Here is a 57,671-nt window from a genome sequence, read left to right as displayed (position 1 = left end):
TCGAGGAGCAATGTAACCGGCGGCACCAATCAATGCGAAATTTTTCATGTATAACCTCAAGCTCTTACAATATTGTCAGCGTTCTTTTCATTACGATACTTACCGCGGGTATCAACCAGGAGCTGTGCATAATCTCGGATCATATCGTAGTCAAAGCTGTCATGATCCGTAGCTAGAATCACTGCATCGTAGTCAGCAAGCATCGCACTATCCAGCGGCTCGCTGCTCAAATCGAAATGGTGCTCCCGCATCTTGGGAAAGGTCGGCACATGTGGATCGCTATAGGCCACATTTGCTCCTTTCGCCTGGAGCAGTTCCATGATTTCCACGGAGGGCGATTCGCGCATATCGTCCACGTTCTTTTTATAAGCGATTCCAAGTACTAGAACCCGGCTTCCCTTGAGGGCCTTGCCGTTTTCATTCAGGCCATCCATGAGCTTACCGATCACATACTCCGGCATAGCCCTGTTTACCTCACCGGACAACTCAATAAAGCGGGTATGAAGGCCATATTCTCGTGCCTTCCAGGTCAGATAAAACGGATCAATGGGAATGCAGTGACCGCCCAGGCCAGGCCCCGGATAGTAGGCTGTGAAACCAAATGGCTTGGTGGCGGCGGCTTCGATAACCTCGAAGATATCGATTCCCATACGATCAGCAACCACTTTCATTTCGTTGACCAGACCAATATTCACCGCCCGATGTATATTCTCCAGCAGCTTGGTCATCTCGGCCACTTTCGTACTGCTTACCGGCACCACCGTATCAATCGCCGGTTTATAAAGGGCAACACCGACTTCCCGGCATTCTTCCGTGTGGCCACCTACCACTTTCGGAATCGTACTGGTTTCGAAATGCTTGTTGCCGGGATCCTCCCGTTCCGGGGAATACACCAGGAAGAGGTCTTCCCCTACCTTCAGTCCGCCTTCCTCGACCCTGGGCAGCAACTCTTCTTCCGTGGTACCGGGGTATGTGGTGCTTTCCAGCGACACCACCTGGCCGGCACGAAGGGCCACTTTCAGCGAATCCACGGTATTAATCACGAAGCTCATGTCAGGCTCGCGGTACTTGTTCAGCGGTGTTGGGACACAGAGAATAACCGCATCACATTCGCTGACTCTGGCAAAATCGGTGGTAGCTTCAAATCCTGACTCTCTGGCCTGCCTGACTTTATCACCGGCGATGTGTTCAATATAGCTGCGCCCTTCATTCAACGCAGACACCTTGCCTTGATCAATATCGATCCCCAGTACTCGATACCCAACGGCGTTATAGCGCAGCATGAGAGGCAGGCCTACATAGCCCAGCCCGACAATACCGATGGTGGCCTCTTTGCTGTTCAGCTTTTGAATCAGCGCCGTTTTGCTACTCGTCATTGATAGCGTCCTTTGTGTTAACGATTTTACCGGTTATTGAATGTGGTGCGTTGGGTTGTTCATGCGACTGGATTCGCGGCATCCAGTTGCCTTATCGCGGTCCGAAGGCCGCTTCTACAGCAATATCTATAGCCGTCCTGCGGGGCTTGGTGACTCTTGCGGTAAACCCGTTCGCTTGCAAGCAAGCTTCCCACAGCGGCTTTGTCGGCGTTGCGTGGGGATACAGAGAGTGTATTCCACGGGACCGAAGGTTCATTCGCCAGCAGGCTGGCTCCCACAGGGGTATAAAATGCGGCATTGTGGGAGCAGGCGGCTTAGTTCGCGTTGCAATTTCCTCTTTGCGCCGTCGTCGCCGTGCACTACGCGGATGGCGTTTGGGGCTTTCCGCATGCCGGTGACGAACCGTATCAACCCTTGCTGATCGGCATGGGCGGAGTAGCCGCCCAGGTTGTCCACGCTTACCTGGATGGTGTGGGTTTCACCATCCAGGGTCACGGTACCGCCCTGCCCTTGCCGCTGTATTTGCCGCCCCGGTGTGCCTTTGCCCTGGTAGCCCACGAACAGCACATTATGCCTGGGATCGTGCAGCATCGCCTTCAGGTAGTTAACGATGCGGCCGCCGGTGCACATGCCGCTGCCGGAGATCACCACGGCGGGGCGGGCGCTGTCCGCCAGGTGGCGGACCATTCTCAGGTGGGCGTCGTGGTCGTCCACCGTGAGCAGTTGTTTGAAGCCCAGGGGCTTGCGGCCCTTGGTGATCCGCTTGAGCGCTTCCTGCTCCCAGAAGGGCCTCAGTTCCCGGTAGGCCCTGGTGAAGCGGCTGGCCAGAGGGGAATCCAGGATCACCGGCAGTTCGTTCCAGGGCAGGGTTTTGTGCACTCTGCTCTTTGGGTTGCGGTGGAGGATGTCCTCCAGTTCGTACAGCAACTCCTGGGTACGGCCGATGCTGAAGGCCGGGATCAGGACCGTGCCCTGGTCCTGCAGGGCGCGGGCCAGTACCCGTTGTAGCCGCTGCTGGCGTTCCTTTCTGTCTTCGTGGTTGCGGTCCCCGTAGGTGCTTTCGATCACCAGGGTGTCGCAGCCGTGGGGCGGCTTGGGCGCCGGCAGCAGGGGCGCGTGCGGTGCGCCCAGGTCCCCGGAGAACACCACCCGGTGCCGGCCCGGTGGCCCCTTTACGTCGCATTCCACGTAGGCGGAGCCGAGGATATGCCCTGCTCGTCTCAGCCTTATTCGTATCTGGCCGTGGCCGGCGTCCAGGGCGGTGTGCCATTGGTCGTAGGGCAACGGCACCAGGCGCCGTTTGATCACCCGCAGGTAGCGGTCTATGTCGTCCGGCCGACGGCTGAAGCCCAGTTTGAAAGCGTCCTCCAGGACGATGGGCAGCAGCTTTGCCGAGGGTTGGCTGCAGAGGATCGGGCCTTTGAAGCCCGCCGCCAGCAGCCAGGGTATTCGGCCCACGTGGTCTATATGCACGTGGGTGATTACCAGGGCCTTGATTTGGGCCACCGGGAAGTCGATGGTCAGGTCGTCGGCGTTGGCGCCGCCGGGGCCCTGGTCGCGGCCCTGGAACAGGCCGCAGTCCACCAGCAGGCTGTGCTGGTGGTCCAGACACAGTTCGTGAGCGGATCCGGTGACGCCGTCGACGGCGCCGTGGTGGCGGATTTCCGGCCAGGTGGTCTGTGGTTGGTGCATTGTGTTTCCCCCCTTCCTTGGTGTTTCTTTTTTTATGTTTTTTTGTCCGTTCTCTCTGTTCGGGAGAACGGATTCGCCAGCAAGGCTAGCTCCCACAGCGGCGATGTAGAGAGCGGGTTTGTAGCTCCATTGCGGGAGCGTGCTTGGGCCTATGCCCATGCCGCGATTTCATTCACTGCTTCTTCCCAGGCTTTTATCATGGCGGGTGCCACATCCGGAAAGCGCGGGGAGGCGTCTTTCAATTCAGGCAAGGTCATTGTCAGCGCGCTGCCCACGGCGCCAATCGTCTCTTTGACCTGCCGGGTGTTCTGGGCACAGTGTCGAGCGCCGAACTCGGCCAGACGATCCACCGGCCACCAGCGCTTGCTGCCTGCAAGATGAAGCGCCGGCACATCGTTACGCAGGTACGCCGTGGTGGTCACGATATCGTAGGTCGGGGCCAAAGCCACCGTGCCGCCCGGGCGGTCATAGATCACACCAAAGTTCTTCAGGTGCGCATCGCCATTTCGCACCGCCCAGGAAAGCACAATGGAGCGAAACAGGCCGGCCAGCGCGGTTTGTCGCAATGGCGGCGATACGAAGTCGGATACGGATCGGGCCAGGCGTTCATAGGTGCCGTCGTATTTTTCTTCCGGTGACAGCCCCTGCAATACACAGCCATCTTCAAAGCCCAGGTAGGCGCCCGTTTCGGTGAGGTCGAAGCGCTCCATGATGAACAGCCGGCCGTCACGGGAGACGTCGAAACGGGGAACGTCCAGCCCCGCTCTGCTGGCCGCCTGCATACAGAAATATTCATTCAGAGCGAGGTCCGGGTAATCCGTGCCCCAGGCTTTCACAATCAACCTGCTGGAGCGAATCGCGGCTTTGTCTCTTGGTGGTTCAGCGGCAACATCCACCAGCAGTTTAGGTTGCACTCCCGAGATACCCGAGTTCAGTGCGTACTTTTCCACCAGTTCGGCGAATAAATCAGGATTGTCTGAATCCAGCAGTGTCTCCAGCCTCTCGGTCGAGCGCACCACTTCAGTGGCCCGGCCAGGCGAGACATAACCCAAGCGGCCGATCTGGTATGGGCCAAGCGCGGCGAGCAACGCCAGATCATTGGCACCGTGCAGTTTGCTTACCGTGCGGCGAATGGCATCCCGCAAATAGCCTTCGGGAAGGTTCTGGGCAAACGCCGGGTGCAGCCTCGGGAACTGGTAGGATGCCGTGCGCAGCGGCATGGTCAGCGATACCGCCCGTTCCGGCTCATCCGTACGGTAAGCAAAGCTGTACTCTTCGCCGGCGTGCCTGGCGCGCCTGCTCAACCGTCCTGCCAGTTCATTGCCACTGGTGACGTCGAGTTCGTCTACTGACGCCATTCACGCTCCCTCACCAGATCGTCCAGCGTCGGCGTTTTGCGGGACCTTGGCGCCAGCTCCATCCCATATAGTGCGAATAGCCGTTCGATTTTGCTGAAGCCCAGTTCCGTGATCCGGCCGGATTCAAAGCGGGAGACCGCGGTGCGATCCACCCCGCTCATGGCGGCCACTTGTTGTTGGCTATGGCCGTTTGCCTTGCGTAACCCGGCAAACTGGGCGCCCAATTCTTGCAATGTCATGTGAATATATGCCTCATATATGAGCAATTTTTATATCTTGTAGCATATATTCACATCACATCCAAGCGTCAAGGCATTGTGTTCCCCCCCCCCTTCCTTGGTGTTTCTTTTTTGTTTTTGTCCGTTCTCCCTGTTGGGGAGAACGGGTTCGCTGGCAAGCCCGCTCCCACAGCGGCGGTGTAGAGGGTCAGCAGGAAATGCTAGAAGTGCTCTTCTATATCCATGCGTTTGTGGGGAATGCCAATGATGTCGATTCCCCACTCATTGATTACATAGAAGATTAAGTGGCTCCCTTGAGGATAACAGTGGTAGCCCTTCTTGATATCCTGTCGATGACGCCCCCGCGACGGATTTTCCGCAAGCCACACGAAACGTTGCTCCATGTTCCGCATGTATATGTCGCGCTGCGCCCGGCCCCAATTGGCTGCTGTATATCGGGCAATAGCAATGAGGTCATCCCTGGCCCGGAGTGTTACCCGATATCGAGTGCTGTTTGGCATCATCCTGATCCCTGATCAGCTCATCCATGCTGAAGTTGTCAACGTATTCACCACGAGCCGCCTGCGCTTCGCCTTCCAAGAGATGAGCGCGCAAAGTCGCCAATTTTGTCTGGCGCATTTCCAGAGTACGTAACCCGTCCCGGATCACTTCACTGACGGATCCGTACCGACCGCTAGCGACCTCTTCTTTAACAAAGCGCTCCCAATGGGAGCCCAAGGTCAAACTTGTCGTAGCCATGGCTGACTCCTATTCATATTGAGCAGTTATGAATATAGCGCGAATTTGGGTATGCCGTGAAGCTGCTATTCACCCTCTCCAGGCACGCTACCGCCACAGGGTTTACCGTCGGTTCCCTGAGAACGGGTGGGCAGTGTTGGCCCGGTTGCATTGTATGGCCGCCGATCCGGTTGGCCATCCCCCATTTGGGGGGCTAATGGCGGCTGACGTCCTTGATGGACAGGGTTAACTGGTGCTGCTTGTGCAGCATGCCCATCAGGACGATCACTCTTTCCTGGCCATCAAAGCGCTGGAATACCGCTTCCAGGTCCTTGAAGGGGCCGTTTTCGATACGCAGGGTGTCGCCGGGAGCAAAAGCCTGCTCCTGGTCCTGACTTTCGGTACGGGTTTGCAGCTCTTCCACCACGCGGTCGGGTACCGGTACCGGCTGGTTGCCGAAGGTGACCAGTTTCTGTACCCCACGGGTGGAGCGCACCGTGTGCCAGCCGCCGGCGCGATCGAGACGGATAAACAAATAACCGGGGAACAACGGTTCTTCACGCTGAATACGGCGCCCGGCACGCAGGCGTTCCACGGAGAGTTCCGGGAGAAAGCAGGTGAAGCCCTGGTTTTCCAGGTTTTCCCGGGCCCGGTAGTTCTGGTTGGCGCGGCACTGCACCACGTACCAAGCATCCTGGCCGGCGGCGGGGTTTGTCACGGATGAATTGGGGTGCAACATAGGTTACCGGGAGCCTCTACAAGCGGGCCGGCATGGGGTGCCGAACTGTGGCTGTCGCGGGGCGTCCCAAGTTGCTTGCCTCCTCATGCCGATCGCGTCCTTACGTCCTTGCTGTTTACCAACTACTCGGCCTGGCCACGACCATTCCAATCGCGCCAGCCGCTCCGCACTGTACTGGGATCCCCCTGACCTGAACATTGAGCGGATACCGGTTTGTGAAGTTTTTACAGCTCTGTAACACTCCACCGGTTTCTATTATTTGCAGCCACCGCCCGGGCACGATACTACCGATACCCCTGTACGTTCACAATATTGTCAGCTGGCGATTCTGGTAGTCTTTTGTGACCCTTTCCTGACAAAGGCGTTTTCCCTAAAAGTGTTGCCGCCTCAAGGGGTTAGGTTGGACCATGGTACTCTTTTTGACTAATCCTAAAGAATTAAAGATAAATATCGGGCAATGCTTTTTTATTATCTTTGGTGATTATTATGCGAGGGGGCGCGGTATACATTCGCTAGCAAGCTCGCTCCCACAGCGGCTTCGTGGATTGCTGTGGGAGCGAGCTTGCTGGCGAAGGTTTAAGCAAAGAACCAATAGATATTGAAGCCCCCGGCCAAAGCCCTACCATAGCGGGCTGCCAGCCGGCATTCATCGTCAACGGAGGATTCAATGAGCGACAGCCCTTATCAGAAGCGTGAGCACGACGCCAAGGCCGAAGTGATCTGGCACCAGTCCCACCTGACCAAGGCCGACCGGGCCAAGGCCAAGGGCCAGACTCCCAAGTGCATCTGGCTGACCGGCCTCTCCGGTTCCGGCAAATCCACTCTGGCCAACGCTCTGGAAGTGGCTCTGACTCAGCAAGGCAAGCACACCTATCTGCTGGACGGGGACAACGTGCGTCATGGCCTGAACAAAAACCTGGGCATGAGCGACGAGGACCGCACCGAGAACATCCGCCGTGTCTCCGAAGTGGCGAAGTTGATGGTGGACGCCGGCCTAGTGGTGGTGACCGCGTTCATCAGCCCGTTCCGTGCCGACCGCGATGCCGCCCGCGAGCTATTCGAGGATGGCGAGTTCGTGGAAGTGTTCGTGGATGCACCGCTGGAGGAATGCGAGAAGCGTGACCCCAAAGGGCTGTACCAGAAGGCGCGCCAAGGGATCATCAAGGAATTCACCGGCATCGACAGCCCTTATGAGGCGCCGGAGAAGCCGGAGGTGGTGATCAACACCGCCGAGAACGATCTCGAAACCTGCGTGAAGCAGTTGATTGAAGGGATTGGGGTTTAAGACATTCGCTTGCAAGCAAGCTTCCCACAGCGGCTTCGTAGTTCGTCTGTGGGAGCGGACTTGCCAGCGAATGCTTTCTCTCAGAACGGCCAGACCAGCGGGATCAGCGTAATGGATACCGCGCCGGCGATCAGGCTCATGGGCACGCCGATGCGCAGGTAGTCGGTGAAGCGGTAGCCACCGGGGCCCATCACCATGAGGTTGGTCTGATAACCCAGCGGCGTCATGAAGCTGGCCGAGGCGGCGAACATGACGGCGACGATGAACGGCATCGGACTCACGCCCAACTGCTCCGCCACCCCCAGAGCCAGCGGGAATACCAGCACCGCGGCGGCGTTATTGGTGATCAGCTCGGTGAACAGCGCCGTGATCACATAGATCAGCACCAGCGCCATCCACGGCGAGGTGATGTGGGCACGGAACAGGCTGTCCACGATCCAGCCCGCCGCCCCGCTCTCCTCCAGCGCCGTGCCCAAAGCAAAGGACGCGCCAATCACCACCAGCACCGGCAGGTTCACGCTCACGTTCATGCGCGCGCGGTTGACGGTGACACAGCGGGTCATCAGCAGCAGCCCGGCGGCCAGGAACGCCGCTTCCAGTACCGAGAACCAGCCCAGCACGTTCATCAGGATCATCAGCCCGAGGATGCCGGTGGCCAGCGGCGCCTTGCGGAAATCCGGCGGCGTGGAATCCCGCAGCGGGCTCACCAGCATGAAGTCCCGGCGATAGCGGTACTGCTCGATAAAGCTCTCGCCGGTGTCCAGCAGCAGCGTGTCGCCCACCTTGAGCACCATTTCCCCCACTTTGCCGGGCAGGCGCAGGCCGTGGCGGCTGATGCTGAGAATGGCGGCCTGATAGCGGGTGCGGAAAGCCGCTTCCTTGACGGTCTGGTTGACGCCGGGAAATTCCGGCCCGATCACCACTTCCACCAGACAACGCTGATGGGTATTCAGGTTCAGCTTGTGCACGGCGCCATGGGCCGGCACCAGGCCATTGATGCGCTGCAATTCCCGGGCGGTCTCCGGGGCACCGATGAAGGCCAACTGATCGCCGGTCTGTAACTGCATGTCCGGGCCCACCGCGGTATAGAGATGACCATCGCGTTGGATCTCGGTGAGATAACCGTGGGTGAGATTGCGCAGGCCGGCTTCCTGGATGGTCTTGTGGTGCAGCGGGCTGCCCTCGGGGATGCGCATTTCCACGTGGTATTCGCGGGCGTGCTCCAGTTGTTCCACCAGCCCTTCCCGGCTGGGCAGCAGGCGCCGCCCGAACAGCAGCAGAAACACCGAGCCGATCACCAGCAGCGGCAAGCCCACCCAGGTGAGATCAAAAATGTGGAAACCGGGCAGCCCTTTTTGCTGCACCAGACCATCCACCACCAGGTTGGTGCTGGTGCCGATCAGGGTGCAGGTGCCACCAAGGATGGCGGCGTAGCTGAGCGGCATCAGCAGTTTGGAGGCGGACAACCGCAGACGCTGGGCCCATTCCTGCACCGCCGGGATCATCATCGCCACCACCGTGGTGTTGTTGAGAAAGGCACTGAGCAAGGCGGTGGGCGCGATCAGACGGAGTTGGCTGCCGAAGGCGGTTTTGGGCTGGCCGAGCAGTTTATGAGCCACCCAATAGATGGCGCCGGTATCCCGTAGCGCGGCGGCCACGATGTACAACACGCCGACGGTCATCAAGCCCTGGTTGGCGAACCCGGCCAGGGCCTGTTGCGGGGTGATGATGCCGATGACCAGGACGATCACCATGGCCCCCATCATGGTCACTTCCGCCGGTACCCGGTTACTGGCCAGGGCGACCAGCACGCCCAGAACAATCAGCAGTGTGAACAGGATTTCCGGAGTCATAGGTCAGAGAGCGCCCGTGGTCAGGTAGCGGATTACCGTAAAACCATCCATGGTACTGGCTCTCATATTCCATTCAATGATTGATTGGCTATGGGGATATAGCGTTTGGGTCTGTGTATTTCACCCTCTCCCCCGGCCCCTCTCCCCTCAAGGGAGAGGGGAGACAAGACAAACCTTTCTATTCGGTCCCCTCTCCCTTGAGGGGAGAGGGACAGGGAGAGGGTGAAAAAACCACCTCAGCTTTTGTCGCTACTGTACTTGTAGTAGCTGTAATAACCGTATTCGTTGGAGGCGCGGCGTTCGATGCAGTTGAGGATGGCGCCTTTGATGGTGACCTTGTTCTGCTCGAAGCGATTGATGGTGACGTCGATTTCCTTCACCGAGTTCTGGCCGTAGCGGGCCACGATCAGGCTGGTGCCGGCCAGTTGGCCGACAATGGCGGCGTCGGTCACCGCCAGGATCGGTGGCGTGTCCACCAGGACCAGATCGAATTGCTCGGAGAGTCTGTCCATCAGTTCGCCGAAGCGCTTGTGCATCAGCAACTCCGCCGGGTTCGGTGGAATCTGGCCACGGGAAATGAAGGACAGATTTTCTTCCTTGGTTTGTACCAGCACCTGCTCCAGATCCGCCTGCCCGGAAAGGTACGACGACAGCCCGGTCTGGCCATCGTTCTCGAAATAACGGTGCAGGTGGCCCTTGCGCATATCGGCGTCCACCACCACCACGCGCTGGCCTACCTGGGCCAGCACCGCCGCCAGGTTGGCGGTGACGAAGGATTTACCCACGCCCGGGCTGGGGCCGGAAATCATCAGTACTTTGTTGTCCGCCTCCATCATGGCGAAATGCAGGCTGGTGCGCAGGCTGCGCAGCGCCTCAATGGCCAGGTCGCCCGGATCTTTTTGCGCCAGCAGGGAAATCGGCTCGTGCTTGCCCCGTTTGCGACGGCGCAGTGCCGCCATCACCCGATCCAGTTTCTGCTGATGCTCGGACAGCGGCACCGCCGCGTAAACGGAAATGCCCTGCTCTTCCAGTTGATCCGGGGTTTCCACGCCGCGATTGAAAGCAGCACGCACCAACACATAGCCCACGGACATCATCAAGCCCAGCAGGCCAGCCAGAGCTGCGACCAGGCCTTTTTGCGGTTTCACCGGCTCCGGTTGAACCAGCGCATTGTCGATAACGCGCACGTTACCCACGGTACTGGCCCGCATGATGCGCAGTTCCTGCACCTTGTTCAGCAAGGCGACGTAGATCTCCTGATTCACTTCCACGTCGCGCATTAATCGCAGGATTTCCTGCTGGGTTTCCGGCAGCTGATTGATCTGTTTGTTGATTTCCGCCTTCTCGTTTTCCAGGGAGCGGCGCTGCTGCAGCAGGGTGCGGTAGGCCGGGTGCTCACGGGTAAAACGGGCGGAGACTTCGCTTTCCTTGATTTTCAGTTCATTGAGCTTGGCTTCGATGGACACCAGCCGCTCCAATACGGACTGGGTTTCCAGGCTCAGGTCCACGGACTCGCTCTTGAGCCGGTAGGCGTTGAGTTTCTCCTCGGCGCCGTTCAGGGTAGTCTTGATTTCCGGCAGTTGCTGATCCAGGAACTCCAGGCTTTTTTCCGCTTCCTCGGCGGTGCGCTGAATATTCTGCAATACATAGTTATCGGCAATGGCGTTGAGCACGGCACGAATGCGGCCCTTATTCGCGCCGGTATAACTCATATTGATGATACCGGTCTGCTTGCCCACTTCGCTCACCCCGAGGCTGGCACGAATACCGTTGACCACGGTCAGTATCGAATACTTGGTGAGGGTGAGCTCTTCTTCACCGGGCTGCCATTCGCCCAACTCCAGATGGATGCTGCCGTCCTCGCTGCGCAGAGGCTGATCCGCCGGGCCCTTGGCCACCAGGTCCCCGTCGTAATAAAGCGCCGGCAGGCCGTCCTCGGATTGCAAGGTAAAGGGTTCGTCCAGCAAACGATCCGGCACATTGAAATGGTTCACGGTGACGTAGGTTTCGCTATCGCGGAAACCGGCGAACAATGGCACCGGGGTGCCTTCCGGTGCCGGCTCCGGTGCGCCGAAAGCCCCGATCAGCGGCAGCCGCTCCGGCGCCAGGCCGATATCCATATGCAGCTGATCCACCACCTGGCCCAATACCATGCGGGAACGGATCAACTGGATCTCGGCTTCGGAGGAGGATTCCTGGCCCAGCAACTCGTTCAAATCGCCGATGCTGGCCATGCTGCTGGTTTTCGGTTCCACCTGCAGCAGACCATCCGCTTTATAAATGGGGGTGGCGACGAAACCGTAGGCCAGCCCCAGCATCAACGCCAACACCGTGGTGCCGATAACCAGCCAGCGGGCGTCCATCAACAGCCCCCAAAGACGGCGCAGGTCGATTTCGTCGTTGATCACGTTGAGGCGGCCGGAGTTATTGGTTTGCGGGCTGCTCATAGGGAGGGATCGTTCCTTTTGATCAAAGTTTGCCGGCCCAGGCCTCGGTGGCCTGCCGCAGCATGGGATAGATGCGTTCGAACACTTCCCGCCCGCGGCGGAAAGGGTCGGGAATGTCGTGGCCGCCATTCCAGTGGCTCAACAAAAACGTCTTGCCACTGGCCTCGGGAAACTGGCTGATAATACGGTCCCGCTGACGGGTTTCCATCACCAGAATCAGGTCGACGTCGCGACACAGGGCACTGGTCAGTTTGCGGCCGCTGTGCTCACCGCACTCCAAACCATTGGCCCGGGCCACGTCCCGGGCCATCGGGTCCATATCGTGTCCTTCCAGCCCCACCAGGCCGGCGGAGCTGACCGATTTCTCCGGTTTCAGCTCACGTAACAGCGCCGCCACGGTGGGGCTGCGACAGATATTGCCGTCGCATACCACAAGGATGTTCTCAAACATCAGTTATCGCGATCCCATATCCGATCCTGGGCAAGAGAACCGAAGTAGATCATCTGCACTGTGGGCAGAATATTCTGGATCACACGATTCCAACGGGCTACCGGCGCCGCCGTGATATAGACGATATCGCGGGATTGCAGATTGAACGCATCCGCCATCACCAGAGCCGTGGCATCCTTGGCATTCAGTTGATACACATCCACCAGGTTCTCCGCGCCTGGTTGGGCACGGCGAATCACGAAGACCCCGGAAGCGTCCGCGGTCTGCTGATTGAAGCCGCCCACGGTGGACAGGGCTTCCGCCAGGGTCAGGCCATTGCGGGTCATCGGTACCGGCTGAGCTTCCTTCACTTCACCCAGCACAAACACCTTGTTGTCTTCGTTGCGGGCCACATGCACCACGTCACCGGGACGCATCAGCACGTTATGAGCCGGATTCCCTTCCTGGTACACCGCTCTCAAACTCAGACGATAGTCCGTGCCATCACGGCTCAAATCCACATCGGTCCAGTCCGCGTTTTCGCCCAGGCCGCCGGCGGCGTTCACCGCGTCCAACAGACGCATGGGCACGTTGGTGATGGGGTAGGCGCCCGGCTGTTTCACTTCACCGGTGACGTAGACCTTCTGGCTGCGGAACGCCGCCACGGTGACGTCCACCTGCGGGTCTTCGATGTATTGGGAGATGCGGCTTGTGATCAGCTCGCGGATCTCGGTGACTTTCAGGCCGTTGACGTCGATTTTCCCCACATAGGGGTAAAAGATAGTGCCGTCATTGTGCACCCAGTTACCCGCTTCGGAGGGACTGCGCATGGAACCGGCGGGGATGGTCAGCTCCGGATGGTCCCAAACGGTGATTTGCAGCACATCACCGGGGCCCACCCGGTAATCGTAGTCTTCCGGTTCGTCCAGCAACCCCTCGGGGGGCATCAGCGGCCCTTCCTGCTCGGTCTGCCGCAGAATGGCGGTGCTGATCTCGTGTATTTCCACCACGTCGGGCAGCGCCTCGGCTTCCACGCCGTCGTCTTCGCTGAACCAGCCCGGCGCATTGGAAATGTGCGCGCCCGGAGCGAAGGCACAACCGCCCAACACGCCCAGCAGAGCGGTGATCAGCAGGGACTTGGTAGTTGTCGTCATAGTCACCGGAAAATCCTGTTACCAGTCAAAGGTACGGCGCCATTGCGCCATGGCGGTCAAACGTTCGCTCTCGCCAGCGAAGGTTTCCACCGGATCGTCGGTGGCGGCCAAGGCCCAGGTGAGCCGGCCACCGAGAAAATCGTGTTCCAGACGCAGCTCGCCGAGGATCACATCCTGCTCATCCACGGCCTGGAGGATTTCGGCGCCGTCCGGGTGCACATGAGCCCGTTTGCCGCCATCCACGTTAAGGGTGGCGCTGCTGAGGGCCGCGGTGAACACCACGCCACTGCGGAAGAACTGCTGTACCCCCAGGGTCGCCACCTTGGCGTCGCTTTCCCAGGTGCTGGCCAGATTGCGTCCATAATATCGGAAGCCGCTGGTATATCTTGAATGTTCGTACATCACGCCTTCGCGGGCATTGCCGAACAGATCCCCAGCCACGGTGTTGGCGCCCTCGATGAAAAAGCGCTGACTGCCCTTGCCCATATGGGTAAGGAAGTCGAAACCGAACTGGGTGGCGTACTTGGACGGCATGTAACCGGCCTCGTCCTCGCCCATGGCCTGGCCATAGAAACTGGTGGGCACACCGAACAACGGGAAGCTTGCACGGAAATCAAAACCAGCGACCTGGTTGCTAGGATCCTGGTTCTGCTGACCGTTGTCCTTGCCGATGATGGCATCCCACAAAGACCCGCCACCTTCGGTTGCCCCATCCCCACCCCATTGGAACAAACGGGTGAAGCCGATTTGCAAGAAAGAGGCCGGACGCAGCGTCAGGCGGCCACCCAGCAATTTGGCATCGGGGATGCCGCGATCCTGTTCCAGTTGCCCACCGAACATCTGCAGATCCCAGGGGCCGATCCAGTTGAGCCAGCGGGACTGGGGTGCATAGGGGGTTTGGCGGCTGACCCAGAAACCGGCCACCGGACGAGCGTTGGATGACCAGGCCAGGGAGCTGTGCCAGCCCGGGCCCCACCAGCGATCGATGGCGCCGACGCCCAGTTGCCAGTTGCCGAGACGGCCGGCCAGGTAGCTGCCGTCGGCGCGCACTTCGCGCTCATCACGGTTGTTGTCGATGTATTGGGCTTCGATGTTGGCGGCCCAGCGCCGGCCCGTATAGCTGACGGCCATGCGGGCATCGGCTTCGCCCATGGGCTGGGAGCCGAAATGGGAAAACAGCGGTTCCTGGTTGGCGCCGCCGAGCGTGAGGGTGGCGGTGCGGGTCTGGCCCTTGGCCTGATCCATGGCGGCGCGCAAGTAAGCGGCGTGGTCGGAGCTGCGGCACTCTTCCGGCATGCCGGACATACCCACGGCAATCGCCGACCAGTTCAGCGGCCAGGTCAGGGTCAGCCCCTTGAAGCAGCCCATGGCGGACAGTGCTTCCACGTGGTGCCTGGCTCGCAGATCACCGGTTTCCACCCAGGGCGCGGCTTGCACCCCGGACACCCATCCGATCAGCGCGACGGCGGCGCTGCCTTTTAACCACTTAGCCCAATCAACCACTGGGGATCCTTTTCCAACCCGTTTTTACACTCCTTCCGGAGCGGGATTATGACCCGGCCGTTACGTCGTGAATACGGCGGCAGCCGGCATTTTACATCGACTTTACCACCAGATGGCTATAGCAAAGGCGATTCCCCGACCCTGCCCGGCCCGAGGCCCTGATCATTTCGCCATCGCGGACCCCGGCGCGCTGTGTTCTGTTCGACAGAAATCACGGCTGGTACGGTGCCCCGCGCCATGCGCATCAAAGCAACAGGCTCGGGATTCACTGTTACCGGTTTATGACCGCCCCCGGGCCCCGGCAGGCCAGGACGGTACCGGCGGGCGGGCTCCAGCGCAAGGGGCCAGGGCTCTTTGGCGGTCTGTTCAACCCTTTGATACGGAATTGTTACAGAGCATTAACCGGACTGTTGTTTCATGGCGACTGCTTCATGGCGACAAGGCGGGCTTCTTCCAGGGCGGCGGTGCGGTGACGGGTGGCTTCCCGGTACTCCGGGTCCGCCAGCATAGCGGCGAAGGCCTGGATCGAGGGGTAACGCACCAGCAGCACTTCATCCCAGTGCTCATCCGGCGGCGCGATCACCCCGGCCAGGGCATCCCCGGACCAGATCAGTTTGCCGCCCACGCCTTCGACTTTGCGGAACGCCACTTCGGAATAGCGCCGGTAGGCTTCGCGGCCATCGTAGTCGGCATCACCGCTTTTCCGGTAGTGGGCGACGGCACGGAAACGCAGCAGGTTGAGCATGACGATGGGGGTATCGGCGGGAATGCCGGCGAGGATATCCGGCAGGCGGTCTTTGTCCGGATCGACAATGGACATGGGGCTCTCCTTTTATTATCGGAATGGGGTTTTCGAGAGTGCCTGGAGTGGAATGGTTAGCCCATGGTGAAAGGCGTCGTATGTTTGGCTCTGTGGGAGCCAGCCTGCTGGCGAAGATTCCATCTCCCTACGGTTTCTCGATGGCAAACCCATGCGCCGCGCAGAATGCGTGCAGATCCCCCAGAGCCAGATCCGGCAGGCTGACGCGGGCGGTCACGCCCTCGCCATACTGGATCTCCATCAGCTCGGCTTCATGCTGGCCGCACCAGTGGCGCAAGGGTTGCTCGCCAGCGAAGTCCAGGCTCACGGTGACCTCGCTGGTGGGCTCCTGCTCAATCACTTCCATGGCCGCCAGCACCGCTTCCGCCGCGGCGGAATAGGCCCGCACCAGGCCGCCGGCCCCCAGCTTGACGCCACCGAAGTAGCGGATCACCACCACCATGGCGTCGCCCACGCCTTTGTGCTGCAGCACATTGAGAATTGGTCGTCCGGCGGTGCCGGAGGGCTCGCCGTCGTCGTTGGCGGCGCCCTGGGCGGAGGACGGCGGCCCGATCAGCCAGGCATAGCAGTGATGGGTGGCGTCCGGGTAACGCTCACGGGCTTCCGCCAGCACCGCCTGTGCCGCCGCCCGGTTGGTGACCGGTCGCAGCCAGGCGATGAAGCGGCTTTTGTTGATTTCAATCTCCCGATCCACCGCCGCGGCGGGGACCGGATAAGAAGGGGGGGCCGGTTCCGTCATGGCGGCATTGTACGGGGTCCCGGCCTTTGTGTCCGGCCTCGGTGTTCATTCCACGCGAGAGAACGCTTTGTAAGTCGATCTCGCAATCATAGTCCCACAGGTCGCTACAAGGCCCCTGTAGGAGCTAGCCCTGCTGGCGAATCTTTTTTGCCTCGAGCCCATTCGCTTGCAGGGCAAGCTCCTACAGCGGCTTCGTAAGCTGACCTGTAAGAGCGGATCAACGGACCGCGGTCAGTCTTACACCTTCAATGCCACCGCGCCGCTGGTGAGGCGGTCCTCCATGTCCTGATGCGCCTGTCCGATTTGTTCGAACGGATACACCCGCGGCGGCTCCGGTGTCAGCACGCCGCTTTTCAGGGCCTCGAAGAAGGCGGCGGCGGTGGCGTCCCGCTCTTTCGGGTCACGGGTGTAGTGGCCGCGCATGGGCCGCACCACGGTGTTGGAGCCGCGCGCCAGCAGCGAGACCGGCATCGGTTCCACCGGGCCGGAGGACTGGCCAAAGTTGACCAGATGTCCCAGCGGCGCCAGGCAGTCCAGGGACGCATAGAAGGTGTCCTTGCCGACGGAATCGTAGGCCACCGCCACGCCCTCGCCTTGGGTGATCGCCCGGACCCGCTCGACGATATCCTCCTCACGGTAGAGGATCACGTGGTCACAGCCCCGGGCGCGCACCAGCTCCGCTTTTTCCTCACTGCCGACGGTGCCGATTACCGTGGCGCCCATATGGTGTGCCCACTGCACCAGCAGTTGCCCGACACCGCCGGCGGCGGATTGCACCAGGATGGTCTGGCCGGCCTGTAACGGAAACACCTGATGCAGCAGCACGTGGGCGGTGGAGCCGCGCACCATCATCGAGGCGGCGCTGATTTCATCCACGCCATCGGGAATCTTCACCAGGGTATCGGCGCTGATCCTCCGTTCGTCGGCGTAAGCGCCGTAGTTGCCGGAGACGTACACCACCCGTTCGCCCACCGCGAAGCCTTCCACTCCCTCGCCCACCGCGGTGATCTCACCGGCGGCTTCCAGGCCGGGGATGCCGGGTAGCGGCAAGGTTTTATACAAACCGGAGCGTACGTAGATGTCGTGAAAATTGACGCCGATGGCGGTCTGTTTGATCCGCACCTCCCCGGGACCGGGGTCGCCCACGTCCACCTCTTCCACCCGCAACACTTCCGGACCACCGGCTTCATGCATGACCAAGGCCTTCGCCATTGTTGTTCTCCCGAGTTCAGAAAGGGTTTAACGGTACGGCATTCCCCCCCGTAGGAGCCAGCCCGATGACGAATCCCGGCTCATTCGCTTGCAGGGCAAGCTCCTACAGCGGCCTTGTAGCATGGCCTGTAGGAGCTAGCCCTGCTGGCGAATGATTTTTATATCCAGACCGCATCCCAGAGCGAATAATCGCGAACGGAGCGGACCAGACCTGCTCGTAAGGGATTCGCGATGATGTACCTGGCCGCCGCAACGACGTCATCATCTATTCTCAGTGCCCGGTCGTGGAAGCCCCTTTGCCATAGCGGCCTGTTGGTTCCGCATAATCGGCGCCAGCGCTTACAAGCCAATGATTTCATTTTCTGAACCACATCGGATAAGCGAGCATCGTCCCTAAGCTGTAATAGCCAATGCACATGATCTGGCATCACCACAAAACACAATGTATTGGCCTGCCAGGAAGTGCCTTGCATCGCCTGTACCGCACACCGGCCTTGCGGCAAGGTGGAAAAAAGAGAATTCCTCTGCCAACAAATTATCGTGATCGAATAGATGCGTCCGGTTTCACTGAACCGCCCTGACCGCAAACGGTGCCCTTGAGCCATCCTTGGCATTGTCATTCTCCTTCAATCTTTGTTTCCCTGAGTCATAGCATAATCTGTAGGGCGAATCAGGCTCCCTGGCGTTGGGGCATTCGCTTGCAAGGCATGCTCCTACGGCGGCTTCGTAGCACAGTCTGTAGGAGCTAGCCTTGCTGGCGAATTGGCGCCCGACGCGGGGCATTCGCTTGCAGGGCAAGCTCCTACAGCGGCCTTGTAGCATGATCTGTAGGAGCCCCCTACCCCCGCCACTTCCCTGGTGTCACGCCAAACCTGTCGCGGAAGGCGGCGATGAAGGCGCTGACGTTGTCGTAGCCGAGTTCCAGGGCGACGGTGGTCACCGGGGTGTCGTTGGCCAGCCATTCCAAGGCGCGCAGCAGCCGCGCCCGTTGCCGCCATCGTTGGAAGCTGAGGCCGGTTTCCTGGGGAAAGCGCCGTGACAGGGTGCGCGCCGAGAGCCCGGCCCAACGCGCCCATTCGCTTTGGTCGCGCCGGTCCGCCGGCTCATCCAGCAGGGCGCGAGCCACTTTCAGCAGGCGTGGATCGGTGGGCATGGGCAACCCCAACGGCGCTTCCGGCAGCTCGCGAATCTCGGCGGCGATGACCGCCGCCAGCGGATCATGCCGACGCTCCCAGCTCTCCTGGTCCCAACTGGCGGCACGTTTCACCGCTTCCATCAACAGCCCGGAAACCCGCACTGTGCAGGGTGCCTCCGGCAGCCCCGCGCACAGCTCCTCGCGCATCAGCAGCGCCCAGCCATCGAACCGGCCATGGGGGTCGATACCGTGCTCGCAGCGCGGTGGAATCCAGATCGCGTGAACCGCCGGCACCGCCCACAGGGTGGCACCGGTCCGCACGGTCAGCAGACCGTCGATGGCGCCGCACAACTGGCCTTCGTCATGACTGTGCACGCCGGCCATGCGCGCCTCGCGTTCGGCGTCCCGTTTGTTCCAGACACGGGCCACCAGAGGCCCGGGAAAGGCGGGAAAGGAACCGCTGCCAGAGGTTAAAGCCATGATGGCGAGTTTCCGTTATTGAATGACCTCTATACCGTATTTCAGTCATTCGCTTCGCGCTAGTCTGTTTTCACCCCCCTGTTCCCGCCCTTCCATTGAAAGGATCTAACCATGCGAGCCAATGACATACTGCCCGACGAGCAAAGCACCCTGGACCTCGACGGCGTCACCATCCGCAAGGGGTCGGTGGGGGCGTTTCTGGTCAATGCCCGCCAGTGGCTGGACCCGGCCACGCCGGAGCCGCAACGGCGGGAAGCGGAACGGGATCTGGCGGAATTACTGCCGGCACTGGATGCGCTGGGACTGTTCGACATCCTGCAGGTGCGCCAACCCAGCCTGCGCCAGTGGCTGGATGATCAGCGCGAGGGGCGATGATGACGCTGGACGACTTCGAGATTCACGACATCAGCGCCTTTCCCGTGGTGCGCTTCTTCCCCGCGTCCCTGCCGGAGGGTTACGCGCTGCGCTGGGAAGAAGAGATGAACGCCCTGATCGCCCAGCCGGAACCGTTCGTGGTGCTGCTGGGTAACGCCGAGGTGGCGCAGGAGACTCACCAGGACCGCAAGCGCCGCACGCTGTGGCTCAAGCGCAACCGGGACGCGCTGGCCCGTGCCTGCAAGGGCATGGTCGGGGTGCAGCCGAACGCCGCCAAACGGCTGGTGATGCAAACCCAGAGCGCGGCCCTGGCCGGGCTGTTCAATGTGCCGCTACGGATAGTGGCCAGCGTGGAAGAAGCGGAGCGGCTGGGGCGGGTGTTTTTGTCGGAGTGAGGGGCGCGGTCCCTTGGATCGCTGTGTTTCACGGGCCTGACTACGAAGCCGCTGTAGGAGCTAGCCCTGCTGGCGAACCCGGGCCCCGGCGTTGGGGAATTCGCTTGCAGGGCAAGCTCCTACAGCGGCGTTGTAGCAAGGGTCGCAGAAGCCACCCTCACAACTCCTGGCCGCACCCGTTCAGAGTGGTATCGCCGTAGCTGACCATCACGGTGTACGGATACTCCTTTCCGCTCATGTCGTCCTGGCAGGGGCTCTGTTCGATTTCCACGGTCAGGTCGGTGTCTTCGTTGCTGGCCTGGTAGAGGGTTTTGCCGCCCTCTTCCTTGGGACCGGGATCCGGAGTGGCGATGGTGGTTTCACCGTAATCGGTGACCAGCTCCAGTTTCACCTGCGGATAGATGGCCAGGCTCCAGCCGGGCTCATTGCCCGCCGCCCAGAACTGGGCGCCCTGCTCACGGACTTTCTGCGCCGCCGGAGACAACCCGGCACCCTCTACCCCCTCCATATTCTCCGGATTCTCCCGAGGCGTGTCGTCACCGGGCACCCGATGAACGATGACGGTTACCGGCTGGTCGTTGCTCTCACCCACTTCCACGGTATGCCGCTCGGTGGTGGTCCACAGCAGTTTGTCCTGCTGATCGCGGATTTCCGCGCGCACCGCGTAGCCCATGCCCATGTCCGGATTGACGTCACCGCGCATGTACGTCAGCGCAAACGGAATCGGCACCTGGGTTTCCGGTTCGATGGTCTGCTCGGCGATCACCTTGGCCGCGGCATCGGCCAGGGAAACGTCCTCCAGCACCACCCTCACGGTGACATCCGGCGGCAACGCAATGCGCTCCCGATAGAGCACTTCGCCTTTGAGGGTCACCTGCTGTTCTTCCTGTTCCATGGCGGTACCTTCCATGGCGGAACCGCCTTGCCCGGAGGATCGGGAATCGTTGGCCGGCCCCTGGTCACAGGCGGTCAGCAAGGCGGCCACCGTCAGGGCGGAGAGAGAAAGCGTGGTTTTCATGATCGCTCCTTGAACATGGCGCAAGACTGGGAATTCACCTGCAAACTCTAGCAGGCGCCAGGGCAAAAGCGATGATGGCGGATGAAGGTTTGATGAAAATAAACAAAGCCCCTCGCCAGGGTCCTGGCAAGGGGCTCGGGGGCGGGAATCAGACCTGCACGTTCAGGCTGACGTCGATGTTGCCGCGGGTGGCGTTGGAGTACGGGCACACTTCGTGCGCCTTGTCGACCAGTTGCTCCGCCTGGGGCTGATCCAGACCCGGCAGGCTCACGGTCAGCGCCACCTCCAGGCCGAAACCAGCGCCCACCGGGCCGATGCCCACCTGCCCCTGAACACTGCTTTCGGCGGGCAAAGTCACCTTGGCCTTGCCGGCGACCAGTTTCAGCGCGCTGAGAAAACAGGCGCTGTAGCCGGCGGCAAACAACTGCTCCGGGTTGGTGCCTTCGCCGCCCGGCCCCCCCAGGGCCTGCGGCGTGGTCAGCTTCACATCGAGGGCGTTGTCGCTGCTCACGGCGCGGCCGTCACGGCCGCCGGTGGCTTTGGCTTCGGCGCGATACAGTACTTTTTCGACACTCATGGTGCTCTCCTTTACGGTGATTTTGCGCTATTAAATAGTGCACTATTTAAATAAACCCAAAGCAAGGCGCCAATGTGCAACGTGGCGCCCTACCCGTTCAGTTTACGGCGCAAGGCATGAAGCTGATCTTTCAGTGCCCTCAGTTCTTCCGGCTGGCACTGGCTGGCGCAGGCCACCGCTTCGGGAATTGCTTCAGCCCGGATGCGCAGCTCACGTCCCGGGTCGGTAAGCTGCACCCTTACCCGGCGCTCGTCATCGACGGCCCGGCGGCGGGACAGCAGGCCCATGCCTTCGAGTCGCTTGAGCAGCGGCGTCAGCGTGGCGGAATCCAGGAACAGCCGCTCGCCGATCTCCGACACGGTCTGTCCATCCTCCTCCCACAACACCATCATTACCAGGTATTGCGGGTAAGTGAGCCCCAGTTCGCGCAACAACCGGCGGTAGACCTTGGTCATGGCCAGGTTGGTGGAATAAAGGGCGAAGCAGACCTGGAGGTCGAGCTTGAGCAGGCTGTCGGGGGTGTCGTGATCGTTCATGAGGGCGATATTAAATCGTGCACTATTTAATATCAAGAAAAATCGAAGTCAGGGAGCTGACTCGCCAGCAGGGCTGGCTCCTACAAGAGCATGCTACGAAGCCGCTGTAGGAGCCGGGCGGCGGGCAGCCTGCCCTGCAAGCGAATTTCCCAACTCTGGGGGACCATTCGCCAGCAAGGCTGGCTCCTACAGTGAGATACTCCGGCGTTAGCGCGGCAGGCGCTCGATCAGCATGGCCACGCCCTGGCCGATACCGATACACAGGCTCACCAGCGCGTAGCGGCCGCCGGTGCGCTCCAGTTGGCGCAGCGCGGTCAGCGCCAGACGGGAGCCGGAAGCGCCCAGCGGGTGGCCGACAGCGATGGCGCCACCGTTCGGGTTGAGGCGCTCATCGTCGCCTTTCAGGCCCAGTTGCTTGCAGCAGCCGAGCACCTGAGTGGCGAAGGCCTCGTTGATTTCAATTACGTCCATGTCCTTGAGGGTCAGACCGGCACGGTCCAGTACCTTGTTGCAGGCCTCCACCGGACCCAGGCCCATGACCCGCGGCGCCACGCCGGCCACGCCGCCGGCGATGATGCGGGCGCGCGGCGCGATACCAGCGGCTTCGCCGGCGGCGCGGGAGCCGATGATCAGCGCGGCGGCGCCGTCGTTGACACCGGAAGCGTTGCCGGCGGTGACGATGCCGCCCTCAACGATGGCCGGCAGCTTGGCCAGCTGCTCGGCGCCGGTGCCCGGACGCGGGTGCTCGTCGGCGTCCACCACCAGGGGCGGCTTCTTGCGGCCCTGGGGCACTTCCACCGCCATGATTTCTTCCTTGAAGAAACCGTCGGCGCGGGCTGCTTCGTAACGGGCCTGGGACTGGGCCGCATAGGCGTCCGCTTCCTCGCGGCTGATGCCCAGTTCGGCGGCCACGTTGTGGGCGGTTTCCGGCATGGTGTCGGCGCCGAATTCCTTGAGGATTCTCGGGTTGGGGAAGCGCGCGCCGATGGTGCTGTCGAACACCTTCATGTCACGGCTATAAGGGGTTTGCGCTTTGGCCATGACGAACGGGGCGCGGCTCATGGATTCCACGCCGGCGGCGATCACCAGATCGCCTTCGTTGACGGTGACCATGCGGGCGGCGTCCAGAGTCGCGGCCAGACCGGAACCGCACAGGCGGTTCACGGTGACACCGGCCACCGACTCCGGCAGGCCGGCCAGCAAACCGGCGTGACGGGCCACGTTACGGGCGTCTTCACCGGCCTGGTTGGTGTTGCCGGCCACCACGTCCTCGAACTTCTCCAGGGGGAAGTCGTTGCGGTTGACCAGGGTGCTGATGACGGAAGCCAGCAGGTCATCCGGGCGTACCGGTGCCAGGGCGCCGGCGTGGCGGCCGAAAGGAGTGCGCAAACCGTCGTAGATGTAGGCGTCAAGCATGCTGTGAGGTCCTCAAAGGTTGGTCCCGAATCCAAGTGTTCTGGTGAGGCGGTAATCGACCGCAATCGCGGTCCATAAGCCGCTCCCACAAGGCACGGCGCCATTCATAGGGAAGCACGGGAAGTGGCGTCCGCTGTGCGGAATGTTGTTTTGAAACTTGACGGAAAGGATAGGCCGTGACAGAGTGCCTTGCAAGTCGGGTGACCGCCCGGTCCGCCCATACTCTCTTGCTGATCGAAACGACAGAATCATGATTCGTGACCCCGAACTGCTCAACCAGCTCGTCGACACTGTTCGACGTTTTGTCCGTGACCGTCTCGTGCCCGCCGAGCAATCCGTGGCTGAGAACGATGCCATTCCCGAAGACATTGTCCAGGAAATGAAAGAGATGGGCCTGTTCGGCCTGTCCATCCCGGAAGAGTATGGTGGTCTGGGCCTGACAATGGAAGAAGAGGCGCTGGTGGCGTTCGAGATCGGACGGACCTCGCCGGCTTTCCGTTCCCTGTTCGGTACCAATAACGGTATCGGCGCCCAGGGTATTCTGATCGACGGCACCGAAGAGCAAAAGCGCAAGTACGTGCCGAAGCTGGCCACCGGCGAAGTGATCAGTTCCTTCTGCCTGACCGAGCCGGACGCCGGCTCCGACGCCGCCAGCCTGAAAACCCGCGCCGTGCGCGATGGCGACCACTACATTCTGAACGGCACCAAACGGTTCATCACCAACGGCCCGAAGGCCAACCTGTACACGGTGATGGCGCGTACCGACCCGGACAACAAAGGCGCCGGCGGCATCACCGCCTTTGTCGTCGAGGGCGACACCCCGGGCCTGATCCGTGGCAAGCCGGATGTGAAAATGGGCCAGAAAGGCGCCCACACCTGCGACATCACTTTCGAAGATTGCCGGGTGCCGGCGGAAAACATCATCGGCCTGAAGGAAGGCCAGGGTTTCAAAACCGCCATGAAGGTGCTTGATCGCGGCCGCCTGCACATCTCCGCGGTGTGCGTGGGCGTGGCCGAACGCCTGATCGAGGATGCCCTGCGCTACGCCATGGAACGCAAGCAGTTCGGTCAGCCGCTGGCCGAGCACCAGTTGATCCAGGCGATGCTGGCCGACTCCCGCGCCGAAGCGTTCGCCGGCCGTTCCATGGTTCTGGAAGCCGCCCGCACCAAGGACGCCGGCCAGCCGGTGAGCCTGGACGCGTCCTGCTGTAAACTGTTCTGCGCGGAAATGGTGGGCCGGGTGGCCGATCGCGCGGTGCAGATTCACGGCGGTTCCGGCTACATGTCCGAATACGCGGTGGAGCGTTTCTATCGCGATGTGCGTCTGTTCAGGATCTACGAAGGCACCACCCAGATCCAGCAGATCGTGATCGCTCGCAACATGGTGCGCGAGGCACAGTAAACGCCGCTTTGCTGGCGATCACGACTGGCATTGGGATATTTGCTTGCAGGGCAAACGCCTACAGCGGCTTCGTAGCCTGATCTGTAGGAGCCAGCCCTGCTGGCGAATTGGCGCCCAACACGGGGCATTCGCTTGCAGGGCAAGCTCCTACAGCCGCTTCGTAGCGCGACCGCAGCACAATAAAACAATCAGGGGACAGGTTAATTGAACAGGGAATGGCCCCGGCGTTTGCGCCGGCTGCTGGATTACGCCTTGCCGCTGTGCATGGCCGCCACCCTGGTTTCCCTGTTGTTCCCCAATCCGCTCTCCCCCTGGATCGCGCGCCCCACTCTGCTGATCTATCTGCTGGTGCAATGGCCTCGCATGAGCAAACTGGCCAAGGGCCTGCTGTTGTTCATCACCATCCTGTCCGTCCTGATATCAACTCAGAGTGATAATCCCCTGCCCCAGTTTCTGGCGGCCTGGGATCGGTTCTGTTTCTTCGCCACTTTCGTCTCCGCCCTGGGCCTGTTGCGGGTGTCGGCCATGCGCTCCCGCCTGGTGCGTCACGCCGGTCAGGTGCTGATCCGCCAGCGTCCGGCCTGGCGCTACCCGACGCTGTCCATCGGCACCGCGGTGTTCGGCATGATCATCAACATCGGCGTGATCGGCCTGTTCGGCTCCATGGTGCAACGCAGCAACAGTCTCAGTGCCGCCGGCGGCGAACGGCGTGTGCAGGCGGTGCGTGAACGGCGGATGATGCTGTCGATTCTGCGCGGCTTTGCCCTGGTGCCGTTGCTGTCGCCGCTGGGCGTGACCATGGCGGTGATGCTGTCGAACATGCCGTCACTGCGCTGGCACACCATCGCGCCGGTGGCTCTGCCCACCGCGGTGCTGATGTTCGCCATGGGCTGGTTGCTGGATTGGGTGCTGCGCCCGCGCAACCTGAAAGTGCCGCCGGTGGATCGGCGTTCTCCCAAACCATTGTGGCAGTTCACCGCCCTGGCCGCGGTGATCACTTCGGCGGTGTTCCTGTGTGGCTGGGTGCTGGATGTGCGCTTGCCGGTGGCGGTGCTGATCGCCTGCCCGCTCAGTGCCTTCATCTGGCTGTCGTTGCAGCGGCGCCGGCTGGGCGGCGGCACCGGTGCCCGGCGGGCGGCCATGTTGCTGTACCGGCATTCCCGTCTGATCTTCGGCGCCAACCGTAACGAAGTGGCGATTCTCGGCGGCTCCGCGTTCCTCGGCGCGCTGCTGGTGCCGGTGATTGATCGCGACATGCTGGCCGAGGCGCTGTTGCACACCGGCCTGTATGGCCCCTGGTTCGCGGTGGCGGCGATGATGGCGGTGATCCTGTTAGCGCAGATTGGTCTCAACCCGATTGTTTCCGTGACCCTGATCGCCGGTATCTTCGCCGATACTCACGAGATTGGACTGGAACCGGTGGTGCTGGCGGTGGCGCTGATGAGCGCCTGGTCCCTGGCGATGATCACCTCACCCTTCACCGCCGCCATGCAGGTGCTTGAGCAGCTGTTGCAGCGCTCGTCCTACATGATCGCCTGGCGCTGGGACGGCCTGTTCTTCTGGATCATCGTGCCGACACTGTGCGTGTGGGTGTTCGTGCTGCATTCTTTTCTGGGATGAGCTGCTGGGATAGCTGACAAGGGACAATCAGAAGAGCCGTCCCGGGATAGCCACAAAGCTGCTGTAGGAGCCAGCCCTGCTGGCGAATTGGACTTCTGGCCCCAAAAGATTCGCTTGCAAGGCAAGCTCCTACAGCGGCTTCATAGCGAAGCGGTGGAGAGCTATTCCGGCCGGATGTGCGCAGTAGCTTCGTCTTCCACGCGTTGCCAGATTTCCACGCCCATGGGGTTTTCCGATTCTTCCAGGATGTGCCCCACCAAGCCGATGGCGCGGGCCATGACGCCGAAGCCGCGCACGATTTTCCAGGGGAAACCGAATTCACAGCAGATCGCGCCGATGGCGCCAGTGGCATTGATCGGCAGTTGTTTCCCGGAGGCCGCTTCGGCTTTGGCGGCGATGCGCTGCATCAGATCCACGTAGCGACCGGACAGGCCATTTTCCTCGGCGATCTGGAACAGCCGCGGGGTGCGCGGATCCACCGGCTTGTGCAGCGGGTGGCCAAGGCCGGGAATGATCTGCTTGCGGCCACGGAAGCCGGCGACCACTTGATCCGCCAGGGCATCCAGATCGACATCGGCTTGCGCATCCGGCAGCGCCTCATAAAGCATTTTCGAGGCGCCTTCCATGCTGCCGACGAACACCGTGCCAAGACCGCACAGGCCGGCGGCCACCGCCGCTTGCAGGGATTCCGGCGCGCCGGCATAGGTGATGCGCGCGGCCAGCGCGGACGGCGTGATACCGTGTTCCACCAGGGTGATGACGATGGCGTTGAACACCTTGGATTGTTGCTCGGTGGGCGCCTGCCCGGTCAGTTGCAGATAAGCCAGGTCCCCCAGGTTCATGTGCCCGAGAATGTCATTGGGCAGATCCTTGCCCCGCACTTCGATGCGGTCACGGGTGCTCCAGGCGATGTCGGAGCGAATCGGTTTGTTTTGACGAGCCATGGTGACTTCCTCGTTTTGGTTCGTTGGTATGAAATTGACGGCTGTTTCACCCTCTCCCCCGGCCCCTCTCCCCTCAAGGGAGAGGGGAGACAAGACAACCCCTTCTATTCGGTCCCCTCTCCCTTGAGGGGAGAGGGACAGGGAGAGGGTGAAACGGCACGGCTCCACAGACCGTGATTCAGGTTTCGGTTTGCGCGTCTTTCCGGGTTCCCGGCAGTAGCAGACCGCTGAGATAAACCAGCCCCACCAGCGCCACGCCGGCCACATCCGTCTCCCAGCCGGGCACCATCATCAGCAGGCCGCCGATCAGAAACAGCAACGCCTTGAAGCGGTTCAACGTACCGTGGAAATAGGCGTAACGTTCCAACCCGGCGGACAGCATCCAGACGCCGATGGCGGCGGTGATGACATAGCGGACGATCAGTATCGGTTCGCCGCGCAGAATCAGCTCCGGTTCCATCACGAACAGGAACGGCAAAATGAACAGCACCGATCCCAATTTGAACGACTGGAAGGCGGTCTTCATTGCCGGCTCGCCGGCCACTCCGGCGGCGGTGATCGACGCCAGCGCCACCGGCGGCGTGATATAGGACAGCATGCCCCAATAGAGAATGAACATGTGGCTGGCCACCGGATCCAGGCCCATTTTCACCAGCGCCGGCGCCAGCACGATGGCCAGGAAGATGTAGCAGGCGCTGGCGGTCATGCCCATACCCAGTACGAAGCTGGTGAGCGCCCCCAGTATTAGCAGCAACGCCACGTTGTCGCCGGCGTACTGGATCAGTTCACGGGAAAAAGCCGTGCCGGCGCCGGTCAGGGACAGCGCCCCCACCACCAGCCCGATGCCGGCCAGAATCGCCACCAGATTGGCCACGTTTTTGCCGGACTCGACAATCACATCCAGGATCACCCGCTTGCGGTTACCGCCGCGATGCAAAACCAAAGCGGTCACCAGCAACGCCACGGACGCGTAGAACGGCGCCATGGATTCAATCCGCCAGGCCAGCAGCAGAAAGACCAGCAGCGCCAGGCTGAAAAGATAGATCCAGCCTTCCAGCAGGGTTTTCACCACCGATGGCAGCTCTTCCTTGGGCAGTCCTTTCAGCCCCTTGCGCGCGGCGTGCGCATCCGCCTGCAGGAACAGGATCAAATAGAAAAACAGCGCCGGCACCAAAGCGGCGGACGCCACTTCCAAGTACGGGACATTGAGAAAGGACGCCATGATAAACGCCACCGCGCCCATGATCGGAGGCATGATGGTGCCGCCGGTGGAGGCACAGGCTTCCACCGCGGCGGCATAGGTGCCGGGGTAACCGTAGCGCTTCATGGTGGGGATGGTCATCGGACCGGTGGACAGCACATTGGACACGGCGCTGCCGGAAAGACTGCCGAAGAAGCCCGAGGACAGAATCGAAACCTTGGCCGGCCCGCCGCGACGGGATCCCATCAGCGCGTAGGCCAGCTTCATGAAGAAATCACCGCCGCCGGACACCGTCAGCACCACACCGAAGACAATGAAGCCGATCAGCAAATCCGCCACCACGCGCATGGGAATGCCGATGATGCTCTCCACGCCCATGGCGTTGGCACGCACCGCTTCCTCCAGGGTGTATTGGGATCCCCACAACACGCCGGGCATGCTGTCGGCGAACAACGGATAGATGCTGAAAACCAGACACACCAGCAACAGGACGGTGCCACCGCAACGGCGCACGCCTTCCAGCGCGATCAGGACCAGCACTCCGGACAGCACCGTGGGCAGCATGGGGGCGTCGATGTCCCAGCCGCTATTGATAATGGTGGCCGCGTTGGAGGAGAAGTAAACGCCCACCGCCAGGGTTATCAACGCCAGTAGCCAGTCGTACCACGGCACCCGTTCGCGGCTGCCCTTGGTGGCGGGAAAAACCAGAAAAGCCACGGCCACGAACACGCCGATCAACAGGTAATAGAAAGCGGTACTCAGTGGCTGAAAGCCGAACAGCCTGAGTGTAAAGACCTGGTTCACCGCCAGGGTCAGCCCCAGGGCGGACAGTATCAAGACAGCGACGTAAGCGGCGCCGGATACCCGTGTGACCTCCCCTTTCGGACTCATGGCCGGGGCGGTGTCGGGATTGGATTCGGCCTGCATGGTCGTTTCTCCGTCATTCAATCGATGACAACGAAGCGGCCGTAACGGGATCACCGCCCGGCCGCTTCGCTCACAAGCCTGAGTGGCCTCAACCGGCGCCCAGGGCCTCTTTGCGGTAGTCCATCCAGAATTGCGGCCAGGCGTCGTCACTGATGCCTTTGGTTTTGGCGTCGTCACGCGCGGCCTTCCACGCGGCCTTCACTTTCTGAAGATGCTCGATACGCTTCTGGTTCCATTTGTCGTCCTCGGCGGTCCACACGCCGATTTCCTTCAGATAGCGAATCGCACCGGGGTGGAAAGGCGCATCCACCGGCGGCCGACCGGACAATTTCACGTCCCAACGGGGCATCACCGGATTGGAGTCCTTGTACAGGTCATAGGTGGACACCACCGCCTTGGTCATGTTGTAGGCCTCGTCATCGGAGAGCGCGGCATAGGTAACGATCATCGGATAGCGGTACGCCGCCATCGGCGCCGGTTTGTCCTCGGACATACCGGCGCCGACCGTTTCCATGGCGGCTTCGAAGATCGGCGCCACCTTGTTCAGACGGTCCCAGGCCTCCTCGTCGTCCAGGGGGATATTCGGCCACGCCAGACCACGGGGGCTGGACTCCAGCTCATAGAGCGTTGGCGCTCCCGGAGACACGATGGCGGCATCGACGGTGTCTTCGATCATGCCGCGCAGAGAGGCACCATAGGACGGCAGGCGCACCTGCTGGACGTCGTCCCAGGTCAGACCAGCGGACGCCATCAGCGCTTCGGCCTTGATGTTCACCGAAGGGTTCGCTTCCACATAGGCCACACGCTTGCCACGCAGGTCCTCGAGCGTCTTGATGTTGGCATCGGCGGCGGTGGCCAGCGACACCGAGGCCGGACGGCCCAGCAGCACACGCAGATCCTGGGGGCCCCAGTCGGGACTGGCGAAATCATAGATCCCTTCGGCGGCGAAATAGGTTTCGGTGGCGAGGAAGGCGAATTTGACCCGGCCGGTTTCCAGCGGCTTGAGACGACCGATGGCGGTACCAGAGGGCATGATGCGAATACGCACGCCGTACTCTTGCATCATCGCGTCGGCGATCATCGACGCTTCGGTATAACCGGAGGAGCCCACATCGTAGGCGCTCCAGAGCATGGAACGTTCCAGGTTGACGTCGTCGGCCAGCGCATTGTGCGCGGCGACCAGAGGCAAGGCGGCCAGCGCCGCCCATTTGGCGAGGGACTTGAACATAATGGTTATCCTTATTGTTGAGTGTTGGTCGTGAAAGGTCAGGCTCGGGTTGTTGCATGATCTGTAGTAGCCAGCCCTGCTGGCGAATTCCAGTCTTCCGGCGTTGGCACATTCGCTTGCAAGCAAGCTCCCACAGCGGCTTCGTAGCCTGGTCTGTGGGAGCCAGCCCTGCTGGCGAATTCCGGTCCTCCGGCGTTGGCACATTCGCTTGCAGGGCAAGCTCCTACAGCGGCTTCGTAGCCTGGTCTGTAGGAGCCAGCCCTGCTGGCGAATTCCAGTCTTCCGGCGTTGGCACATTCGCTTGCAGGGCAAGCTCCTACAGCGGCTTTGTAGCTACATCGGGTGCTGGGAGTGCCCTGTTAAATCGGATCCCAGCTGAACACGTCGCCGCTGCGCTCCAGCGGATAGAAGGTGGACTTCAGTGCCGGGATGGCGTGGTCGGCCACGGTTTCCGGGGTCCAGCCTTCGCCACGATGCACGCTCTTGAGCGGACGGCTCTGGCCCATGGTGAAAATCTCGTTGTTGCGCACGGAGAAGATCTGGCCACTGATGTCCTGGGCCTGATCCGAGGCCAGGAACACCACCAAAGGCGCGTTCTTGTCCGGAGTCATTTGCTTGAGTTTTTCCACTCGCGCTTTTTCTTCGTCGGTGCGGGCGGGAATGGAACTGGTCATGCGGCTCCAGGCAAACGGCGCGATGCAGTTGGAACGCACGCCGTAACGCTGCATGTCCAGAGCAATGGATTTGGACAACGCGGCGATGCCCAGTTTCGCGGCGGAGTAGTTGGCCTGGCCAAAGTTACCGATCAAACCGGAGGTGCTGACGGTATGAATGTAGGCACCACTGTGCTGCTTGCGGAAAATTTCGGCGGCGGCACGGCTTACATAGAAAGTGCCGTTGAGGTGAACGTCCACCACCAGCTGCCACTCTTCCAGTGACATTTTGTGGAACATGACGTCGCGCAGCACGCCGGCGTTGTTGACCACCGCGTCGAGACGGCCGAAGTGATCCTGGGCGCAATCGACGATGCGGCGGGCGCTGTCCCAGTCGGACACGCTGTCGGTGTTGATGACGCCTTCGCCGCCCAGTTCGCGCACCATGGCGAGGGTTTCTTCCGCCGGGCTTTGCGAGCCACCTTCACCGGTGAGGGATACGCCGATGTCATTGATCACCACTTTGGCGCCGGCGGCGGCCGCCGCCAGAACATAGGCGCGGCCTACGCCGCCACCACCACCGGTGACGATGACGACTTTGTCTTCCAGCATGGGTTGTTGTGCCATGATTTCTCTCCCGTTAATACTCTTGTCTCAGGACGGCAGCCCGAGAACGTGTTTGGCCAAAATGTTGCGTTGAATTTCGTTACTGCCACCGTAGATGGTGGTGGGCCGGGACTGGATGAAAATCCCCGCCGGATGCAGATCCGGGTCACCGGGCAAGGGTTCCAGGGTGCCGGCATCCTCGCCGGCGGTGAGCAGTGCCAGTTCGCTGATGCGTTGATACAACTCGGACTGGTGCACTTTCAGCATGGAGACGTCCGGCCCCAGGGACTCGCCGCGTTTCAATTGATCCGCGTAGTGCTGGTAGAGCGCCTTGTGGCAATCCAGGTCCATCGCCAGCGTGGTGTAACGATCCTGGAACAGCGGGTCGTTCCAGACACCGAGCCGGCGCGCCAGACGCTCCACGCGCACCAGGGCGTTGGAAGATTGTTTCGGCGAGCCGAGGAAAATCCGTTCGAAGCCGAGCAGCGCCTTGGCCATGCTCCAGCCCTTGTTGACCTCGCCCACCAGATTGGCCTTCGGCACGCGCACGTCGGTGAAGAACACTTCAGCGAATTCGGTCTGGCGCTCCAGATTGGGAATCGGCCGCACATCAATACCGGGGCTGTCCATCGGCACCAGCAGGAAGCTGATACCCTGCTGTGGTTTGCCTTCACGGCTGGTGCGCACCAGCACGAAAATCCAGTTGGCCTCGGTGGCCATGGTGGTCCAGATTTTCTGGCCGTTGATCACCCACTCATCACCGTCAGGCAGCGCTTCGGTACGCAGGCCGGCCAGGTCGGAGCCGGCGTTGGGCTCGGAGTAGCCCTGGCACCAGATGTGCTCGCCGTTGATGATCTTCGGCAGGAAGTGCGCTTTCTGTTCGTCACTGCCGTAACGGATCAGCAACGGGCCGAGCATGGTGATGCCGGAGTCCGGCAGACGAGCGCAGCCGTAATTTTCCATCTCTTCCATCATCGCCAGCTGCTTGCCGGCGCTGAGCCCCATGCCGCCGTACTCGGTGGGCCAGCCCGGTGCCAGCCAGCCTTTTTCCGACAGCTTCTGGTACCAAGGACGGCAGGGGCCGATGCCCAGCCGGTACGGCGGATTACGGATTTCCTCCGGATAGTTTTGTTGCAGCCAGCGGCGCACCATGACGCGGAAGTCTTCGTCGCTCATGCTGTTGTAGTCGGTGTTTTGCTCAGCCATGTTCAGTTACCTCCGAAGCGGGGTGCGCGTTTTTCGGCGAAGGCGGCTTTGCCTTCCTGGTGGTCGGCGCTGATCAGCAATTGGCTTTGCCAATCCACCTCACGGGTGAAGGCCCATTCCAACTGGCCGGCGAGCATGGCCTTGGTGGCGGCCACCGCCAGCGGCGCCTGATCGTTCAGGGCCTCGGCCTGGTGCAAGGCGGCTTGCAGGGACTGGCCGGTTTCCACCACGCTGTCCACCACACCCAGGCTCAGGGCGTCGGCGGCTTCCAGCCGCTGGTTGTACATCAGGATCTGACGGGCACGGGCCATGCCGACCCGCGACGGCAGGGTGTGGAACAAGCCCAGATCCGCGGCCAGGCCCACTTTGCCGAAGCCCGACTGAAAGCGGGCGTTGTCCGCGGCGATTACCGTGTCGCAGGCCATCGCCAGGGAGAAACCGGCGCCCACCGCCCAGCCTTCCACGGCAGCGATCAGCGGCTTGCCCATGGTCAGCATCTGCTGCACCAGGCGGGTATTGCGACGCATGCGGGTGCGGGCACTGGCCAGTTGGGTTTCGTTCATTTGGCCGATGTCGCCGCCGGCGCAGAAAGTGCCTTCGGCGCCGGTGATCACCACGCAACGCACCTCGGCGTCCTGCTCCGCCGCCAGCAAGGCGTCATAGAGCTCGGCGCGCATTTCCATGGACAGCGCGTTTTTACGGGCCGGCGCATTGAAGGTCAGCACCTGGCAGTTGCCTTCACGGCGAGACAGCAAGGGACCGTTCATCAGGCGTCCTCCTCATCGATCAGAGACATGAAACGGCGTTTGTGGCCGTCGACACCGCCGAAGCGGTTGAGCAGCACCAGCACCTTGCGCGGGAACAAACCGATGTCGGCTTCGTCGGTGTAACCGATGCCGCCGTGAAACTGCACCGCTTCGCGGGTTACCAGCATGGCGGCGGTGGAGGCTTTTACCCGGGCGGTGGACACGGCGCGGCGGATGCGCTCAATGGGAAATTCCTGGTCGATGGCGCGGGCGGCGCTGGTGACCATGGCACGAGTCAGTTCGATCTGGATTTTCAGGTCCACGGCGCGATGCTGCAGGGCCTGGAAACCGCCGATTTCCTTACCGAACTGACGGCGGATTTTCAGATAGGACAGGGTTTCATCGAACGCCGCCTGCATCACCCCCAACAGGTAGGCGGCACACCCCAGGGTGGCGTCTTCCAGCGCGGCGTCCACATCGGCGTTGCTCACCAATTCCCGCACCGGCGTGTTATTGAACTTCAAGGTGGCGACATGGGAGCCGTCCTGCTGCAACTGACGTTCCAGGGTCAGCCCGGCGGCGTCCTTGTCCACCAGCGCCAGCCCCTGGTCACAGGCCACCAGGAAGGCATCGGCGGCGCTGGCCAGGGACACCCGGCGCACCTCGCCATCCAGTGCGTTGTCACGGCACACCGGCGGCTGATCGACGCCCCCGATTCCCGCCGGCAGAATCAGCTGCTCGCCCTGGATATGCGCGGTGGCGGCGGCTTGCGGCAACAGCGCGGCGGTGAGCGCGCCTTCGATCAACGGCTCCGGCACCAGCCCTTTGCCGAGTTCCTCCAGCAGCGCCACGTATTCCAGCATGCCAAGGCCGGCACCGCCTTTTTCTTCCGGCACACGCAGGCCGGTCCAGCCCATTTCACAGAATTCCCGCCAGATCGCGGGGGCCAGGCCAAGGTCGCTGTAGCGAGTTTTACGGGCCCGCTCCAGCGCGCCATGGCGGGACACCAGCGTCACCGCGCTGTCGCGGATCATCCGCACCTGTTCTTCCCGCGCCTCGAGATCCTCTTGGGTCCATTCGATGGTCATTGTTCTCTCCCGAATTTATTTCGCGGCTAAAGCCGCTTCCTGCGAAGCTGCTGTAGGAGCTAGCCGGAGCGGCCCTCCGCCTGCTGGTGAAGAGGGCACAAAGCCAAAAAATTCGCCAGCAAGGCTAGCTCCTACAGATTGCGCTACGAAGCTGCTGTAGGAGCTTGCCCTGCAAGCGAATGCCCCAACGGCGGAGGGCACTGGTTCGCCAGCAGGGCTGGCTCCTACAGAGACCTTGTAGCGACATCAAACAAAATCCAGCTTGCCGTTGTTCACCACCACCACGTCACGCTCCACCACCCGGGCACGGAAGGAACCGTCGCGCCAGATTTCGGTACGGATGGTCTCGCCGGGAAAGACCGGCGAGGAAAAACGCAGCGACAAGGCCTTCAAACGGTCTTCCTGGTAATCCACCAGCTCACGGAACAACGCATGGAAGACCACACCGAGGGTGCACAGGCCGTGCAGGATCGGACGCGGATAACCGGCGGCCTCGGCGGTGGCGGGATTGGAGTGCAGCGGGTTGTCGTCGCCGTTGAGACGGTAGTACAGCGCCTGCTCGGCACGGGTGGGCAGATCCACGCTGATGTCCGGCTCGCTGTCCGGCAGGGTGTGTACCGCGTGCAACGGTTCGCTGTCGCCACCGAACCCGCCCTGCCCGCGCAGCACCGTGGTCATGCCGGCGGTAGCCAACAACTCGCCGTTACCGTCGCGCAGTTCCTTTTCGCTGTACATCAGCGCGTTGTTGCCCTTGTCCACCACACCGGTGACGCGGGTTTCGCCCACCACTTCGCCCGCCACCGGCAGCGGCTTGTGCCACTCAATGCGCTGTTCACCGTGCACCACGCGCACCGCATCGATGCCGGTATCATCACGCGCCACCCAGAAACCGGGATGTCCCAGCACCACCGCGATGCTGGGCAGCGCACGGAAATCCCGGGCGGAATCGACGAAGCGCAGTTGTTTTTCGTCCAGGGAGTCCATACCGAGGCCCACCGACAGGGCATAAAACGCGGTGTCCTTTTCGGTCAGTGTTTGACGTACCTGGGGAATGGGGTAATTGAGCAAATGTTGCGGATCGATAGCCATGCCGCTCTCACTTTTGTTCGTTCAATTGGTCTGTTTTTAGCTGGTCTGTTTTTAGCTGGATCAGCGCGTCGGCGGCGAAGGCACCCTGCCCTTCGGGCATGGCGAAAACCGGATTGATATCGATGGAGTCCAGGCGCTCACCGGCGCCGACGGCGAAGCGGGACAAATTGGCGAGCATTGCCGACAACGCGTCCAGATCCACCGGCGCACGGCCGCGAGCGCCTTGCAGCAGCGGCGCGCCCTTGATCGACAGAATCAGACGGCGAGCTTCCTCTCGGTCAAACGGACAACGCTGGAACACCACGTCCTTGAGCACTTCGACAAAGATGCCGCCGAGACCGAACACCGCCACCGGCCCGAACTGCGGGTCGCGCTGGATGCCCATGAAGCATTCCACGCCGCCGACGATCTGCCGGGCCACCAGCACACCGTCCAGTTTCGCCTCCGGGGCGTGACGTTCGGCGTTGTCCAACAGGGTCTGGAAGCCTTCGCGCACGGAGTCCGCGTCGGCAACGTTCAACAGCACGCCACCGATTTCGGATTTGTGCACGATGTCGGCGGAGGCGATTTTCATCACCACCGGGAAGCCGATTTGTTCGGCGTAGGCGGCGGCCTCCCCGGCGCTGCCGAGCACTTTTTCCGGCACCGCGGGAATACCGTGCGCGGCCAGCAATTGTTTGGCTTCGGCTTCGCCGGGCGTGGCTTCCGGCAAGGTTACCGGTGGCACCGCTTCCCGCTGTGGCAAAGGCCGGGCGAAGGCGTCGCCCAACTGTCCCATGGCCTTGATTACTTTCACCGCGTCGGTGGGGTCTTCCATCAATACGAAGCCGGCCTCTTCATAGGGCTGGTTCTGCTCCGGCTCGCCGATCAGCGACATCACGAACAGGCGATCCGGATGGGCGTCCTTTACTTTTTTCAACTCCGCGCACAGTTTCGGCGCCACCGATGGCACCGTGCCGGCCTGGCTGAAGAACGCCAGCACCGAGGCATAACCGCCGTCGGACACCATGCGCTCACCGAAGGTACCGGCCAGGGTCAGGTCGTTGAGCACCTGGGCGGTGCAGTCCACTGGATTGATCGGGGAACAGAACGGCACCGCGGTTTTCAGGTCGGCCTGGGCCGGTTCCGGCATGGGCGGCATCGGCACGTCCAGCTGCTCGGCCAGGTCGCTGACGATGATGCCGGCGCCACCGCTGATGGTGAGCATGCCGAGGGAATTGTTGGCCGGGTAAATGCGGCGGGTGGCGGTATAGGCCACGTCCAGCAGCTCGGCGCTGCTCTCCACGCGGATTACCGCGTAGTCCGCCAGCATCGCGTCGAATACCCGGTCGTCACCGGCCAGGGCGGCGGTGTGGGACAGGGCGGCTTTCTGGCCCAGGGCGCTGCGGCCCACTTTCTGCAGAATCACCGGCTTGCGCGCGGCGTGCGCGGCTTCCAGCGCGGCGGTGAACGACTCCACGTCGCGCACCGCTTCGGCGTAGGCCATCACCACGTCGATGTCCGGGTTCTCCACCATCCAGCCAATGGCTTCGCCCAAGGTGACATCACATTCGTTGCCGGTGGCGGCGCAGATTGGTGTGCCCAGCCCGCGCGCCCGTGCCAGCCCCAGCAGGTGAGCGCCGTAGGCGCCGGACTGGGAGGCGATACCGATGCGGCCCGGCAGCGGAAAACCGCGTTCCAGGCCGGACATGAAACTGCCAAAGAAGCCGATGGTGCTGTTGAAGGCGCCGGCGGTATTGGGGCCGAGCAAGCGCATGCCGTGGCGGCGCGCGGTGACCAGCAGTTGCTGCTGTAGCGCTTCGCCCTGCGCGCCCACTTCACTGAAACCGGAAGAGAAAATAATGGCGCTGCGTCCGCCCCTGCGGCCCAGGGCATCCACGGTGTCCACCACCTGGGCGGCCGGCACCGCCACCACCGAGGCGTCCGGTGCTTCCGGCAGATCATCGATGCTGGCGTAGGCCGGCAGCCCCTGAATCTCGCTGCGTTTCGGGTTCACCGGCATCACCCGGCCCTGGAACTCACCGCGCAGCATGTAGCTTACTGGCCGGCCACCGATACGGGTGGCGTCGGCGGATGCCCCCACCACCGCCACGGAGCGTGGCTGCAGCAGTGGCGTTAGCGAAGCGAACCGGCCGTTGGTGGTGCCGTTCGCGTGGGTGTCGTCTTGCATCACCGCAAGCTCCTTTCTGATCCTGCTATTTCTGACTGTTCTTATTTACGGGCTGACTCGGGACGCCCACCCCGTCGCCACCGGCGACAACGCCGCCGGGGCGGGGGGATCTTCCCAGGTGAGCGCATGGGAAACGGAGTACAACGATCTTGGCGACAGCGGTACGAGAGCGGGTTATCCGGGCCGGGACCGGCGCCGGGACAAACGGTATAGTGACGACGTGGCCGGGACGGGCCACCGGGGGCATGCGCATCACTCTGCTCTCCCACTTTTGTTGTTCTGTACCGTGGTTTCGAGAACGGCGCCGGGTCATTGCCCGGGCCGGAATTGCGGTTTATGGTAAATTCACTATCCTGAATGTCAATCCTTATTGTGAATACAAATCCATGACATCCCCAAAAGACGAACGTACCGACTCCAGCAACCGGAACGGCGGCAGCCGAAATGGCAGTACCAAGGACGTGGGCGCCGTGGTGAACGCGATCCAGCTTTTACGCCACCTCGCCCACCAGCAGGCGCCGGAGGGCGTGGCCGCCATCGCCCGCGCCACCGGCGTCAGCCCGAGCAGCGCCTTCAACATTCTGCGCACCCTCAATAACGAGGGCTTCGTGCGTTTCGACGAAAGCAGCAAGACCTATCAGCTGGGCATTGGCCTGTCCGAGCTGACCGTTAATCTGATCGGTCAAAGCTATGCCGACCTGATCCAGCCGGAGCTGGAACGGCTGGCCCTGAATCTGGATATCCTGATCGTACTGTGGCGCATCACCCACGATAATCATGTCAGCGTCATCGCCCGCGGCATCCCCAATGTGGCCCATGTGGATGTGCGGCTGGACAGCCGCCTGCCGGAGTTGATCGGCGCCTGCGGCCGCGCCATCGCCGGGGTACGCGACCTGCCCGACGCGGAGCTGCGGCGCCGCTTCGCCCGACTGCGCTGGGAGAATCCGCCCAGCTTCGAGGAGTATCAGCACGGCGTTAAGGAAGCACAGGAACGGGGCTGGGCGCTGGACGACAACTGTCTGTACCGCGGCATCAGCATGGTGGCCAGCGTTCTCAGCGATCACCACAATCAGCCACGTTTCGCCATCTCCGGCATCGGCATCACCGCCCAGCACGACGCTCGCGGCCTGGCCCGGGCCGGCGACGCCATCCGCGACACCGCCCACTTCCTGGAACGCTCGCTGTTTCCCCGCAATCTTAGGGAAAATGCTATCGATGAATAGCATTCAGGATATGGAATAGAAAGTTTGAGCCGGACGTCGGACCCATTGTTATTACCGTCTGGCGTGTTATGCTTTCATTGATATCAATGAAAGCATCCGGAGAACCCTCATGGCCTCCATTACCATCCGCAACCTCGATGACGAATTGAAAGCCCGGCTGCGCTTGAGCGCCGCTGAACACGGCCATTCCATGGAGGAAGAGGTAAGGCAGATCCTGCATCGTGCCCTGGAGCCGGGTTCGGATACCGGTCTTGGCACCCGCATCCGCGAGCGCTTTGCCGCCTATGATGCCGAACCGCCGGAGTTCGAACGGCGCCGGGACGCGCCCCGCGATCCTGGTCTGGATCAATGATTGTCCTGGACACCAATGTGCTGTCGGACTTGATGCGGCCGGCGCCCGACCCCCGGGTAGTGGCGTGGCTGGACCGCCAGCCCGGCCGGGATGTGGCGGTTACCAGCATCACCGTGGCGGAAATACTGCATGGCGTCCGCCGCTTGCCCGCCGGGCGACGCAAGCGCCAGCTCACGGACCTGTCCGTAGATTTGTTCAACGAGGAGTTCGCCGGCCGCGTGCTGCCTTTCGACGCCCCGGCCGCCGCCCACTACGCGGAAAAACTGGCGGCCTGCGAAAAACGCGGCCGGCCCGTGCACATGGCCGACGTTCAGATCGCCGCCATCTGCGAGCGGCACGGCGCTGTACTGGCCACGCGCAATATCAAGGATTTCGAACCCTTGGGGGTGTCTTTACTGAATCCGTGGATGGCGGGTTAGGTCACTGCCCTGCAAGCTTCCCCCAAAAAGACGACGGAGCCGCTGTAGGAGCTTGCCCTGCAAGCGAATTCCTTCGCCGGAGAAGCTCCATTCGCCAGCAGGGCTGGCTCCTACAGTGGCGTAGCCAGCCCAGCCCATCAGGCGGCGTAGTAACGCCGCCCCTGGCGGTCGGCGCGCGTGGCGCGGCCGTGGGCGTGCAGGCAGTTGAGGTGCGCGATGCTCTCCCCCATGGCGAACATCATCTGATTGTTGTCGAGCTTGCGGTTAAACAGCAGCGGCAGCAGATCGTAAGCGGTCATCGGCACTTTCTCGCAGGCTTCCTCGGCCACGCTCAACTGTTCGTCATGGTGCTTGACCAAAGCATCAATGCGAGCGTGCAGACCATGGAAAGCCAGGCCGTGGGCCGGCAATACCAGACTGTCTTCCGGCAGTGCGTTTTTAATCGCCGTCAATGAATCGACGAAAGCGCTGACCGGGTCATCATCCGGGTCGCGCGCGTGCACGGTAAGGTTACTGGAAATACGCGGCAGCACCTGATCGCCGCTGATCAGCACGTGGTCGTGCTCGCGGAACAGACAGGCGTGCTCCGGCGCATGCCCCCGGCCAATGTACACCCGCCAGGTTTCACCATTAACCTGAATAGCGTCGCCGGCGGCGATGAACTCCGGGGTCGGTGGCATGATCGGCACCACTTTTCGGAAACCGTTGCCACGGCCGCTGAGCGCATCCAGCGGCTCCCCATGCAGACCGTGCAGCCCCATGAAGCGGCGCACGTCCTGGCGGACGGTCTCGTCCTCGGCGGAATGCAAATGATTGAGCAGTTCCCACTCCCCGCGCGTCATGCGCACCGGCGCTCCGAAACGTTGCGCCAGCCAGCCGGCCTGGCCGACATGGTCCGGATGGTAATGGGTGACGATGATGCGGCGGATCGGCCGGCCTTCCAGGGCGTTGTCGAACGCCTCGGCCCAGATTTTCTGGGTGTGGCGGGTACCGAATCCGGTATCGACCAGGGTCCAGCCGTCCCCATCCTCCAGCAACCACAGGTTAATGTGGTCCAGTGCCAGCGGCATGGGGAAGTACAACCAGTACACCCCCGGCGCCACTTCCAGACGCTCGCCGGGTTGTGGCGGTTGCGAAAACGGATACTGCAATTCGGACATGGGGTTCTCCCGAAGACCACTTTGTCGTTATTGTGTTGACCCAACCTCAGGGACGAAATCAGATGGAAAGGTGAACCCAGTATACCTATAGAATCCCTCATTTTCTTCCCTTCCAGGGTTCAAGGGAAGCACGGGGATTCACTCATAACGGAGAGAGCTATCCATGCAAGCGTGGCAGATCAACGATGGCACCATGGCCCTTGGCCCCTTTGATACCCCGGAACCGGCGCCGGATCAGGTGCGTATCCGAGTGCGGGCGGTGGGTATCAATCGCGCCGATATCCTGCAGGTGAAAGGCATGTATCCGGCACCCCCGGGCTTCGACCAGCGGGTGCCCGGGCTGGAATACGCCGGCGAGGTGGATGCCGTGGGCAGCAAGGTCACCCATCGTCAGGTGGGCGACCGGGTCATGGGGCTGATTCCCAGCGGTGCCTACGCGGAATATCTGGTGGTGCATGAAGATGAACCTTTGACACTGCCGGACAATCTGGACTTCGCCACCGGCGCCACCATTCCGGAAGCCTTCCTGACCGCCTATCGGGCGCTGTTCCTGGACGGCGGCCTGCAACCGGGGCAATGGTGTCTGATCCGCCCGGCCAGCGCCGGCGTCGGCCTCGCCGGCACCCAACTGGCGGCGGCGCTGGGCGCACGGCCGATCGGCTCCAGCCGTAACCCGGCTAATCTGCGCACCGCCGAAGGCATGGGGCTGGTGGCCACGGTCACCGAGGACGACACCCTGGCCGAGCAGTTGAAGAAAATCACCGGCGACGGCGTGGCGGTGATCATGGATATGGTGGGCCCGGACTGGAGCCAGGTGCTCAAGGGCCTGCGCACCGAAGGCACGCTGAGTCTGGTGGGGGTGCTGGGCGGTGCCCAGACCATGATGGATCTGCGGCCGTTCCTGCAGCGCCGTCTGAAGATCACCGCCATGACCATGCGCAGCCAGACCCTGGACCGCCGCATCGCCATGGCCGGCCTGTTCAACGACCGCCTGGCGCCGCTGTTCGCCGCCGAACGGCTGCGTCCGTTGCCGATGGAGACCTTTGCCTTCGATGATGCTCTGGCCGCCCATCAGCATATGGTGGAAGACAGCTTCAGCGGCAAGCGGGTATTGGTGTTGTAGGGCACTCGCCGGCACGCCATTCGCTTGCAAGGCAAGCTCCTACAGTGGCTTCGTAGCTCGGTCTGTAGGAGCCAGCCTTGCTGGCGAATGGGCTCCACGCCTGCAGGGCAGGCTCCTACGGACAGCGGCCTTGTAGCAACGAGTTGGGACACCCCCGCCGACTCCCTACTCCATGGTATGGCCGCCACCGCCCGGCCCTGCTATATTCCCGAAACGCAATTTCATAATAATGAGGTGCCGCAATGTCTCAAGCCACCGCCACCGCCCGGCCGCAAATGACCGAAGCCGAGTGGGAAGTTCGCAAGGACCTGGCCGCCGCTTATCGTTTGGTCTCGCTCTACGGCTGGGAAGATCTGGTGTTCACCCACCTGTCCGCCCGTGTACCGGGACCGGAGCATCACTTCCTGATCAATCCGTACGGTATGTTGTTCGATGAGATCACCGCCTCCTCCCTGGTGAAAGTGGACCAGGATGGCGAAATCGTCGATCCCGGCGCCACCAACCGGGTCAACCCGGCCGGTTTCACCATCCACAGCGCCGTGCACATGGCCCGCGAGGAAGCCGGTGCGGTGTTGCACCTGCACGCCGCCGACGGTGTCGCCGTGAGCGCGCACAAGAACGGCCTGCTGCCGTTGAGCCAGACCTCCATGCTGTGTCTGGACCATCTGAGCTATCACGATTTTGAAGGTGTGGCCCTGAATCTGGACGAGCGCGAGCGTCTGGTGAAGGATCTCGGCGACAAGAACCTGATGCTGCTGCGCAACCACGGCACTCTGAGTGTGGGCAAGGATGTCGGTGAAGCCTTCACCTACATGTACTTCCTGATGAAGGGCTGCGAGATCCAGGTGCGCGCCATGGCTCAGGGCGAGACGTACCAGCCTTCCGCCGAAGCCATCGCCACCACCTCCGACCAGTCCAAGAGCCTGGGCATGGCCAGCAAGCTGACCTGGCCGGCCCTGCTGCGCAAGCTGGAACGCGCCGGCAGCGACTACGCGCGCTAAAGATATCGCAGGCACGCTTACACGCAACACGCTGGCACGCAAACCCTTGGCCTGCTTGCGCGGTCACGCCGACATCTATTCAGGCGGGATCGCGGCTCGTGAGCCACGATTGGCGTGTTGCGTGTTGCGTGTTGCGTGTAAGCGATACTACCCCTTCCCTTCCAGATTCGCGCGCAGCACGGTGAGTGCCGCCATGTTGACGATGCGCCGTACCGTGGCGCTGGAAGTCAGAATGGTCACCGGCGCGTTGGCGCCGAGCAGGAACGGTCCCACCGCCACATTGCTGCCGGCGGCGGTTTTCAGCAGGTTGTAAGCGATGTTGCCGGAATCGCCGTTGGGACAAACCAGTAGATTGGCCGATCCCTTCAGAGTGGAATCCGGCAGGATGCCCTGACGAATCGACTCCTCCAGCGCGGCGTCGCCGTGCATTTCCCCGTCCACCTCCAGTTCCGGAGCCGCTTCGCGGATCAGCGCCAGCGCCTGACGCATCTTCTCGCTGGCGGCGCAACGCTCGGAACCAAAATTGGAGCGCGACAACAGCGCCGCCTTCGGCTCCAGATTCAGGCGCCGCATTTCCTCGGCGGCGGCCACCGTGAACTCGGCGATCTGTTCGGCGGAGGGATCCTCGTTGACGTGCGTGTCCACCACCGCCACCGTGCGCTCCGGCAGTAACAGCACATTCATCGCCGCGTAGGTACGGGCGTTTTCCTTAAGGCCGATAACCTGATCGACAAAGCGCAGGTGCTCGGCGAACCGGCCCACGGTCCCGCACACCATGCCATCGGCCTCGCCCAGGTGAACCATCATGGCACCGATCAGCGTCATGCGGCGGCGCATCTCGGTACGGGCCACTTCCTTGGTGACACCCTGGCGGCAGAGTTTTTCCCAATACTCGTTCCAGTAGCGGTGGAAGCGTTCGTCCTGCTCCGGATTGGTGACTTCCACATCCTCGCCGAGACGCAGGCGCAGCCCGTAGCGCTCGATGCGCATGGCCAGCACTTCCGGACGGCCCACCAGAACCGGGAACGCCAGCCCTTCATCCACCACCACCTGCACCGCGCGCAGTACTCGCTCTTCCTCGCCCTCGGTGAACACGATGCGGGCCTTGCCGCCATCGCGCACCAGCGCCTTGGTGGCGGAGAACAGCGGTTTCATGAAGGCACCGGAGTGGTAGACGAAGCGCTCCAGTTGTTCGGCATAGGCGTTCAGATCGGCGATCGGCCGGGTGGCGACGCCGTCAGCCATGGCCGCTTTCGCCACCGCCGGTGCGATGCGCACGATCAGGCGCGGGTCGAACGGTTTCGGAATCAGATATTCCGGGCCAAAGCTGATGTCATAGGTGCCGTAGGCGGCGGCCACCACCTCGTTCTGTTCTTCCTGGGCGAGACCGGCGATGGCGTACACCGCCGCTTTTTCCATTTCGCGAGTTATGGTGGTGGCGCCGGCGTCCAGCGCACCCCGGAAAATATAGGGGAAGCAGAGAACGTTATTGACCTGGTTCGGGTAATCGGAACGGCCGGTGGCCATGACCAGATCATCGCGCACCGCCTTGGCGTCTTCCGGCAGGATCTCCGGGCTCGGATTGGCCAGCGCCAGGATCAGCGGACGTGCCGCCATGCGCTGTACCATATCCGGCTTCAGCACACCGCCGGCGGACAGACCGAGGAACACGTCAGCGCCGTCGATCACCTCGCCCAGGGCGCGGGCGTCGGTGGGCTGAGCGTAGCGGGCCTTATCCGGGTCCATCAGCACCTCGCGCCCCTGATACACCACGCCTTCGATATCGGTGACCCAGATGTTTTCCTGTGGCAGGCCCAGGTCCACCATCAGATCCAGGCACGCCAGCGCCGCGGCACCAGCGCCGGAGGTGACCACCTTGACCTGATCAATGGGCTTGCCCACCACCTTGAGACCGTTGATGAAGGCGGCGCTGACGGTAATGGCGGTGCCGTGCTGATCATCGTGGAATACCGGAATGCTCATGCGTTCACGCAGTTTGCGCTCGACGATAAAGCACTCCGGCGCCTTGATGTCTTCCAGGTTGATGCCACCGAAGGTCGGTTCCAGAGCGGCGATGATCTCCACCAGCTTGTCCGGATCGCTTTCGTTGATCTCGATATCGAAGACATCCAGGCCGGCGAACTTCTTGAACAGTACCGCCTTGCCTTCCATCACCGGCTTGGACGCCAGGGCGCCAATGTTGCCCAGCCCCAGTACCGCGCTGCCATTACTGATCACCCCCACCAGGTTGCCGCGCCCGGTGTAGCGGAACACGTTGTTGGCATCGTCGACGATCTCTTCGCAAGCGGCGGCCACGCCGGGCGAATAAGCCAGCGCCAGATCATTCTGGTTGGTCAGCGGTTTGGTGGCGACGACGGCGGTTTTGCCGGGAACGGGGAATTCGTGATAATCGAGTGCAGCACGACGGCTGTCGGTGGCCAAGGTCAGGTCTCCTTAATGGTCTTTCCTGGGAAGATTGTGCGAACCAGTGTACTGCTCCCCACTGGTATCGCACTAGGGAGTAAAGCCCCAGGAGCCCACCAAACTGTTACATTTCGCCAACTGTTACAATTCGGTTTGGTCAATCCCCTCCCCCCGACAGCCTTGTCGGGATTCAGCCCGCGGCGCCGCCCTGACGCATGCGCAGGGTCACCAGTACGGTTTCCAGACGCGGTACCGGCACGTTCAAGCGGTGGGCGATCGCCACCACGTTGCCCAGAATGGCGTCCAACTCGATGGGGCGGTCGTTGAGATAATCCAGCGCCATGCTGTTTTTATAGGCCGGCATTTTTCGGGTACCGGCGATATTGCTGTCGGGCAGATGCGCTGGCAGCGGATGACCATCGGCTTCGGCCACCGCCATGACCTCCGCCATCAGGTCCCGGATCAGCTGTTCGCCGCCCGGAGTGTCCAGAATGGTGTAGGTGTCGGCGCCGTTGGCGAGCACCGACAGCGGGTTGAAGGGTGTGTTCCAGACACACTTGAGCCAGCGTTCGCCCACCACCTGTTCGGTGAGCTTGATGTCGATACCGCCTTCCACGAACAGATCCCGCAGCCGCGAACAGTGTTCGTCGATGCCTTCCGGAAAACGTCCCATGACCAGACGGCCATAGGCGTTGTGTTTGATCTGGCCCGGCGCCACCCGGCTGACCGCGATGAACGCCAGACAGCTGATGATCGGGTTGTCGGGGAAGGCATCGGCCAGTTCCCGCTCGATATCCAGGCCGTTCTGAATCAGCACGATACCGGTGTTCTCTCCCAGCCACGGGCGGATCAGCGCGGCGCGGTCCGAGTTCGGCAGTACCTTGGTGGCAAGGATCACATAGTCCGGTTTGCTGTCGGCCTGGTCACCGTCCCGATACAGATGATCCGGCCGCCAGGAAATATCTCCGAGAGGGCTCTCGAACTGAAAACCACCGTCCCGGATGGCATCGTACTCGGAACGCACCACCGCGCTTACGGTACAGCCGGCGCGCTTGAGAATGGCACCGTAAAAGCTGCCGATGGCACCGGCACCGATGATCAGAACATGGGGTTGTTGACTCATTATGAGGTCTCCGTGCGTTTAAGGCGCTGTCCGCGCGACATCCACGCGAGCGGCCACAGCGCCAGAATGAACAGCGACGCCGTAATTAAAAAAGCGTCGTCAAAACCGACTTCGAAAGCGTGGGGATGGCCCGCTTCCGGATGAGCATGCCAGTGACGGTCACTGAAAAACTGTACGCAGATGGCACTCAGGTTCACGCCCAGAGCGCCGCCGATCTGGCGGGCGAAATTCACCACCCCGGATCCCTGCGGAATCATTTCCGGCGGCAATAATGCCAGCGATCCGGTATTCACCGGCGGCATCATCAAACCCAGCGCCACCCGTCCCAGGGCGACCCAGAACATCAGCCAGACCACGCTGGTGCCGATATCCGCCGCCCGAAGAAACAGCAGACTCACCGGCATCAACAGCAGCCCGGTGGTGATCATCACCGCTCCTGGCAGGCGGTCGGAAAGATGACCGGACAAAGGGAAAATGATCGCCATGGCGATACCGGCGGGAATCAATATAAAGCCCGCGTCCGTGGCCGTCATGCCCTGTACCTGCTGAAAGTACAGCGGCATCAGGTAAGTGGTGCCGAACACACCGGCGCCCATGACCATGGCGACAAAAAAACCGCCGGCGAAACCGGGATAACGAAACACACGCGGGTCGAACAACGGGTAAGGATGGCGAAGCTGCCAGGCGGCGAATACACCCATGATCAACGGACCGCCGATCAGGGCGGTGAGCAGCACCGGATCATCCAGACCGCGCCGGGCCAGTCCCGCCAACGCCCATAACAACGCGGTCAGCCCGACGCCGAGCAGGATGATGCCCAACCAGTCCAGGCGGTGGTCGCGGGCGTGAGCGGTGCCGGGCAAAAAGCGCGAGGCCATGAACAACGCCAGCAAACAACTGGGTAGCACCGCGAAGAACACCGCCCGCCAGGACAGCGTGTCCACCAGGATGCCGCCAAGCGCCGGCGCCACCGCCGGCCCCAGCACCACGCCCATGCCGTAGATACCCATGGCCTGTCCACGTTTGTTCCAGGGGAATACCTGAAAGATGGTAACCAGGGCATGGGGCTGAATCAGGCCAGCCATGACGCCCTGCACCGCCCGTACCGCCACCAGCACCGCGAAGTTCTGGCTGAATCCACCCAGCATCGACGCCATGATGAAGATCACCATGGCGCAGATGAAAGTACGGCGGGAACCAAAACGGGCCAGACACCAGGCGTTCACCAGCATACCGACGGTCATGGCGGCAAGAAAGGCGGTGGCCAGCCAATGCACCTGATCCTGGCCGAGTTGGAACTCGCCCATGATCGCCGGCACCGCCACGTTGATGATGGTGGAGGTCAGCACCATGGACAAAGTGCCCAGCATGACGGTGGCGGTGGCCAGCCAGCGGTAGCGGGGGCCATGACGTTCGAAAAGCTGTTCTATAGTGGGCATAAATCCGCTAGCACGCTGACACGCAACACGCTGACACGCGAAAAGGCGCGCTCCAGAAAAGGCTTGTGGGCGCCCCACCTTGTCGAGCAGTGAGACGTTTCCGAGCCCGCTTTCGCTGCAAGTATGGCGTGCAGGCGTGTTTGCGTGCCAGCGACTCCGCGATCAGCGAGTCGGGTCTTCACCCACCTGAATCAGCAGCTTGCCACGGTTCTTGCCCTGCAGCAGGCCCTGGAACGCGGATACCGTGTTTTCCAGACCTTCGACCACATCTTCCTGATACTTCACCTTGCCTTCGCGAATCCAGGCGCTCATGTCGCGCTGGAAGTCGGCGGCACGGTGGATGTAATCGAACTGGATGAAGCCCTTGAGCAGCAGCCGCTTGACCAGAATCTTGCCCATGAACGCGGGCAGACGATCCGGTCCCGGCGGCAGGCCGGTGTCGTTGTAGTGGGCGATACGGCCGCAAACCGGGATCCGGGCGAAATCATTGACCAGCCCCATCACCGCGTCGAACACCTTGCCACCGACGTTTTCAAAATAAACGTCAATGCCATTGGGGCACGCTTCGGCCAGTTGCTTCTCGAAGTCATCGTCCTTGTAGTTGACGCAGGCGTCGAAGCCGTAAGCCTCCACCACCTGGCGGCACTTGTCCTCAGCGCCGGCCACGCCGACCACCCGGCACCCTTTCATCTTGGCGATCTGGCCCACCACCTGGCCCACCGCACCGGCGGCGGCGGACACCACCACGGTTTCGCCTTTCTGCGGCTTGCCAATCTCTTCCAAACCCGCGTAGGCGGTGAAACCGGGCATACCCAGCACGCCCACGGCGGTGCTGATCGGCGCCTGCGCCGGATCCAGCTTGCGCAGCGTCTTGCCCTGCTCCAGGGAATACTCCTGCCAGCCGCCACGGCCAAGCACATAGTCACCCTGGTTGAAATCCGGGTGGCGGGATTCCACCACCTGCCCCACGGTGCCCCCTTCCATCACCGCGCCTTCCTCGACGCTGGCGGCATAGGACTTGGCCGCGCTCATGCGGCCACGCATGTACGGGTCCAGGGACAGATAAATGGTGCGCACCAGTACCTGGCCGTCACCACACTCCGGCACGGCGCCTTCCTGCAAGACCAGGTTGGATTCGTCCGGCATGCCTTCCGGACGCTTGGCGAGAATGATCTGGCGATTCACGGTCATACAAACTCTCCCGAATTTTATTATTTAATCAATTGATAGTTGATAGGTAACGTTGGGGCATTCGCTTTTGTCTTTCGCTGTCAACTGTCAACTAAAAAAGGCGGCCTCTCGGCCGCCCTTTTTTGTTACTCCACGTCCAGCAGGCTTTCCAGCCGGCCGTAGTGGTATTCGCTGTCGCCCAGGTGATGATCGATCATCACGATGCGCTTGGCGTAGTGGGAAATGGGGGTTTCTTCCATCATGCCCATGCCGCCGAACAGCTGGATCGCTTCCTCCGCCACGCGACGGCCGGATTTGCCGACCTGCGCTTTGGCCGCGGCCAGACGCTTGTCACGCAGTTCACGTGACTCGTTCAGGCTGCAGGCGGCGAGCATGGTGATGGAGCGCACTTTTTCCAGTTCCATGCGCATTTCCACCATGCGGTGTTGCAGCGCCTGGAATTTACCGATCGGCACACCGAACTGCTGGCGTTCCTTGATGTATTCCAGGGTCTGATCACAGGCCACTTCCATGGCGCCGGACGCTTCCGCGCACAGCGCCACCAGACCCAGTGCCAGGGAATCTTCCAGGGCGTCAATGGCCTGGCCTTCCGCGCCCAGCAGCGCGTCGGCACCGACTTTCACGTCCTTGAGGACAACTTCGGCGGCACGCAGGCCATCGATGGTCGGGTAACCGCGACGGCTGACGCCGGCGGCGTTGCCATCCACCAGGAAGGCGCTGAGGCCGGCGCGGTCGTCCTCGGCACCAGAGGTGCGGGCGATGACCACCAGCTGGTCGGCGCTGTCACCGTTAATGACCACGGCTTTCTCGCCGTTCAGGACATAGCCTTCGCCATCTTTCTTGGCGCTGGTGGTGACGCGGTTGTGCTCGTAGCGACCATTCGGCTCATACAGCGCCAGGGACAGGCGGGTTTCACCGCCGATGATCGCCGGAACCAGCGCTTCTTTCTGCTGGTCGCTGCCGAGCTTGTCCACCAGAGTGCCGCACAGCACCACGGTGGCCAGGTACGGTTCCACCACCAGACCACGGCCGAAGCCCTCCGCCACCACCATCAGTTCCGCGCCGCCGCCGTTGAAGCCACCGGCTTCCTCGGAGAACGGTACGCCCAACAGGCCCAGTTCGGCGAACTGTTGCCATACGTCGGCGCTGAATCCCTGCTCGGATTCCAGGCTCTTGTTACGGACCTCGAAGGTATAGGTATCACGTACCAGGCGACCGACGGTCTCTTCGAGCATGCGCTGCTCGTCGCTAAGTTTGAAATCCATGATCGCCTCCTTACAGACCGAGAATCATCTTGGAGATGATGTTCTTCTGAATTTCGTTGGAGCCCCCGAAAATGGAGAGCTTACGGAAGTTGAAGTAGCGGGCGGATACCGAAGCGGCAAACTCCGGGCCGACATAGTTGCCGTCGAAATCATCGTGCAGCGCTTCGTTGAGGAACGGCAGCGCGTACGGACCGGCGGCGGTGCGGAACAGGTGAGTGATTTCCTGACGCAGCTCGGTGCCCATGATTTTCAGGAAGGAACTTTCCGCCCCCGGTACGCCACCGGCCTCGGCGGCGGCCACGGTACGCAGGTTGGTCATTTCCAGGGACATCAATTCCATTTCCACATCGGCCAGGCGACGGCGGAAATGCGGGTCCTCGATCAACGGGCGGCCGTTGCTGATCTGCTGAGCGGCCACTTGCTTGAGGTGCGCCAGGGCCGCCTTGGACTGGCCGACGCCGGCGATGCCGGTACGTTCGAAGGTCAGCAGGTACTTGGCGCAGGTCCAGCCCTTGTTCTCCTCGCCGACCAGATTTTCCACCGGCACTTTCACGTCGTCAAAGAACACTTCGTTCACTTCGTGCTCGCCGTCCAGAGTGATCAGCGGGCGCACGGTGATGCCAGGGGTGTTCATGTCGATCAGCAGGAAGGAGATCCCTTCCTGTTTCTTCGCGTCCGGGTCGGTGCGCACCAGACAGAAGATCATGTCGGCGTGCTGGCCCAGGGTGGTCCAGGTCTTCTGGCCATTGACCACGTAGTGATCGCCCTCGCGCACGGCGCGGGTTTTCAGGCTGGCCAGGTCGGAACCGGCACCCGGCTCGGAGTAACCCTGACACCACCAGTCCTCGCTCTTGAGAATGCGCGGCAGGTAGTAGTCCTTCTGCTCCTGGGTACCGAATTTGATGATCACCGGAGCGACCATGTTGACGCCGAACGGCAGCACGGTGGGGGCGCCGGCCTCGGCACATTCTTCCTCGAAGATGTGCTTCTGGATCGGGCTCCAGCCGGTACCGCCGTGCTCTTTCGGCCAGTGCAGGGCCAGCCAGCCCTGTTCGTTGAGAATCTTCTGCCAACGGATGGTGTCTTCCTTGCCAAGGCGTTTGTGCTCCTTGACCTTGCGGGAGATATCCTCGGGCAACTTGTCTTTCAGGAAGGCGCGGACCTCGTCGCGGAAAGCGGCTTCCTCAGCGGTAAAGTTAATATCCATAACGTCCTCTCGTTGTTCTCGCAACGACACTGACATCGCGGCCCCACGTTCCAGGGGCCACGATTTTCATTGTCTGCTTCAGCTGTAGAAGCCCTTGCCTTCTTTGGCCAGTTTTTCCAGCAGCGGCGCGGGTTTCCAAACGTCATCGCCGGTTTCCTGGTGGAACTGGCTGACTTTGTCGTAGATCGCCTTCAGGCCCACCTGATCCGCCCAGAACAGCACGCCGCCACGGTAAACCGGGAAGCCATAGCCGTAGATCCAGATCACATCCACGTCCAGCGGACGGGCGGCGATCCCTTCTTCCAGGATTTTGGCGCCTTCGTTCACCATCACGTACATGCAGCGCTCGAGGATTTCCTGATCCGTCACCTCACGGGTGGCGATGCCATTTTCCTCACGGAACTTGGCGATGATCTTGTCCACCTCGGCGGACGGCACGGGGGTGCGGTCGCCTTCTTTATAATCAAACACACCAGCCTGGGTTTTCTGGCCCATACGGCCGTTTTCCACCAGCTCGTCGGTCCAGTTACGCGCCGGCGCGTTTTCCGGGTTTTCCTTGCGCAGCTCTTCACGGATGCGGTAGCCCACATCCATGCCGGCCAGGTCGGACATAGCGAACGGGCCCATGGGGAAGCCCAGGTCGAACAGCACCTTGTCCACTTGCGCCGGATTAGCACCTTCGTTGACCAGCTGCACCGCTTCCGCCTGACGCTTGTGCAGCATGCGGTTGCCGACGAAGCCGTGGCAGACACCGACCAGAACGCCGACCTTGCCGATGCGGCGGCTCAGGTCCATCACGGTGGCGATGACGTCGTCCGCGGTTTTCTCGCCACGCACGTTCTCCAGCAGCTTCATCACGTTGGCCGGGCTGAAGAAGTGCATGCCGATCACGTCCTGCGGACGTTTGGTGAAGCTGGCGATGCGGTTGACGTCCAGGGTGGAGGTGTTGGTGGCGAGGATGGCGCCGGGTTTGCAGACCCGATCCAGTTCATTGAACACCGCTTCCTTCACGCTCATGTTCTCGAACACGGCTTCAATCACCACGTCCACGTCGCCGAGATCGTCGTAGCTCAGGGTCGGCTGGATCAGCGCCATGCGCTGCTCCACCTGTTCCTGGGTCAGACGGCCTTTCTTGGCGGTGTTTTCGTAGTTCTTGCGGATGATGGCGATGCCCTTCTCCAGGGCCTCTTCCTTCACTTCCAGAATCTTCACCGGGATGCCGGCGTTGGCGAAGTTCATGGCGATGCCACCACCCATGGTGCCGGCACCGATCACGGCGACGCTGTTGACTTCACGCTTGGGAGTGTCCTTGGGCAGGCCGGGCACCTTGGCCACTTCGCGCTCGGCGAAGAATACATGGCGCTGCGCCGCGGATTCGGAGCTGACCAGCAGCTCACCGAACAATTCGCGCTCACGCTTCATGCCCTCTTCGAACGGCAGTTCCACCGCCGCCTGTACCGCCTTGATGCAGTGGAACGGGGCTTTGAAACCACGTTGTTTGCGGGCGATGGATTTCTCGTAGCTGGCGAACAGATCGGCTTCCTCGGTCTGTACGTCCAGGTCGCGAATGCGGCGCAGCGGCGCTTTGTCGGCAACCAGTTTGCGGGCATAGGCCAGAGCGCCTTCCAGCAAGTCACCGCTGACCACGTCATCAACAATACCCATTTGCAGGGCGTTTTTGGCTTTGACCGGGTTGCCGCCAACGATCATGTCGAGGGCGGCCTTGGCGCCCACCAGACGCGGCAGACGCTGGGTGCCGCCGGCGCCGGGCAGCAGGCCCAGCTTCACTTCCGGCAGACCCACCTTGGCGGAATCCAGAGCGACACGATAGTCACAGCCCAGAGCCACTTCCAGACCGCCGCCCAGAGCGGTGCCGTGGATGGCCGCGATCACCAGCTTCTCGCTGCTTTCGTATTCGTTGATCACATCGGGCAGCGCCGGGCCAGCCGGCGGTTTGCCGAATTCACGGATGTCGGCGCCGGCGGGGAAGGTACGGCCTTCACCAATCACCACCAGGGCTTTGGCCTGATCATCCGCCAGCCCTTCCCGCAGACAGCTCTGCAGGCCCTCGCGCACCCCTTGTCCCAGGGCGTTCACCGGGGGGTAGTTAACACTGATAACGCCGATTTCGCCTTCACGGCGGTAGCTGACAACCTCGCTCATGGTTCCTCCTTACCTAAAGGTTGGCCTCCGTGATTAACGACGAGCGTCACGGAAACCATGGGAATACGGGCGCGGGATAGATCCCGGGGGGGTCCCAGTATAAGAAAACCCGGCCCATTATCAATTATTTCGGAATATCATTTCATTTAATTGGCCAGGGGCGTGGAAGCGGATAATTCCGAGTCACCGGTCCCAGTCAATACCATTCCGTTTGAATACCATACCCCCAACCCATGCCATGGCACAGAGCCAACCACGCCATGGGTATAGGCCGGAAACGACAAGGGCACCCATCGGGTGCCCTTGAGGAAACGTTCTAGGAAAAACTACTGACTGAGCACATCAGACAGGCGGCGCAGCACCACCTTGCCATCGATGACCTGGGCCAGTTGCACATCGGTCTCCAGAGCGCCGTTTTCGGAAATGCCGTTCACGTCGTAGGGGTTGTACTCGGCCGGAATCTTTTTCAACGCGGCCGGCATGGCGGCGCGGATCTTGGCCGGATCATCGACGGAACCCGCTTCCTGCATGGCTTGTGCCAGCATATGCATGGCGAAATAGTTGTAAGCGGTTTCGGAGGTAGCCACGTTTTTGTGGTTCTGCTGGTATTTTTCGACGAACTTGCGCGCCCCTTCGATTGCGGAGCTGCTCAGCGGCGTTACGCCCACGGAGCCTTCCACCGCCTGCAGACCACCGGCCACTTTCGCCACTTCATCGATCTTGGCCTGGTCCATCAGGATGAAGCTGCCCTTGAAGCCCAGTTCGCGGGCCTGACGCACCACCAGACCGGTGGGCTCGGAAGCGCCACCAATGAACAGCACGTCCGGCTTGGCCGCCAGCACCTTGCTCACACCGGTGTAGAAGTCCGCGGACTTGTTGTAGTCCATCGGGTTGTCGGCGACCACTTCACCGCCCATGGCTTCCCACTTCGGCACGAACGCCTTGGTCCAGTACTTGGCGTAGTCGTGGGTGGCGTTGGCCACCGCCACTTTCTTGCCGGACGTTTCCATGGCCATCTTGGAGAACGGCTCGATGTAGTCGGTGAAGGACGGCGGAATCTTCACGGTCAGCTTGTTGCCCTTCTCGGTCACGGACGGGATCGAGGTGTAGGACATGACGATGAAGCCGTCACGCTGGTTAAAGGCCTGCAGCGCGAAGGTGCCGCCGGAGTGCGGGGTGAACACCGCCGGGGTTTTGTACTGCTGCACCAGACGCTTGCCATTCACCGCCGCCTGGCTCGGGGAATACTTGTCGTCCAGGGAAACGATGTTGACGTCGTAGCTTTCGCCACCCACTTTCACGCCACCGGCGGCGTTGATTTCCTCGGCCGCCATGCGCAGGCCTTCCAGCGTATTCTCACCGTACAGCGCCGCGCCGCCGCTGAGCGGACCGGTAAAGCCGATGTTGACTTCGGCGGCGTTGGCGGCCCCCATACCCATAACCAGCGCACTGGCGGTGGCCAGGCGAACAAACGTTTTCTTCAGTTTCATTACTTCACTCCCATTTTTTGTAGGGATCACCATTGTTATAAACGTAGTACATCACGCTAACGTACGTTGACGATCATAAAGCACCGAGCAGAGGCCACCAGAGGCCGCTAATCGGATTGTGATCAGGCACCGATATAGGCCTTGCGCACCGCCTCGTTACCGAGCATGGCGTCGCGGTCCCCTTCCATCACCAGGCGACCGTTCTCGATCACATAGGCGCGGGTGGCGATCTTCAACGCGGCAAAGGCGTTCTGCTCCGCCAGCAGCACCGTGGTGCCCGCGTTATTGATGGTCTGAATGGTCTCGAACATCTGCTTGACCACCAGCGGCGCCAACCCCAGGGACGGCTCATCCAGCAGCATCAGTTTCGGGCGCCCCATCAGGGCACGACCGATCGCCACCATCTGCTGCTGACCACCACTGAGCGATCCCGCCGCCTGGTTTTTCTTCTCTTCCAGGATCGGGAACATCTCCAGCACCTGGTCCAGGGTCTTCCTGATGCCGGCTTTGTCACGGCGGTGCACGTACGCGCCCAACACCAGGTTCTTCATCACCGACATTTCCGGGAACAGCTTGCGGCCTTCCGGACACTGCACCACGCCGGCTTGCACCAGAGCGGACGGCCGCCGTCCGGTCACGTCCTCGCCGTTCAGGGTAATGCTGCCGGCGGAGGGCTTAAGCAGACCGCTGATGGTGTTGAACAAGGTGGTCTTGCCGGCGCCATTGGCCCCCAGCAGCACCACCAGTTCGCCCTGCCCCACGGTCATGGAGACCTTATCCAGGGCCTTGAAGCTATCGTACTTGGCGTCGACGTTTTCAAGCTTCAACATCTTGTTCACTCCCCAGGTAAGCCTCGATGACCACCGGATCGTTCTTGATCTGCTCCGGGGTTCCCTCGGCGATCTTCTCTCCGTGATCCAGCACCATGATCTTGTCCGCCAGGCTCATGATCATGTCCATCTTGTGCTCGATCAGGCAGACGGTGATGCCGTGCTTGACCATCTTGCGAATCAGGTCGGCCAGATTCTCCGTCTCCTCGGGATTGATACCACCGGCCGGTTCATCCAGCAGCACCAGTTCCGGATCGGTGGCCATGGCCAAAGCGAAAGCCACCCGCTTGCGCTCTTCCTGGCTGATATCGACGATGTAGCGATGGCCGATATGGGACAGCCCGACGAAGTCCAGCACCTCGGCGGCGCGGGAGCGGCACTTCTTCTCCTCGTCACGCAGACGCTTGGAGTTGATGATCACGTCCCACAGGCGCGACTGGGTGCGCAGCCGGTGGCCGACGATCAGGTTGTCCAGCACGGTGGACTGATCGAACAGCATGGTGGTCTGGAAAGTCCGCGCCACGCCGAGACGGGCAATCCGGTCCGGCGCCATGCCGGTGATGTCCATGCCCTGATATTCGATCTTGCCTTCGCTGGGCGGCATCGCTCCGGCTACCAGATTGAAGAAAGTACTTTTACCAGCCCCGTTGGGGCCGATGATGGCGTTCACCTGATTGGCGGGGAATTCCACGCTGACGTTATTGACCGCCGCCAGGCCGCCGAAACGCTTGGTCAGATTACTGATCTTAAGCATTGTTGCCGGCCTCCTGTTTGTCCGCGTTGGGCGTGCTGGGAGTCGGAGATTCCCCGCCCTGGCCCTGTTGAGACGCTTTATTGGCCAGGCGACGTCCGCGCCAGGTCAGGAAACCACCGACGATACCGCGC

53 protein-coding genes (2 of these 53 running past the window's edge) are annotated in these 57,671 nt (G+C 61.7%); 10 read left to right on the top strand and 43 right to left on the bottom strand.

What is annotated here, in order from left to right:
• From B5T_RS08395 to rfaH, 8 genes are all read right to left on the bottom strand, one after another.
• A protein-coding gene (locus B5T_RS08395; RefSeq protein WP_014994063.1) for a Gfo/Idh/MocA family oxidoreductase crosses the window boundary here: on the bottom strand, positions 1-48 show its beginning. 900 nt of this gene lie to the left of the window's left edge; 48 of the gene's 948 nt are visible here — the first part of the coding sequence; its start codon is at positions 46-48; its stop codon lies beyond the left edge, outside the window.
• An 8-nt stretch (positions 49-56) separates the two neighbouring features.
• Positions 57-1,376: a nucleotide sugar dehydrogenase gene (locus tag B5T_RS08390; RefSeq protein ID WP_014994062.1), complete on the bottom strand. Its 1,320-nt coding sequence runs from the start codon at positions 1,374-1,376 to the stop codon at positions 57-59.
• Positions 1,377-1,628: 252 nt separating this feature from the next.
• Positions 1,629-3,068, bottom strand: coding sequence for an MBL fold metallo-hydrolase RNA specificity domain-containing protein (locus tag B5T_RS08385; RefSeq protein ID WP_014994061.1), 1,440 nt, complete (start codon positions 3,066-3,068; stop codon positions 1,629-1,631).
• A 149-nt stretch (positions 3,069-3,217) separates the two neighbouring features.
• The gene (locus B5T_RS08380) at positions 3,218-4,426 is read right to left on the bottom strand and encodes a type II toxin-antitoxin system HipA family toxin (RefSeq protein ID WP_014994060.1); all 1,209 of its coding nucleotides are present in this window, start codon (positions 4,424-4,426) and stop codon (positions 3,218-3,220) included.
• Positions 4,414-4,665: a helix-turn-helix domain-containing protein gene (locus B5T_RS08375; RefSeq protein ID WP_014994059.1), complete on the bottom strand. Its 252-nt coding sequence runs from the start codon at positions 4,663-4,665 to the stop codon at positions 4,414-4,416. The genes B5T_RS08380 and B5T_RS08375 overlap by 13 nt, the downstream gene beginning before the upstream one ends.
• A gap of 200 nt (positions 4,666-4,865) precedes the next feature.
• Positions 4,866-5,165, bottom strand: coding sequence for a type II toxin-antitoxin system RelE/ParE family toxin (locus B5T_RS08370; protein WP_041716941.1), 300 nt, complete (start codon positions 5,163-5,165; stop codon positions 4,866-4,868).
• Entirely contained in the window at positions 5,119-5,403 is a 285-nt protein-coding gene (locus B5T_RS08365) for a type II toxin-antitoxin system ParD family antitoxin (protein ID WP_051015456.1), read from the bottom strand. Before B5T_RS08365 ends, B5T_RS08370 begins: the two co-directional genes overlap by 47 nt.
• Positions 5,404-5,596: 193 nt before the next feature.
• Positions 5,597-6,100, bottom strand: coding sequence for a transcription/translation regulatory transformer protein RfaH (rfaH, locus tag B5T_RS08360; RefSeq protein ID WP_041717432.1), 504 nt, complete (start codon positions 6,098-6,100; stop codon positions 5,597-5,599).
• Positions 6,101-6,788: 688 nt separating this feature from the next.
• Here rfaH and cysC point away from each other — a divergent pair.
• On the top strand, positions 6,789-7,406 hold the full coding sequence (gene cysC / locus B5T_RS08355) for an adenylyl-sulfate kinase (RefSeq protein ID WP_014994055.1): 618 nt from the start codon (positions 6,789-6,791) through the stop codon (positions 7,404-7,406).
• A gap of 80 nt (positions 7,407-7,486) precedes the next feature.
• Here the strand turns inward: cysC and B5T_RS08350 are convergent, their stop codons facing one another.
• The 10 genes from B5T_RS08350 to B5T_RS08310 all read right to left on the bottom strand — a co-directional run bounded on the left by B5T_RS08350 (position 7,487) and on the right by B5T_RS08310 (position 19,179).
• Complete coding sequence (locus B5T_RS08350; protein ID WP_014994054.1) at positions 7,487-9,259, bottom strand: SLC13 family permease; 1,773 nt, start codon at positions 9,257-9,259, stop codon at positions 7,487-7,489.
• Between the two features lie 236 nt (positions 9,260-9,495).
• Positions 9,496-11,706, bottom strand: a complete 2,211-nt coding sequence (locus B5T_RS08345) for a polysaccharide biosynthesis tyrosine autokinase (protein ID WP_014994053.1) — start codon at positions 11,704-11,706, stop codon at positions 9,496-9,498.
• Between the two features lie 22 nt (positions 11,707-11,728).
• On the bottom strand, positions 11,729-12,157 hold the full coding sequence (locus B5T_RS08340; RefSeq protein WP_014994052.1) for a low molecular weight protein-tyrosine-phosphatase: 429 nt from the start codon (positions 12,155-12,157) through the stop codon (positions 11,729-11,731).
• A complete protein-coding gene (locus B5T_RS08335) occupies positions 12,157-13,290 on the bottom strand; it encodes a polysaccharide export protein (RefSeq protein ID WP_014994051.1) in 1,134 nt (377 codons plus the stop codon). Before B5T_RS08335 ends, B5T_RS08340 begins: the two co-directional genes overlap by 1 nt.
• 18 nt (positions 13,291-13,308) lie before the next feature.
• Entirely contained in the window at positions 13,309-14,793 is a 1,485-nt protein-coding gene (locus B5T_RS08330; RefSeq protein WP_014994050.1) for a capsule assembly Wzi family protein, read from the bottom strand.
• A gap of 415 nt (positions 14,794-15,208) precedes the next feature.
• Positions 15,209-15,613, bottom strand: a complete 405-nt coding sequence (locus B5T_RS08325) for a DUF1330 domain-containing protein (RefSeq protein ID WP_014994049.1) — start codon at positions 15,611-15,613, stop codon at positions 15,209-15,211.
• A 127-nt stretch (positions 15,614-15,740) separates the two neighbouring features.
• Complete coding sequence (locus B5T_RS08320) at positions 15,741-16,352, bottom strand: YigZ family protein (protein WP_014994048.1); 612 nt, start codon at positions 16,350-16,352, stop codon at positions 15,741-15,743.
• Positions 16,353-16,589: 237 nt separating this feature from the next.
• Complete coding sequence (locus B5T_RS08315; protein ID WP_014994047.1) at positions 16,590-17,564, bottom strand: quinone oxidoreductase family protein; 975 nt, start codon at positions 17,562-17,564, stop codon at positions 16,590-16,592.
• A gap of 158 nt (positions 17,565-17,722) precedes the next feature.
• Positions 17,723-18,169 carry an REP-associated tyrosine transposase gene (locus B5T_RS22505; protein WP_202803070.1) on the bottom strand — a complete coding sequence of 149 codons (447 nt, stop codon included), beginning with the start codon at positions 18,167-18,169 and terminating at the stop codon, positions 17,723-17,725.
• 233 nt (positions 18,170-18,402) lie between these two features.
• Positions 18,403-19,179, bottom strand: coding sequence for a helix-turn-helix domain-containing protein (locus tag B5T_RS08310; protein ID WP_014994045.1), 777 nt, complete (start codon positions 19,177-19,179; stop codon positions 18,403-18,405).
• 111 nt (positions 19,180-19,290) lie between these two features.
• Between B5T_RS08310 and B5T_RS08305 the strand changes: the two genes are divergently transcribed.
• Together B5T_RS08305 and B5T_RS08300 are read left to right on the top strand one after the other, a co-directional pair.
• Positions 19,291-19,554 (top strand): hypothetical protein, encoded by a 264-nt coding sequence (locus B5T_RS08305; protein ID WP_014994044.1) that lies wholly within the window; start codon positions 19,291-19,293, stop codon positions 19,552-19,554.
• Positions 19,551-19,949: a hypothetical protein gene (locus B5T_RS08300; RefSeq protein ID WP_014994043.1), complete on the top strand. Its 399-nt coding sequence runs from the start codon at positions 19,551-19,553 to the stop codon at positions 19,947-19,949. The genes B5T_RS08305 and B5T_RS08300 overlap by 4 nt, the downstream gene beginning before the upstream one ends.
• Before the next feature lie 157 nt (positions 19,950-20,106).
• Here B5T_RS08300 and B5T_RS22250 read toward each other — a convergent pair whose 3' ends face one another.
• The 4 genes from B5T_RS22250 to B5T_RS08280 all read right to left on the bottom strand — a co-directional run bounded on the left by B5T_RS22250 (position 20,107) and on the right by B5T_RS08280 (position 23,496).
• Complete coding sequence (locus tag B5T_RS22250; protein WP_014994042.1) at positions 20,107-20,967, bottom strand: YbaY family lipoprotein; 861 nt, start codon at positions 20,965-20,967, stop codon at positions 20,107-20,109.
• Between the two features lie 148 nt (positions 20,968-21,115).
• A complete protein-coding gene (locus B5T_RS08290) occupies positions 21,116-21,544 on the bottom strand; it encodes an organic hydroperoxide resistance protein (RefSeq protein WP_014994041.1) in 429 nt (142 codons plus the stop codon).
• Positions 21,545-21,633: 89 nt separating this feature from the next.
• Positions 21,634-22,080, bottom strand: coding sequence for a MarR family winged helix-turn-helix transcriptional regulator (locus B5T_RS08285; protein WP_014994040.1), 447 nt, complete (start codon positions 22,078-22,080; stop codon positions 21,634-21,636).
• 207 nt (positions 22,081-22,287) lie between these two features.
• A complete protein-coding gene (locus B5T_RS08280; RefSeq protein ID WP_014994039.1) occupies positions 22,288-23,496 on the bottom strand; it encodes a 3-oxoadipyl-CoA thiolase in 1,209 nt (402 codons plus the stop codon).
• A 250-nt stretch (positions 23,497-23,746) separates the two neighbouring features.
• On the opposite strand from B5T_RS08280, the gene B5T_RS08275 reads away from it, so the two are divergent.
• Positions 23,747-24,898: an acyl-CoA dehydrogenase family protein gene (locus tag B5T_RS08275; RefSeq protein ID WP_014994038.1), complete on the top strand. Its 1,152-nt coding sequence runs from the start codon at positions 23,747-23,749 to the stop codon at positions 24,896-24,898.
• Between the two features lie 204 nt (positions 24,899-25,102).
• Positions 25,103-26,518 (top strand): hypothetical protein, encoded by a 1,416-nt coding sequence (locus tag B5T_RS08270; RefSeq protein WP_229682935.1) that lies wholly within the window; start codon positions 25,103-25,105, stop codon positions 26,516-26,518.
• Between the two features lie 161 nt (positions 26,519-26,679).
• Here B5T_RS08270 and B5T_RS08265 read toward each other — a convergent pair whose 3' ends face one another.
• The 9 genes from B5T_RS08265 to B5T_RS08225 all read right to left on the bottom strand — a co-directional run bounded on the left by B5T_RS08265 (position 26,680) and on the right by B5T_RS08225 (position 38,376).
• A complete protein-coding gene (locus tag B5T_RS08265) occupies positions 26,680-27,462 on the bottom strand; it encodes a citryl-CoA lyase (protein WP_014994036.1) in 783 nt (260 codons plus the stop codon).
• Between the two features lie 178 nt (positions 27,463-27,640).
• A complete protein-coding gene (locus B5T_RS08260) occupies positions 27,641-29,590 on the bottom strand; it encodes a TRAP transporter permease (protein WP_014994035.1) in 1,950 nt (649 codons plus the stop codon).
• Positions 29,591-29,678: 88 nt separating this feature from the next.
• Complete coding sequence (locus tag B5T_RS08255) at positions 29,679-30,818, bottom strand: TAXI family TRAP transporter solute-binding subunit (protein WP_014994034.1); 1,140 nt, start codon at positions 30,816-30,818, stop codon at positions 29,679-29,681.
• Between the two features lie 359 nt (positions 30,819-31,177).
• Positions 31,178-32,098, bottom strand: a complete 921-nt coding sequence (locus B5T_RS08250) for an SDR family NAD(P)-dependent oxidoreductase (protein ID WP_014994033.1) — start codon at positions 32,096-32,098, stop codon at positions 31,178-31,180.
• 27 nt (positions 32,099-32,125) lie between these two features.
• A complete protein-coding gene (locus tag B5T_RS08245) occupies positions 32,126-33,283 on the bottom strand; it encodes an acyl-CoA dehydrogenase family protein (RefSeq protein ID WP_014994032.1) in 1,158 nt (385 codons plus the stop codon).
• 2 nt (positions 33,284-33,285) lie between these two features.
• Positions 33,286-34,050 (bottom strand): enoyl-CoA hydratase/isomerase family protein, encoded by a 765-nt coding sequence (locus tag B5T_RS08240; RefSeq protein WP_014994031.1) that lies wholly within the window; start codon positions 34,048-34,050, stop codon positions 33,286-33,288.
• Complete coding sequence (locus B5T_RS08235; protein ID WP_014994030.1) at positions 34,050-35,117, bottom strand: acyl-CoA dehydrogenase family protein; 1,068 nt, start codon at positions 35,115-35,117, stop codon at positions 34,050-34,052. Before B5T_RS08235 ends, B5T_RS08240 begins: the two co-directional genes overlap by 1 nt.
• Before the next feature lie 246 nt (positions 35,118-35,363).
• Positions 35,364-36,206, bottom strand: coding sequence for a MaoC/PaaZ C-terminal domain-containing protein (locus B5T_RS08230; protein ID WP_014994029.1), 843 nt, complete (start codon positions 36,204-36,206; stop codon positions 35,364-35,366).
• Between the two features lie 7 nt (positions 36,207-36,213).
• Positions 36,214-38,376: an acetate--CoA ligase family protein gene (locus B5T_RS08225; RefSeq protein ID WP_014994028.1), complete on the bottom strand. Its 2,163-nt coding sequence runs from the start codon at positions 38,374-38,376 to the stop codon at positions 36,214-36,216.
• A gap of 386 nt (positions 38,377-38,762) precedes the next feature.
• On the opposite strand from B5T_RS08225, the gene B5T_RS08220 reads away from it, so the two are divergent.
• The 3 genes from B5T_RS08220 to B5T_RS08210 all read left to right on the top strand — a co-directional run bounded on the left by B5T_RS08220 (position 38,763) and on the right by B5T_RS08210 (position 40,370).
• Positions 38,763-39,599: an IclR family transcriptional regulator gene (locus B5T_RS08220; RefSeq protein WP_041716939.1), complete on the top strand. Its 837-nt coding sequence runs from the start codon at positions 38,763-38,765 to the stop codon at positions 39,597-39,599.
• A 109-nt stretch (positions 39,600-39,708) separates the two neighbouring features.
• Positions 39,709-39,951, top strand: coding sequence for a FitA-like ribbon-helix-helix domain-containing protein (locus tag B5T_RS08215; RefSeq protein WP_014994026.1), 243 nt, complete (start codon positions 39,709-39,711; stop codon positions 39,949-39,951).
• Positions 39,948-40,370 carry a type II toxin-antitoxin system VapC family toxin gene (locus B5T_RS08210; RefSeq protein WP_014994025.1) on the top strand — a complete coding sequence of 141 codons (423 nt, stop codon included), beginning with the start codon at positions 39,948-39,950 and terminating at the stop codon, positions 40,368-40,370. The genes B5T_RS08215 and B5T_RS08210 overlap by 4 nt, the downstream gene beginning before the upstream one ends.
• Positions 40,371-40,507: 137 nt before the next feature.
• On the opposite strand, the gene B5T_RS08205 is transcribed toward B5T_RS08210, so the two are convergent.
• Complete coding sequence (locus B5T_RS08205; RefSeq protein ID WP_014994024.1) at positions 40,508-41,530, bottom strand: MBL fold metallo-hydrolase; 1,023 nt, start codon at positions 41,528-41,530, stop codon at positions 40,508-40,510.
• 163 nt (positions 41,531-41,693) lie between these two features.
• Between B5T_RS08205 and B5T_RS08200 the strand changes: the two genes are divergently transcribed.
• Both B5T_RS08200 and B5T_RS08195 read left to right on the top strand, forming a co-directional pair.
• On the top strand, positions 41,694-42,653 hold the full coding sequence (locus B5T_RS08200) for a zinc-binding dehydrogenase (RefSeq protein WP_014994023.1): 960 nt from the start codon (positions 41,694-41,696) through the stop codon (positions 42,651-42,653).
• A gap of 242 nt (positions 42,654-42,895) precedes the next feature.
• Positions 42,896-43,654 (top strand): class II aldolase/adducin family protein, encoded by a 759-nt coding sequence (locus B5T_RS08195; RefSeq protein ID WP_014994022.1) that lies wholly within the window; start codon positions 42,896-42,898, stop codon positions 43,652-43,654.
• 147 nt (positions 43,655-43,801) lie between these two features.
• On the opposite strand, the gene B5T_RS08190 is transcribed toward B5T_RS08195, so the two are convergent.
• The 11 genes from B5T_RS08190 to B5T_RS08140 form a co-directional block, all read right to left on the bottom strand.
• Positions 43,802-46,096, bottom strand: a complete 2,295-nt coding sequence (locus B5T_RS08190) for an NADP-dependent malic enzyme (RefSeq protein ID WP_014994021.1) — start codon at positions 46,094-46,096, stop codon at positions 43,802-43,804.
• Positions 46,097-46,268: 172 nt separating this feature from the next.
• Positions 46,269-47,201 (bottom strand): ketopantoate reductase family protein, encoded by a 933-nt coding sequence (locus B5T_RS08185; RefSeq protein WP_014994020.1) that lies wholly within the window; start codon positions 47,199-47,201, stop codon positions 46,269-46,271.
• Positions 47,201-48,640: an MDR family MFS transporter gene (locus B5T_RS08180; protein WP_014994019.1), complete on the bottom strand. Its 1,440-nt coding sequence runs from the start codon at positions 48,638-48,640 to the stop codon at positions 47,201-47,203. Before B5T_RS08180 ends, B5T_RS08185 begins: the two co-directional genes overlap by 1 nt.
• A 162-nt stretch (positions 48,641-48,802) precedes the next feature.
• Complete coding sequence (locus B5T_RS08175) at positions 48,803-49,831, bottom strand: NADP-dependent oxidoreductase (protein WP_014994018.1); 1,029 nt, start codon at positions 49,829-49,831, stop codon at positions 48,803-48,805.
• Positions 49,832-49,956: 125 nt separating this feature from the next.
• Positions 49,957-51,096 carry an acyl-CoA dehydrogenase family protein gene (locus B5T_RS08170; protein WP_014994017.1) on the bottom strand — a complete coding sequence of 380 codons (1,140 nt, stop codon included), beginning with the start codon at positions 51,094-51,096 and terminating at the stop codon, positions 49,957-49,959.
• Between the two features lie 10 nt (positions 51,097-51,106).
• Positions 51,107-52,303 carry an acyl-CoA dehydrogenase family protein gene (locus B5T_RS08165; protein ID WP_014994016.1) on the bottom strand — a complete coding sequence of 399 codons (1,197 nt, stop codon included), beginning with the start codon at positions 52,301-52,303 and terminating at the stop codon, positions 51,107-51,109.
• A 78-nt stretch (positions 52,304-52,381) separates the two neighbouring features.
• A complete protein-coding gene (locus B5T_RS08160; protein WP_014994015.1) occupies positions 52,382-54,466 on the bottom strand; it encodes a 3-hydroxyacyl-CoA dehydrogenase NAD-binding domain-containing protein in 2,085 nt (694 codons plus the stop codon).
• A gap of 326 nt (positions 54,467-54,792) precedes the next feature.
• Positions 54,793-55,956 (bottom strand): ABC transporter substrate-binding protein, encoded by a 1,164-nt coding sequence (locus B5T_RS08155; protein WP_014994014.1) that lies wholly within the window; start codon positions 55,954-55,956, stop codon positions 54,793-54,795.
• Between the two features lie 122 nt (positions 55,957-56,078).
• A complete protein-coding gene (locus B5T_RS08150; RefSeq protein WP_014994013.1) occupies positions 56,079-56,786 on the bottom strand; it encodes an ABC transporter ATP-binding protein in 708 nt (235 codons plus the stop codon).
• The gene (locus B5T_RS08145; protein ID WP_014994012.1) at positions 56,773-57,540 is read right to left on the bottom strand and encodes an ABC transporter ATP-binding protein; all 768 of its coding nucleotides are present in this window, start codon (positions 57,538-57,540) and stop codon (positions 56,773-56,775) included. Before B5T_RS08145 ends, B5T_RS08150 begins: the two co-directional genes overlap by 14 nt.
• A protein-coding gene (locus B5T_RS08140) for a branched-chain amino acid ABC transporter permease (RefSeq protein ID WP_014994011.1) crosses the window boundary here: on the bottom strand, positions 57,533-57,671 show its 3' end. It continues 905 nt past the right edge of the window; the window shows 139 of its 1,044 coding nt (coding positions 906-1,044); the start codon falls outside the window, past its right edge; the stop codon is at positions 57,533-57,535. Before B5T_RS08140 ends, B5T_RS08145 begins: the two co-directional genes overlap by 8 nt.

The sequence above is a fragment of the Alloalcanivorax dieselolei B5 genome, assembly GCF_000300005.1.
GTDB classification, from domain to species: Bacteria; Pseudomonadota; Gammaproteobacteria; order Pseudomonadales; family Alcanivoracaceae; genus Alloalcanivorax; species Alloalcanivorax dieselolei.
This window is presented reverse-complemented; position numbering and strand designations above follow the sequence as displayed.

Coding starts and splice junctions, on each gene's coding strand:
- B5T_RS08390 (WP_014994062.1), bottom strand. CDS start 1,376: ATGACGAGTAGCAAAACGGCGCTGATTCAAAAGCTGAACAGCAAAGAG.
- B5T_RS08385 (WP_014994061.1), bottom strand. CDS start 3,068: ATGCACCAACCACAGACCACCTGGCCGGAAATCCGCCACCACGGCGCC.
- B5T_RS08380 (WP_014994060.1), bottom strand. CDS start 4,426: ATGGCGTCAGTAGACGAACTCGACGTCACCAGTGGCAATGAACTGGCA.
- B5T_RS08375 (WP_014994059.1), bottom strand. CDS start 4,665: ATGACATTGCAAGAATTGGGCGCCCAGTTTGCCGGGTTACGCAAGGCA.
- B5T_RS08370 (WP_041716941.1), bottom strand. CDS start 5,165: ATGCCAAACAGCACTCGATATCGGGTAACACTCCGGGCCAGGGATGAC.
- B5T_RS08365 (WP_051015456.1), bottom strand. CDS start 5,403: ATGGCTACGACAAGTTTGACCTTGGGCTCCCATTGGGAGCGCTTTGTT.
- cysC (WP_014994055.1), top strand. CDS start 6,789: ATGAGCGACAGCCCTTATCAGAAGCGTGAGCACGACGCCAAGGCCGAA.
- B5T_RS08350 (WP_014994054.1), bottom strand. CDS start 9,259: ATGACTCCGGAAATCCTGTTCACACTGCTGATTGTTCTGGGCGTGCTG.
- B5T_RS08345 (WP_014994053.1), bottom strand. CDS start 11,706: ATGAGCAGCCCGCAAACCAATAACTCCGGCCGCCTCAACGTGATCAAC.
- B5T_RS08340 (WP_014994052.1), bottom strand. CDS start 12,157: ATGTTTGAGAACATCCTTGTGGTATGCGACGGCAATATCTGTCGCAGC.
- B5T_RS08335 (WP_014994051.1), bottom strand. CDS start 13,290: ATGACGACAACTACCAAGTCCCTGCTGATCACCGCTCTGCTGGGCGTG.
- B5T_RS08325 (WP_014994049.1), bottom strand. CDS start 15,613: ATGTCCATTGTCGATCCGGACAAAGACCGCCTGCCGGATATCCTCGCC.
- B5T_RS08320 (WP_014994048.1), bottom strand. CDS start 16,352: ATGACGGAACCGGCCCCCCCTTCTTATCCGGTCCCCGCCGCGGCGGTG.
- B5T_RS08315 (WP_014994047.1), bottom strand. CDS start 17,564: ATGGCGAAGGCCTTGGTCATGCATGAAGCCGGTGGTCCGGAAGTGTTG.
- B5T_RS22505 (WP_202803070.1), bottom strand. CDS start 18,169: ATGGCTCAAGGGCACCGTTTGCGGTCAGGGCGGTTCAGTGAAACCGGA.
- B5T_RS08310 (WP_014994045.1), bottom strand. CDS start 19,179: ATGGCTTTAACCTCTGGCAGCGGTTCCTTTCCCGCCTTTCCCGGGCCT.
- B5T_RS08305 (WP_014994044.1), top strand. CDS start 19,291: ATGCGAGCCAATGACATACTGCCCGACGAGCAAAGCACCCTGGACCTC.
- B5T_RS08300 (WP_014994043.1), top strand. CDS start 19,551: ATGATGACGCTGGACGACTTCGAGATTCACGACATCAGCGCCTTTCCC.
- B5T_RS22250 (WP_014994042.1), bottom strand. CDS start 20,967: ATGAAAACCACGCTTTCTCTCTCCGCCCTGACGGTGGCCGCCTTGCTG.
- B5T_RS08290 (WP_014994041.1), bottom strand. CDS start 21,544: ATGAGTGTCGAAAAAGTACTGTATCGCGCCGAAGCCAAAGCCACCGGC.
- B5T_RS08285 (WP_014994040.1), bottom strand. CDS start 22,080: ATGAACGATCACGACACCCCCGACAGCCTGCTCAAGCTCGACCTCCAG.
- B5T_RS08280 (WP_014994039.1), bottom strand. CDS start 23,496: ATGCTTGACGCCTACATCTACGACGGTTTGCGCACTCCTTTCGGCCGC.
- B5T_RS08275 (WP_014994038.1), top strand. CDS start 23,747: ATGATTCGTGACCCCGAACTGCTCAACCAGCTCGTCGACACTGTTCGA.
- B5T_RS08265 (WP_014994036.1), bottom strand. CDS start 27,462: ATGGCTCGTCAAAACAAACCGATTCGCTCCGACATCGCCTGGAGCACC.
- B5T_RS08260 (WP_014994035.1), bottom strand. CDS start 29,590: ATGCAGGCCGAATCCAATCCCGACACCGCCCCGGCCATGAGTCCGAAA.
- B5T_RS08255 (WP_014994034.1), bottom strand. CDS start 30,818: ATGTTCAAGTCCCTCGCCAAATGGGCGGCGCTGGCCGCCTTGCCTCTG.
- B5T_RS08250 (WP_014994033.1), bottom strand. CDS start 32,098: ATGGCACAACAACCCATGCTGGAAGACAAAGTCGTCATCGTCACCGGT.
- B5T_RS08245 (WP_014994032.1), bottom strand. CDS start 33,283: ATGGCTGAGCAAAACACCGACTACAACAGCATGAGCGACGAAGACTTC.
- B5T_RS08240 (WP_014994031.1), bottom strand. CDS start 34,050: ATGAACGGTCCCTTGCTGTCTCGCCGTGAAGGCAACTGCCAGGTGCTG.
- B5T_RS08235 (WP_014994030.1), bottom strand. CDS start 35,117: ATGACCATCGAATGGACCCAAGAGGATCTCGAGGCGCGGGAAGAACAG.
- B5T_RS08230 (WP_014994029.1), bottom strand. CDS start 36,206: ATGGCTATCGATCCGCAACATTTGCTCAATTACCCCATTCCCCAGGTA.
- B5T_RS08225 (WP_014994028.1), bottom strand. CDS start 38,376: ATGCAAGACGACACCCACGCGAACGGCACCACCAACGGCCGGTTCGCT.
- B5T_RS08220 (WP_041716939.1), top strand. CDS start 38,763: ATGACATCCCCAAAAGACGAACGTACCGACTCCAGCAACCGGAACGGC.
- B5T_RS08215 (WP_014994026.1), top strand. CDS start 39,709: ATGGCCTCCATTACCATCCGCAACCTCGATGACGAATTGAAAGCCCGG.
- B5T_RS08210 (WP_014994025.1), top strand. CDS start 39,948: ATGATTGTCCTGGACACCAATGTGCTGTCGGACTTGATGCGGCCGGCG.
- B5T_RS08205 (WP_014994024.1), bottom strand. CDS start 41,530: ATGTCCGAATTGCAGTATCCGTTTTCGCAACCGCCACAACCCGGCGAG.
- B5T_RS08200 (WP_014994023.1), top strand. CDS start 41,694: ATGCAAGCGTGGCAGATCAACGATGGCACCATGGCCCTTGGCCCCTTT.
- B5T_RS08195 (WP_014994022.1), top strand. CDS start 42,896: ATGTCTCAAGCCACCGCCACCGCCCGGCCGCAAATGACCGAAGCCGAG.
- B5T_RS08185 (WP_014994020.1), bottom strand. CDS start 47,201: ATGAGTCAACAACCCCATGTTCTGATCATCGGTGCCGGTGCCATCGGC.
- B5T_RS08180 (WP_014994019.1), bottom strand. CDS start 48,640: ATGCCCACTATAGAACAGCTTTTCGAACGTCATGGCCCCCGCTACCGC.
- B5T_RS08175 (WP_014994018.1), bottom strand. CDS start 49,831: ATGACCGTGAATCGCCAGATCATTCTCGCCAAGCGTCCGGAAGGCATG.
- B5T_RS08170 (WP_014994017.1), bottom strand. CDS start 51,096: ATGGATTTCAAACTTAGCGACGAGCAGCGCATGCTCGAAGAGACCGTC.
- B5T_RS08165 (WP_014994016.1), bottom strand. CDS start 52,303: ATGGATATTAACTTTACCGCTGAGGAAGCCGCTTTCCGCGACGAGGTC.
- B5T_RS08160 (WP_014994015.1), bottom strand. CDS start 54,466: ATGAGCGAGGTTGTCAGCTACCGCCGTGAAGGCGAAATCGGCGTTATC.
- B5T_RS08155 (WP_014994014.1), bottom strand. CDS start 55,956: ATGAAACTGAAGAAAACGTTTGTTCGCCTGGCCACCGCCAGTGCGCTG.
- B5T_RS08150 (WP_014994013.1), bottom strand. CDS start 56,786: ATGTTGAAGCTTGAAAACGTCGACGCCAAGTACGATAGCTTCAAGGCC.
- B5T_RS08145 (WP_014994012.1), bottom strand. CDS start 57,540: ATGCTTAAGATCAGTAATCTGACCAAGCGTTTCGGCGGCCTGGCGGCG.